Raw genomic sequence first — 57,671 nt, 5'->3', positions numbered from 1 at the left:
CGGCTACCGGCGACCTTGCAGTCGCTGGCAGCCACCTTCTACCCGGCTGCTCAGGCCAGCTTCGCACAATGAAACAACGGGTCCAGTCACGTACGTTGTTCATTAGCCTGAGCCTGCTGTGCCTGTTGGCAATCTGGCTGTCACTGGCGCTGGGGCCAGTCAGCCTGCCGATGTTCGATACGCTGCGCGCTGGCCTGCGCCTGTTGGGGCTGCCCGTTTCCGAAGATGGCCTGCAGCAGGCCGAGATGATCCTTGGTCAGATCCGCCTGCCGCGCACCCTGTTGGGGTTGGCGGTGGGCGCGGTGCTGGCGCTGTCCGGGGTGGCCATGCAGGGGCTGTTCCGCAACCCGCTGGCCGACCCCGGGCTGGTAGGGGTTGCCGCTGGCGCCGCAGTGGGGGCGGCGGTTGCCATTGTCGGCGGCGCCTGGTTTGGCGGCATGCCGGATGCTTTCGCACCTTATCTGCTGTCGTTCTGCGCTTTTGTCGGCGGGCTTGGGGTAACTGCGCTGGTCTACCGCCTGGGGCGCCGCGATGGCCAGACCAACGTCGCCACGATGCTATTGGCTGGCGTGGCCATGACCGCGCTAGGTGGCGCGGCCGTGGGGCTGTTCTCTTACCTGGCCGATGATGCCACCTTGCGCACGCTAACGTTCTGGAACCTTGGCAGCCTCAATGGCGCCAGCTATGAGCGGCTGTGGCCATTATTGCTGGTGGCGACAGGGGTAGCGGTGTGGTTGCCGCGCCGGGCCAAGGCACTGAATGCCCTGTTGCTGGGGGAGTCGGAGGCGCGCCACCTGGGCGTTGACGTGGAGCGGCTCAAGCGTGAATTGGTGTTCTGCACGGCGCTGGGGGTGGGGGCGGCAGTGGCAGCAGCCGGGTTGATCGGCTTCATCGGCCTGGTAGTGCCGCACCTGGTTCGCCTGCTGGCCGGGCCCGATCACCGTGTGGTGCTGCCAGCCTCGCTGCTTGCCGGCGGTGTGCTGATGTTGTTCGCCGACCTGGCGGCGCGGCTGCTGCTGGCGCCTGCCGAGCTGCCGATTGGTATCGTCACGGCCTTCATCGGTGCGCCGTTCTTCCTGTTCCTGCTGATGCGAGGGCGCGGCTGATGTTGCAAGTCGAGGGCCTGTATCTGTGCAGGGGCAGCAATGAGGTGCTGCACGACATTCACCTGCAGTTGCCTCCGGGGCAGGTCGTGGGTGTGCTTGGTCCCAACGGTGCCGGCAAGAGCAGCCTGCTGAGTGTACTGTGCGGTGAACTGGCGCCCGGCCGCGGGCGGGTGACGCTGCAGGGCCGCCCCCTGGCCGATTGGGCCGGGCAGGAACGGGCAAGGCGCCTGGCAGTGTTGCCACAGGTGTCCAGTTTGGGTTTCTCGTTTCGGGTGGAGGAAGTGGTGGGCATGGGGCGCATGCCTCATGGCACCGGTCAGCGGCGCGATGCGGAAATTGTCGAAGCGGCGTTGCGGGCGGCAGATGCCTGGCACCTGTTGGCGCGCAGTTACCTGGCGCTTTCCGGTGGCGAGCGGCAACGGGTGCACCTGGCCCGCGTGCTGGCGCAGCTATGGCCGGGCGAGGAGGGCAGCACGTTGCTGCTCGACGAACCGACTTCGATGCTCGACCCGCTGCATCAGCACACCACCCTGGAAGCCGTACGCCGTTTCGCCGACTGCGGTGCTGCAGTGTTGGTGATCCTGCATGACCTGAACCTGGCGGCGCGTTACTGTGACCGTATCCTGTTGCTGGAGCAGGGGCGCTGCCATGCGTTTGCCACGCCCGAAGCGGCACTGACCCCAGCGGCCCTGAAGGCGGTGTACGGTATCGACGTACTGGTGCAGGCGCACCCCGAGCGTGGGCATCCGCTGATCATCACCCGTTGATTCTCGAACCGTGCACGGCCTTTGTGGAAGCGACCTTGTCTCGCGACAGGTCCGCCCCCGGGGCAGGCCATTCAAATTGTGGATGACATGGAGTAACTGACGATGCGACACCCGCTGCTGTCCGGTTTCTCGCTGTGCCTGGTACTGGCGATAGGCGGCTGTCAGGCCAGCCTGCCGCCGTTGCCCGCCTGGCAGAGCAGTGACGGTCGCACGCACGCCGAGCTGGGAACGATTGTCGACCTGGCCAGTGAGCAGGTCATAAGCCCTGAAACGCTGGTGGAGCGCCTGGCTGACGCACCCCGAGTGCTTGTCGGCGAGAAGCACGACAACCCTGACCATCACGCGCTGCAACTGTGGCTGTTGCGCGCTCTGCAAGGCCAGCGTACGCAGGGCAGCCTGTTGCTCGAGATGCTGCAGCCCGAACAGCAATCACGGGTGGACAAGCTGGCGGGGCAGCCTTTGCCGGAAGACTTGCCCAAGGCGCTGGCCTGGCAGGAGGGCTGGGATTGGCAGTTGTACGGGCCGATTGTCACCGAAGCCTTGCAACATCGGGTGACGTTGCTGGCCGCCAACCTTTCGCCCGCCGAGATGCGTCAGGCCTATCGACAGCCGGCTCCGGTGCAGGGCGAAAAGTCCAATGCACCTGCGGTAAAGGCTGCCTTGCTGGAACACGTGCGCGCCGGGCATTGCGGGATGCTGCCAGAAAACCGGTTACCGGCGATGCTGGCCGTTCAGCAGCAGCGCGACCGGCGCATGGCCGAGCGCTTGCAGGCGGCACCGCAACCGGCACTGCTGTTTGCCGGGGCTTACCATGTGCGCAAGGACCTGGGCATACCCTTGCATCTGGCTGACCTGGGGGCATCGGGGGAGAGCAAGGTATTGCTGCTGGCTGAGGTGGGCGAGCGAATCGAGCCTGGCGAGGCTGATTATGTGTGGTACACGGCAGCGATGCCGGAGCAGGATTATTGTGCGCAGCTGCGGCGCTGATCCTGAAAAGGCACAGGCAAAAAAAGACCCGGCAAATTGCCGGGTCAATAACCGTGATTAGCCTGATGAGGAGATAATCTGAGAGTCCGAACCAGGGGCTCTTAGCTTATCCAACCAGTCTCGCGACCAGTTGCGATAATCATAACAATTCTCATTTAGCCGTCAATCCCTTTACCCCGATTATTTGGGTTTTTTTTGCGTAGGGTTTTTCGCGTCCAATTGTTGGTTGAGTGCTTCCTTGCGTTCGAGCGGCAAATCGTTCCAGTGCATGTCCAGCAGGGCGCCTTCAATGGCATACAACAGCACCTTCGATGCACGGAACCCTCGTGTCTTCACGGCCTGGTACGCACCCACCGCGCCCAGGCGGCGCAAATCCGATGCACTGTGGATGCCGGCCGCATGCAGCCACTGCGCAGAAGTCTTGCCAAGGTTCTTCAGATGCTGCAATTCATCGTTCATCGAGCCTCCTTGCGATGGCTGAACGGGAATGGGGGGATAAATCGCGAGCAGGTCTGAGAGGAGTGTAGCGGGCGTTGGGAAATATGCGGCTTTTTGCCATCGGAGGGTGAGCGGCCTGTGCCTGCCCCTTGGCGGGCAGGCACAGGAAGATGATGAACTTACAGGCCAGGCAACCGCTGGCGAATCTGCTCGATTACCTGATCCATGCTGCCGGCAGCCTGGGTATCGACGCGGGTGCTGTGCACCAGCTCCTGCGCATCCAGCGCCTCACGGCTGGCCTGTTGGGCCTTGATCACCTCCAGCGTGGCATCCGACGGGTCGCTGTTTTCGGCCTGGCGCTGCTCCAGCCAACTGGCGATGACCGCCTCTGGCGCGTGGCAGTCGAGGATGAGGAACGGCACGCCGGTCTGGCTGGCAACGTCTGCCGCAGCCTGGCGTTGTTCACGCTTGAGGTAGGTGGCGTCCAGCACCACCGGGAAGCCGGCGCGCAGCACGGTCGCTGCTACCTCGTGCAGGCGCTGATAGGTCGCTGCGCTGGCGTCCTGGTCGTATATGCCGGTACTCAGCTGGCCGGCGTCGGCCTGCGGTTGTTCGCCGAACAGGCGCTTACGCTCTACGTCCGAACGCACGCGCACTGCACCCAGGGCCTCGACCAGGCGCATGGCCACGTGACTTTTGCCCACCGCCGAAACGCCATGGGTGATGGCCAGCAGGCGCGACGGGATGGCGCTGTAGCTTTCGGCCAGGTTGGCGTAGTTGCGGTAGGTGCGCAGGGTGGTGGCACGCTGAACGCCATCAGCGTCGGCCGGCATGCTGAACAGTGCGACCTTGGCCCGCACCAGCGCGCGGTAGGCTTTGTAGAAGTTGAGCAGTTCCAGGCCTTCGTAGTCCCCTGTCAGTTCCAGGTACTGGCTGATGAAGCGTCGGGCCAGGCACTTCAGGCCGCGGTCTTCCAGGTCCATGGCCAGGAAGGCGGTGTCGGCGTAGACGTCGGTCAGTCGGAAAGGCTCGTTGAACTCGATGCAATCGAAGATCACCACCTTGCCATCGATCAAGGTGGCATTGCCCAGGTGGATGTCACCGTGGCACTCACGGATGAAGCCCTTGGCCTTGCGCTTTTCCAGCAGGCCATGCAGGCGCTCGAAGCTGCTGCGGGCCCAGGCCTGCAGGGCGTCGAGTTGCTGCAGATCGGCTTTGTCGCTGAGGAATGGGCGAATCTGCTCGAAGTTCTGCTCCACCGGGGCCATCACGCTGTCTGGCGTGCCCAGCGGGTGTTCCATCGGCACACGTGGGGCCTGCAGATGAAACTCGGCAATCTGCCGGGCCATCTGGTCGATGTGCGTGGCGTTCAGTTCGCCATTGGCCTGCAGGGTGTTGAGCATCTGGCCCTGGGGGAACTGGCGCATCTTCAGCACATACTCGATGGCTTCACCTTCGCCACCGATCTGCGGTGCGTCGACGCTACCGGTGATCGGCAACACTTCCAGGTACAGGCCTTCGGTCAGGCGTTGGTTCAGGCGCAATTCTTCGTTACAGAAATGCTGGCGCTGGTCCAGTCCGGTGAAGTCCAGGAAGCCGAAATTCATCGGTTTCTTGATCTTGTAGGCGTATTCGCCAGTGAGCAGGACCCAGGAGATATGCGTCTCGATGAGCTGAAACCCCTCCACGGGGTGAGGGTACAGGGCAGGGTTCTGCAACGCAGTAATAAGAGCTTGGCTCACGGCAAATCCTTCCGGGGCAAGGGAATTCGAATGCGCCATTATGGTCAATGGTGCCGTCCCTGCCTACCGCCGGGCCGTCTGCCCAGCCTTTATAAAGTGCGTATAATCCGCCGCCATGACCCGAACCCGAAATCCCCGCACCCCTCAGAAACGCCCGACCGGCCGCTCCCGCGCCTGGCTGGGCTGGGCTTTGAAGCTCAGCCTGGTTGGCCTGGTGATCGTTGCCGGCTTCGCGGTTTACCTCGATGCCGTCGTCCAGGAAAAGTTCTCCGGCAAGCGCTGGACCATCCCGGCCAAAGTGTATGCCCGACCGCTGGAGCTGTTCACCGGCCAGAAGTTGAGCAAGAACGACTTCCTCACCGAGCTCGATGCGCTCGGCTACCGTCGCGAAAGCGCGGCCAACGGCCCGGGCGCTGCGTCCGTCAACGGCAATACCGTCGACCTCAATACCCGTGGCTTCCAGTTCTACGAGGGCATGGAACCGGCGCAGTTCGTCCGCGTGCGCTTCTCTGGCGATTACGTTGCGGGCCTTTCCGGTGCCAACGGCAAGGCGCTTGACGTGGTGCGGCTGGAGCCGCTGATGATCGGCGGCATCTATCCGAAAAATCTCGAAGACCGCATCCTGATCAAGATTGATCAGGTACCCAAATATCTGCTCGAAACCCTGGTGGCAACGGAGGACCGCGAGTTCTACAGCCACTTCGGCGTGTCGCCAAAGTCCATCGTCCGGGCCATGTGGGTCAACACGTCGTCCGGCTCGATGCGCCAGGGTGGCAGTACCCTGACCCAGCAGTTGGTGAAGAACTTCTACCTCAGCAGCGAGCGCAGCCTCAGCCGCAAGCTGACCGAGGCGATGATGGCGGTCCTGCTCGAACTGCACTACGACAAACGCGAAATCCTTGAGGCCTACCTCAACGAGGTGTTCGTCGGCCAGGACGGTCAGCGCGCGGTGCACGGCTTTGGTCTGGCTAGCCAGTTCTTCTTCAGCCAGCCGCTGTCCGAGCTGAAACTGCATCAGATCGCCCTGCTGGTGGGCATGGTCAAAGGCCCGTCCTACTACAACCCGCGGCGTCATCCCGAGCGGGCCCTGGCTCGCCGCAACCTGGTGCTCGACCTGGTGGCCGAACAGGGCGTGGCCAGCCAGGCAGAAGTCGATGCGGCGAAGAAAATGCCGTTGGGCGTGACCAAGCGTGGCAGCCTGGCCGACAGCTCGTTCCCGGCCTTCCTCGACCTGGTCAAGCGACAGTTGCGCCAGGATTACCGCGACGAAGACTTGACCGAAGAAGGCCTGCGCATCTTTACCAGCTTCGACCCGATCCTGCAGATGAAGGCCGAAACCTCGATGAGCGAGACCTTCAAGCGCCTGGCGGGCCGCAAGGGGGCAGACGATGTGGAAGCGGCGATGGTCGTGACCAACCCTGAGACCGGTGAAGTACAGGCGCTGATCGGTAGCCGCCAGGCAGGCTTCGCCGGCTTCAACCGGGCCATCGATGCTGTGCGGCCGATCGGCTCGTTGGTCAAGCCGTCGGTATACCTGACTGCGCTGGAGCAGCCGAGCAAGTACACCCTGACCAGTTGGGTGCAGGACGAGCCATTTTCGGTCAAGGGGGCTGACGGCCAAGTCTGGCGCCCGCAAAACTATGACCGCCGCCCGCATGGCACTATCTACCTGTACCAGGGGCTGGCCAACTCCTACAACCTGTCGACCGCCAAGCTCGGCCTGGAAGTGGGTGTGCCGAACGTGATCAAGACCATTGGTCGCTTGGGCGTGAATGTCGACTGGCCTGCATTCCCGGCCATGTTGCTGGGGGCAGGTGGCATGTCGCCGATGCAGGTGGCAACCATGTATCAGACCATCGCCAACGGCGGCTTCAACACGCCGATGCGCGGCATCCGCAGTGTGCTCACCGCCGAGGGCGAGCCGCTCAAGCGCTACCCGTTCCAGATCCAGCAAACCTTCGACCCAGGTGCCATTTACCTGGTGCAGAACGCCATGCAACGCGTAATGCGCGAAGGTACAGGGCGCTCGGTGTACAACACCTTGCCACGCTCGCTGACCCTGGCGGGCAAGACCGGTACCAGTAACGACTCGCGTGACAGCTGGTTCTCCGGCTTCAGTCAGGATCTGCTGGCCGTGGTGTGGATGGGGCGTGACGATAACGGCAAGACACCGTTTACCGGCGCCACCGGCGCCTTGCAGGTGTGGACCAGCTTCATGAAGAAGGCCGACCCGCTGCCGCTGGACATGCCGCAACCGGACAACGTGGTGCAGGCCTGGATCGACCCCTACAGTGGCCATGGGTCTGATGCCAGCTGTCCGGGAGCGGTGCAGATGCCGTATATTCGCGGGAGTGAGCCGCCGGCCGGCGCAGCCTGTGGCGGCGAGCAGGACCCAGTAGAATCGGTAATGGACTGGGTCAAAGGCTGGATGAATTAAGCACAGGCTGCATTGATGAGGTGTGATGTGAACAAGTGGCTGTTTCCTGCCGTGACGGCGTTGGCTGTGCTCCAGGGGTGCTCCAGCGTCCCGCGTGGCAATATTCCGGTGGTCGATTCGAGCACCCGCGTGTCCAACAGCGAACGCGTGACGGCCAACCGCTCGGCGGGTGGCTATAACGCCGGCACCGCCCAGGCGCAGACGCTGCCGGAGGATTCCGGTGTCACCGTGATGATCCCGCAGGGCGCAGGCGCTTCGGGCATCCAGACGTTCCCGGCGTCCAATGGCGCCGCGCCGATCAGTACCTCGCCGATCACGCCAGGGCCGATCAGTACAGGGCCTGTCAGTTCGGCGCCGATGACCACCAATCCCAACCCGATTGCCGATGAACCCTTCGACATTGCTGCGATGAACAGCACCCCGCAAAGCGCCAGTGCGCCAACCGGTATTCCGCGCAGCGCCGCCGCCGGTGGCCTGTCGGCCGACGAGCAGCTGGACGGTCCTGTGCTGGCACTGTTGACCACTGCGCAGACGCAGCAGGGCAGCGGCGACTTCAACGGTGCCGCCTCGAGCCTGGAGCGTGCCCAGCGCATTGCTCCGCGTGAGCCGCAGGTGCTGTATCGCCTGGCCCAGGTGCGCCTTTCGCAAGGTGATGCGGCGCAGGCCGAGCAGTTGGCGCGCCGCGCCCTGACCTACGCCAACGGCCGCCCAAGCCTGCAGGCAGAGCTTTGGAACACGATCGCCCAGGCCCGTGAAAAGCAGGGTGACAGCGCTGGGGCTGCGCTGGCCCGGCAAAAGGCGCGGGTCAATTCGTGATGATCGAGCAACGCGTGCTGGATATTGCCGACCACCTGCTCTTGATCGAGCGCGAGCTGCAGGTGCAAGGCTGGTGGGATGACGAGCCTCCAAGCGACGAGGCACTGGCCAGTACGGTGCCGTTCGCCGTGGATACCCTCAGTTTTGAGCAGTGGCTGCAATGGATCTTCCTGCCCCGCATGAAGATCATCATCGAGCTGGGCCACCCGCTGCCCAATGCATCGAGCATCCTTGTCATGGCCGAAACCGTGTTTACCGACCGGCCGGAGCAAAGTCGTGAGCTACGCCGCCTGTTGGCAGCTTTTGATCAATTGATCGCTCCTTCCGCCTGATTTCTTCAGTTTTTCCGTCAAGGGCCGCAGATTGTGGCCCTTTTTTTTGGAAATCTTCTTAATTCTGCTGCTGAAGCGATTTTTAGTGGTGGCAGGAATTCATCTTGAGGAAAAATTGGCAATAATTTTTCTTGACTTGTTGGCGCCGAATCACAAGAATCCAACTTCCGCTGTAGAGGGACTGCCAGAAGCAGACCCGCTAAGCAGATCATGAGGTGCACACCCGCGCCGACCTGTTACACCCCGCAACGCGTTACCTCGCGCTGGGTGGGAAACCCCCGCAACACTCTGGGGATCTCCCAATACTTGCTCAGTCAGTGCTGACGTTCGCTCATGCTCTGCTTGGCAGTAAACCTATTAAGACCCGTCCAGTGAGGGCGGTATTCTGGCGTTTTAGAGGTGAACAACGTGGAGCTTTTATCTGGCGCTGAGATGGTCGTCCGCTTCTTGCGTGACGAAGGCGTTAAGCACATCTACGGGTACCCTGGTGGTGCTCTCCTGCATGTTTACGACGCACTGTTCAAAGAACCGGAAGTGGAACACATCCTGGTTCGTCACGAGCAGGCGGCCACCCATATGGCGGACGGCTACGCTCGCGCCACCGGCAAGGCCGGTGTGGTGCTGGTAACCTCCGGTCCTGGCGCGACCAATGCCATTACCGGCATTGCCACCGCCTACATGGACTCGATTCCGATGGTCATCCTGTCCGGCCAGGTGCCTAGCACCATGGTGGGCACCGATGCCTTCCAGGAAACCGACATGATCGGTATCTCGCGGCCGATCGTGAAGCACAGCTTCATGATCAAGAATCCGACCGAGATCCCTGAAGTTCTGAAAAAAGCTTTCTACCTGGCGCAATCCGGTCGTCCAGGTCCAGTCGTGGTCGACATTCCAAAAGACATGACCAACCCGGCTGAGAAGTTCGAATACGTCTACCCGAAAAAGGTCAAGCTGCGCTCCTACAGCCCGGCGGTCCGCGGTCACTCCGGCCAGATCCGCAAGGCTGCCGAGATGCTTCTGGCGGCCAAGCGGCCGGTCGTCTACTCCGGTGGCGGTGTGATCCTCGGCGGTGGCTCCGAAGCCCTGACTGAAATCGCCAAGTCGCTGAACCTGCCGGTCACCAATACCCTGATGGGGTTGGGTGGCTTCCCGGGTACCGACCGCCAGTTCCTCGGCATGCTCGGCATGCATGGCAGCTACACCGCCAACATGGCCATGCATCATGCCGATGTCATCTTTGCCGTCGGTGCGCGTTTCGACGACCGCGTTGTAAACGGCCCGGCCAAGTTCTGCCCGAACGCCAAGATCATTCACATCGACATCGACCCGGCGTCGATCTCGAAGATGATCAAGGCCGACGTGCCAATCGTCGGCCCGGTCGACAGCGTGCTCAACGAAATGCTCGGCATCCTCAAGGAAATCGGCGAGCAGCCTGACAAGGCGGCGCTGGATGCCTGGTGGAAGCAGATTGACGAATGGCGTGGCAATGGCGAGTTGTTCCCTTACGACAAGGGCGATGGCAACGTCATCAAACCGCAAAAAGTCATCGAGACACTGTGTGAAGTGACCAATGGCGACGCCTTCGTCACTTCCGATGTGGGCCAGCACCAGATGTTTGCCGCGCAGTACTACCGCTTCAACAAGCCAAACCGCTGGATCAACTCCGGTGGCCTGGGCACCATGGGCTTCGGCTTCCCGGCGGCGATGGGCGTCAAGCTCAACTTCCCGGATCAGGACGTGGCCTGTGTGACCGGCGAAGGCAGCATCCAGATGAACATCCAGGAGCTGTCCACCTGCATGCAATACGGCCTGCCGGTGAAGATCGTCAACCTGAACAACGGTGTGTTGGGCATGGTCCGCCAGTGGCAGGACATGGCCTACAACGGTCGTCACTCGCACTCGTACGTCGAGTCGCTGCCTGACTTCATCAAGCTGGCCGAGGCCTATGGCCATGTGGGTATCCGCATTACCAGCCTGAAGGACCTCAAGCCGAAGCTGGAAGAAGCGTTTGCGATGAAGGACCGTCTGGTGTTCATCGACATCGCGGTTGACCGCAGTGAGCACGTCTATCCGATGCAGATCAAGGATGGCTCGATGCGTGACATGTGGCTGAGCAAGACGGAGCGTACCTGATATGCGGCACATCATTTCCCTGCTGCTGGAAAACGAACCAGGTGCGTTGTCCCGCGTGGTCGGCCTGTTCTCCCAGCGCAACTACAACATTGAAAGCCTGACTGTAGCGCCAACCGAAGACCCGACCCTGTCGCGTCTGACGCTGACCACCGTTGGCCATGACGAAGTGATCGAACAGATCACCAAGAACCTGAACAAGCTGGTCGAAGTGGTCAAGCTTGTCGACCTGTCGGAAAGCGCTCACATCGAGCGTGAACTGATGTTGGTCAAGGTCAAGGCCACCGGTGCCCAGCGTGCCGAGATCAAGCGCACCACGGATATCTTCCGTGGCCAGATCGTCGACGTGACCGCCAGCGTGTACACCGTGCAGCTGAGCGGTACCAGCGACAAACTGGACAGCTTCATCCAGGCGATCGGCACTGCATCGATTCTGGAAACCGTGCGCAGCGGCGTTACCGGCATTGCCCGTGGCGACAAAGTGCTCAGCATCTAAATCCAAAAAATTAGCGATGGCTCCGCAGGGGCCGAGATATAACCAGGGGTATTTTCATGAAAGTTTTCTACGATAAAGACTGCGACCTTTCCATCATCCAGGGTAAGAAAGTCGCCATCATCGGTTACGGCTCCCAGGGCCACGCTCAGGCGTGCAACCTGAAAGACTCCGGTGTAGACGTTACCGTCGGTCTGCGTAAAGGTTCGGCTACCGTTGCCAAGGCTGAAGCCCACGGCCTGAAAGTTGCCGACGTTGCTACCGCTGTCGCTGCGGCTGACCTGGTCATGATCCTGACCCCGGACGAGTTCCAGGGCGCTCTGTACAAGAACGAAATCGAGCCGAACATCAAGAAGGGCGCTACCCTGGCCTTCTCTCACGGCTTCTCGATCCACTACAATCAGGTTGTTCCGCGTGCCGACCTCGACGTGATCATGATCGCGCCGAAAGCCCCGGGCCACACCGTTCGCTCCGAGTTCGTCAAAGGCGGCGGCATCCCTGACCTGATCGCTATCTACCAGGACGCTTCCGGCAACGCCAAGAACGTCGCACTGTCCTACGCTTCGGGCGTAGGTGGTGGCCGTACCGGTATCATCGAAACCACCTTCAAGGACGAAACCGAAACCGACCTGTTCGGTGAGCAGGCTGTTCTGTGTGGCGGTACCGTCGAGCTGGTCAAAGCCGGTTTCGAAACCCTGGTCGAAGCTGGCTACGCGCCGGAAATGGCCTACTTCGAGTGCCTGCACGAGCTGAAACTGATCGTCGACCTCATGTACGAAGGCGGCATCGCCAACATGAACTACTCGATCTCCAACAACGCCGAATACGGTGAGTACGTCACTGGCCCGGAAGTCATCAACGAAGAATCCCGCAAGGCCATGCGCAATGCCCTGAAGCGCATCCAGGACGGCGAGTACGCGAAGATGTTCATCTCCGAAGGTGCTACCAACTACCCATCGATGACCGCCAAGCGTCGCAACAACGCCGCTCACGGCATCGAAATCATCGGCGAGCAGCTGCGCTCGATGATGCCGTGGATCTCGGCTAACAAAATCGTCGACAAGACCAAGAACTAAGTCTTATCGATAGATGAAAAACGCGGCTTCGGCCGCGTTTTTTCGTTCTGGCATCCAGCTTCTGGTATAAAGCAGACCAGTGGCTCGCTGTCAGAACCTGTTTCGCGGGCCCGTGTCGAACATTTTCCATCCTGTTGCAAGGTACCCTCCATGAGCGAACGTCCCGAAGAGCCGAACAAGCCCTCCGACGCCGAAAGCCTGCTACCTGTCGATGAGCACGTTGAAGAAGGGCATGACGCCGAAGGCCGCAAGGTGCGCCACCGCGGCATCTACCTGTTGCCCAACCTGTTTACCACCGCCAACCTGTTTGCCGGTTTCTATTCCATCATCAGCTCGATGAGCGCACAGAGCGCCCTGAGTGCCGGCGACCCGCGCGAGGCGAGCAAGTACTTCGCTTTTGCCGCTATCGCCATCTTCGTGGCCATGGTGCTCGACGGCCTGGACGGCCGCGTTGCGCGCATGACCAATACCCAGAGTGCCTTCGGTGCCGAGTATGACTCGCTGTCGGATATGGTCGCCTTCGGCGTGGCCCCGGCTTTGCTGGCCTTCGGCTGGGCGCTGGGTGACATGGGCAAGGTCGGCTGGATGGTTGCCTTCATCTATGTGGCCGGTGCCGCGTTGCGCCTGGCGCGCTTCAATACCCAGGTCGGTACCGCCGACAAGCGCTACTTCATCGGCCTGGCCAGCCCGGCTGCCGCAGGTGTGGTGGCGGGCACCGTATGGGCGTTCAGTGACTATGGCATCCAGGGCTCCAAGCTGTCGTTCCTGGTCGCGCTGCTGGTGGCTGCTGCTGGCATGCTGATGGTCAGCAACATCAAGTACAACAGTTTCAAGGAGCTGGACCTCAAGGGGCGCGTGCCGTTCGTGGCGATCCTGGCGGTGGTGCTGGTATTTGCCGTCGTGTTCAGCGACCCACCGCGTATCCTTCTGTTGATCTTCCTCGCCTATGCAGCATCGGGGCCGATCCAGTTCCTGCTGAAGGCGCGCCGTCGCAAAGCGTGAAAATCACTTAACGCTGGAATAACCTCACGGCTCCATAGTCTTACTGGTACATCCGTTACTCAGTGCTATGGAGCCGTTCATGCTTATCAAGCTTCCCAGGTCTTCCGAGTGCAAGGCGTCGGAGATCACCCCCGAAGGCATTTACCTTTCCCGTCGTACCCTCCTGGGTGGCTCATTGGCTGGCTTGGCGCTAGGCGCATTGCCGGGCGGGGTGGGTGCAGCGCAAATGTCGCGTTATGCCGATGTGCAGGCTGGGGCCGCGCCGGCCTGGTTCACTGACAAGCTCGCGGCCACGCGCTGGCAGGCGGTGACGGTGAAGGACGAGGCGATCACGCCGTTCAAGGATGCCACTCACTACAACAACTTCTACGAGTTCGGGCCCGACAAGGGCGACCCGGCGGCCAATGGCGACAGCCTGAAGACCGAACCGTGGTCCATTGTGGTGGATGGTGAGGTGGGCAAGCCCGGACGCTATGCACTGGAGGACTTCGTCAAACCCTATCAGCTTGAGGAGCGGATCTATCGGCTGCGCTGCGTAGAGGCGTGGTCGATGGTCATTCCGTGGCTGGGGTTCCCTTTGGCTCAGGTGCTCAAGCAGGTCGAGCCGACTTCCAGTGCGCGTTATGTGCGTTTCGAAACGCTGAAGGATCCGCAGCATATGCCTGGGCAGCGTTCTGGCTTCGCCTTGATCGACTGGCCTTATAGAGAAGGGTTGCGCCTGGATGAGGCGATGCATCCGTTGGCAATTCTCGCGGTGGGTATGTACGGCCGGGAACTGCCCAACCAGAACGGTGCGCCGTTGCGTTTGGTGGTGCCTTGGAAGTATGGCTTCAAGAGCATCAAGTCGATTGTGCGCATCAGCCTGGTAGCGGAGCAGCCCGGTACTACCTGGGAAGGGCTGGCGCCGGATGAATATGGTTTCTATGCCAATGTGAACCCGACAGTCGACCACCCGCGCTGGAGCCAGGCGCGCGAACGTCGTTTGCCCAGCGGGTTGTTCAGCCCCAACGTGCGGGAGACACAGATGTTCAATGGTTATGCTGATGAAGTGGCGTCGCTGTATACCGGGCTCGATCTGCGGAAGAACTACTGATGCGTTACCCCTGGTTTCGCTTGGCCATCTTTCTCGTAGGCTGCCTGTTCCCGGTGTGGTGGCTATATGAAGCGGCGATGAACCTGCTGGGGCCTGATCCCGGGAAGATCATGATGGATCGCCTTGGGCTTGGGGCGCTTACCTTCTTGTTGGTGACCTTGAGCATGACCCCACTGCAGAAGCTGACGGGCTGGTCTGGCTGGATCGTGGTTCGCCGGCAGCTGGGGTTGTGGGTGTTCGCTTATATAGTGCTGCACATCCTCTGTTACCTGTTCTTTATTCTTGGGCTGGATTGGGGGCAGTTGGCGGTGGAGCTGCGCAAGCGGCCCTACATTATCGTGGGGGCGCTGGGGTTCCTGGGTTTGCTGGTGTTGGCGGTCACTTCGAACCGGTATAGCCAACGGCGGCTTGGGGCGCGGTGGAAGAAGCTGCACAGGTTGGTGTATGCGGTGCTTGGGTTGGGCTTGTTGCATTTCCTTTGGATCGTGCGCTCGGACCTTCGTGAATGGGCGATCTATGCGTTTATTGGGGCTGTGTTGATGGTATTGCGGATACCTGCTGTTGCGCGGGCGCTTCCCAAGGTTGCCAGGAAGCAGGGTAGGGCGGTTTGAGAGTGGGGTGGGGCTGCCAAGGGCCTGTCTTGAGGTAGCGATGGCTGTGGAGGGGGCCCGCCTTTGTTTCTCTGGCGTCTGTGAGATCGAGCGCCGCGCGCGTCCGGCTCGAGACATCCATCGCCTGTGAGACCGAGCGCCGCCCGCGTCCGGCTTGAGACATTCACCGCCTATGAGACCGAGCGCCGCCCGCGCGGCGCTTCGCGGGTAAACCCGCTCCTACGTTTGTTTCGGGCCAATTATGCCTGTGGGATTCGCGCGCGAACGCCTTGGTGCCTGTCTCGATATCGCGTCGTACCAACAAGGCGGTCGCGCGCGCCAGGCACAGGAGGGACTGGCCCGAAACAAACGTAGGAGCGGGTTTACCCGCGAAGCGCCGCGCGGGCGGCGCTCGATCTCATAGGCGCTGAAACTGTTGTGGCGAACACTTGGCAGCCCTGATCTTGGCAGCCCCGATACGGTCTTTCCCCCTTATATTTCACTTTCTTGAAATTAAAGGTTGACGCCCTCTCGAATCCCCTTATAATGCGCCCCACTTCCAGCGACAACGGAACGACAAACTCCTTGAAATTCAATGAGTTAGACAATCCTGAAGGTGCTGTAAGGGCTACGATCAAATGATCGAAAGCGGTTGAGATGATGGTTGACAGCGCTTCCAAGTGCTGTATGATTCGCCTCCCGCTACGAGAGATCGCAGCGAGCCAAGTGTTTGAAGCTAAACGAGTTTCTCGCAAAAAACTTCAAAATAAACGCTTGACAGGATCTGAGGAAAGCGTAGAATGCGCGCCTCGGTTGAGACGAAAAGCTCTTAACCAAACGCTCTTTAACAAATCGAATCAAGCAATTCGTGTGGGTGCTTGTGAGTATGGACTGATAGTCAAAAAGATTATCAGCATCACAAGTGACCATGCGAGAAATCACATAGTCATTTGAGATTGCTGAGCCAAGTTTAGGGTTTCTTAAAAACCCAAGCAGTATTGAACTGAAGAGTTTGATCATGGCTCAGATTGAACGCTGGCGGCAGGCCTAACACATGCAAGTCGAGCGGATGACGGGAGCTTGCTCCTTGATTCAGCGGCGGACGGGTGAGTAATGCCTAGGAATCTGCCTGGTAGTGGGGGACAACGTTTCGAAAGGAACGCTAATACCGCATACGTCCTACGGGAGAAAGCAGGGGACCTTCGGGCCTTGCGCTATCAGATGAGCCTAGGTCGGATTAGCTAGTTGGTGGGGTAATGGCTCACCAAGGCGACGATCCGTAACTGGTCTGAGAGGATGATCAGTCACACTGGAACTGAGACACGGTCCAGACTCCTACGGGAGGCAGCAGTGGGGAATATTGGACAATGGGCGAAAGCCTGATCCAGCCATGCCGCGTGTGTGAAGAAGGTCTTCGGATTGTAAAGCACTTTAAGTTGGGAGGAAGGGCAGTAAGTTAATACCTTGCTGTTTTGACGTTACCGACAGAATAAGCACCGGCTAACTCTGTGCCAGCAGCCGCGGTAATACAGAGGGTGCAAGCGTTAATCGGAATTACTGGGCGTAAAGCGCGCGTAGGTGGTTTGTTAAGTTGGATGTGAAAGCCCCGGGCTCAACCTGGGAACTGCATCCAAAACTGGCAAGCTAGAGTACGGTAGAGGGTGGTGGAATTTCCTGTGTAGCGGTGAAATGCGTAGATATAGGAAGGAACACCAGTGGCGAAGGCGACCACCTGGACTGATACTGACACTGAGGTGCGAAAGCGTGGGGAGCAAACAGGATTAGATACCCTGGTAGTCCACGCCGTAAACGATGTCAACTAGCCGTTGGAATCCTTGAGATTTTAGTGGCGCAGCTAACGCATTAAGTTGACCGCCTGGGGAGTACGGCCGCAAGGTTAAAACTCAAATGAATTGACGGGGGCCCGCACAAGCGGTGGAGCATGTGGTTTAATTCGAAGCAACGCGAAGAACCTTACCAGGCCTTGACATGCAGAGAACTTTCCAGAGATGGATTGGTGCCTTCGGGAACTCTGACACAGGTGCTGCATGGCTGTCGTCAGCTCGTGTCGTGAGATGTTGGGTTAAGTCCCGTAACGAGCGCAACCCTTGTCCTTAGTTACCAGCACGTTATGGTGGGCACTCTAAGGAGACTGCCGGTGACAAACCGGAGGAAGGTGGGGATGACGTCAAGTCATCATGGCCCTTACGGCCTGGGCTACACACGTGCTACAATGGTCGGTACAGAGGGTTGCCAAGCCGCGAGGTGGAGCTAATCTCACAAAACCGATCGTAGTCCGGATCGCAGTCTGCAACTCGACTGCGTGAAGTCGGAATCGCTAGTAATCGCGAATCAGAATGTCGCGGTGAATACGTTCCCGGGCCTTGTACACACCGCCCGTCACACCATGGGAGTGGGTTGCACCAGAAGTAGCTAGTCTAACCTTCGGGAGGACGGTTACCACGGTGTGATTCATGACTGGGGTGAAGTCGTAACAAGGTAGCCGTAGGGGAACCTGCGGCTGGATCACCTCCTTAATCGACGACATCAGCCTGCTGATGAGCTCCCACACGAATTGCTTGATTCATTGTATAAAGACGATCAAGACCCAAAGTTTTACCCTTAGGTCTGTAGCTCAGTTGGTTAGAGCGCACCCCTGATAAGGGTGAGGTCGGCAGTTCAAATCTGCCCAGACCTACCAATTTTGGTTGGAATGTTGAGCACCCCATGCCTCTGAATAAAGAGTGGTGAGGACGGCTCTTCTGCAGTTCAAATCTGCCCAGACCTACCAATATGCGGGGCCATAGCTCAGCTGGGAGAGCGCCTGCCTTGCACGCAGGAGGTCAGCGGTTCGATCCCGCTTGGCTCCACCACTTGCTTTACCTTGATCAAACTCAGAAATGAGCATTCGCGTCGAATGTTGATTTCTGACTTTTGTCAGATCGTTCTTTAAAAATTCGGATATGTGATAGATATAGACTGAACACCAGTTTCACTGCTGGTGGATCAGGCTAAGGTAAAATTTGTGAGTTCTGCTCGAAAGAGCAACGTACGAATTTTCGGCGAATGTCGTCTTCACAGTATAACCAGATTGCTTGGGGTTATATGGTCAAGTGAAGAAGCGCATACGGTGGATGCCTTGGCAGTCAGAGGCGATGAAAGACGTGGTAGCCTGCGATAAGCTTTGGGGAGTCGGCAAACAGACTGTGATCCAGAGATCTCTGAATGGGGGAACCCAGCCAGCATAAGCTGGTTATCTTGTACTGAATACATAGGTGCAAGAGGCGAACCAGGGGAACTGAAACATCTAAGTACCCTGAGGAAAAGAAATCAACCGAGATTCCCTTAGTAGTGGCGAGCGAACGGGGACCAGCCCTTAAGTTGATTTGAGATTAGTGGAACGCTCTGGAAAGCGGCCATAGTGGGTGATAGCCCCGTACACGAAAATCTCTTGTCAATGAAATCGAGTAGGACGGAGCACGAGAAACTTTGTCTGAATATGGGGGGACCATCCTCCAAGGCTAAATACTACTGACTGACCGATAGTGAACCAGTACCGTGAGGGAAAGGCGAAAAGAACCCCGGAGAGGGGAGTGAAATAGAACCTGAAACCGTATGCGTACAAGCAGTGGGAGCCTACTTTGTTAGGTGACTGCGTACCTTTTGTATAATGGGTCAGCGACTTATATTCAGTGGCGAGCTTAACCGAATAGGGGAGGCGTAGCGAAAGCGAGTCTTAATAGGGCGTTTAGTCGCTGGGTATAGACCCGAAACCGGGCGATCTATCCATGGGCAGGTTGAAGGTTAGGTAACACTGACTGGAGGACCGAACCGACTACCGTTGAAAAGTTAGCGGATGACCTGTGGATCGGAGTGAAAGGCTAATCAAGCTCGGAGATAGCTGGTTCTCCTCGAAAGCTATTTAGGTAGCGCCTCATGTATCACTGTAGGGGGTAGAGCACTGTTTCGGCTAGGGGGTCATCCCGACTTACCAAACCGATGCAAACTCCGAATACCTACAAGTGCCGAGCATGGGAGACACACGGCGGGTGCTAACGTCCGTCGTGAAAAGGGAAACAACCCAGACCGTCAGCTAAGGTCCCAAAGTCATGGTTAAGTGGGAAACGATGTGGGAAGGCTTAGACAGCTAGGAGGTTGGCTTAGAAGCAGCCACCCTTTAAAGAAAGCGTAATAGCTCACTAGTCGAGTCGGCCTGCGCGGAAGATGTAACGGGGCTCAAACCATGCACCGAAGCTACGGGTATCATCTTACGATGATGCGGTAGAGGAGCGTTCTGTAAGCCTGTGAAGGTGAGTTGAGAAGCTTGCTGGAGGTATCAGAAGTGCGAATGCTGACATGAGTAACGACAATGCGAGTGAAAAACTCGCACGCCGAAAGACCAAGGTTTCCTGCGCAACGTTAATCGACGCAGGGTTAGTCGGTCCCTAAGGCGAGGCTGAAAAGCGTAGTCGATGGAAAACAGGTTAATATTCCTGTACTTCCAGTTATTGCGATGGAGGGACGGAGAAGGTTAGGCCAGCCTGGCGTTGGTTGTCCAGGTTTAAGGTGGTAGGCTGAAATCTTAGGCAAATCCGGGATTTCAAGGCCGAGAGCTGATGACGAGTTGCCTTTAGGCGACGAAGTGGTTGATACCATGCTTCCAAGAAAAGCTCCTAAGCTTCAGATAACTGGGAACCGTACCCCAAACCGACACAGGTGGTTAGGTAGAGAATACCAAGGCGCTTGAGAGAACTCGGGTGAAGGAACTAGGCAAAATGGCACCGTAACTTCGGGAGAAGGTGCGCCGGCGAGGGTGAAGGACTTGCTCCGTAAGCCCATGCCGGTCGAAGATACCAGGCCGCTGCGACTGTTTATTAAAAACACAGCACTCTGCAAACACGAAAGTGGACGTATAGGGTGTGACGCCTGCCCGGTGCCGGAAGGTTAATTGATGGGGTTAGCGCAAGCGAAGCTCTTGATCGAAGCCCCGGTAAACGGCGGCCGTAACTATAACGGTCCTAAGGTAGCGAAATTCCTTGTCGGGTAAGTTCCGACCTGCACGAATGGCGTAACGATGGCGGCGCTGTCTCCACCCGAGACTCAGTGAAATTGAAATCGCTGTGAAGATGCAGTGTATCCGCGGCTAGACGGAAAGACCCCGTGAACCTTTACTATAGCTTTGCACTGGACTTTGAATTTGCTTGTGTAGGATAGGTGGGAGGCTTTGAAGTGGGGACGCCAGTTCTCATGGAGCCATCCTTGAAATACCACCCTGGCAACTTTGAGGTTCTAACTCAGGTCCGTCATCCGGATCGAGGACAGTGTATGGTGGGTAGTTTGACTGGGGCGGTCTCCTCCCAAAGAGTAACGGAGGAGTACGAAGGTGCGCTCAGACCGGTCGGAAATCGGTCGTAGAGTATAAAGGCAAAAGCGCGCTTGACTGCGAGACAAACACGTCGAGCAGGTACGAAAGTAGGTCTTAGTGATCCGGTGGTTCTGTATGGAAGGGCCATCGCTCAACGGATAAAAGGTACTCCGGGGATAACAGGCTGATACCGCCCAAGAGTTCATATCGACGGCGGTGTTTGGCACCTCGATGTCGGCTCATCACATCCTGGGGCTGAAGCCGGTCCCAAGGGTATGGCTGTTCGCCATTTAAAGTGGTACGCGAGCTGGGTTTAGAACGTCGTGAGACAGTTCGGTCCCTATCTGCCGTGGACGTTTGAGATTTGAGAGGGGCTGCTCCTAGTACGAGAGGACCGGAGTGGACGAACCTCTGGTGTTCCGGTTGTCACGCCAGTGGCATTGCCGGGTAGCTATGTTCGGAAGAGATAACCGCTGAAAGCATCTAAGCGGGAAACTTGCCTCAAGATGAGATCTCACTGGGATCTTGAATCCCCTAAAGGGCCGTCGAAGACTACGACGTTGATAGGTTGGGTGTGTAAGCGCTGTGAGGCGTTGAGCTAACCAATACTAATTGCCCGTGAGGCTTGACCATATAACACCCAAGCAATTTGCTGACGCAGATTGCGGTGGTGAAGACGAAAGACCCGAAAATTCGTAAGACCACAAATATCGCATATCCGGATTCGCTGGGCTGTCCATCTGGACATTCTGGCAACAGAATTTCTTGACGACCATAGAGCATTGGAACCACCTGATCCCATCCCGAACTCAGTAGTGAAACGATGCATCGCCGATGGTAGTGTGGGGTTTCCCCATGTGAGAGTAGGTCATCGTCAAGATTCATTTCGCAAAACCCCTATCTGCGCATGCAGGTAGGGGTTTTGTCTTTGTGGGCAAAAAAACTCGACCTGCGCGAATCACTGCGGGAGCGGGGACGCCCGCTCCCGTGGCCTGATGGCATTCGGCCGTTTCCTGTACGCGTGATATCGTTCCCCTCTCAGCCATCAGCGCCTCCAGAGACCTTCCGATGCTCAACACCGCCCATCTCCACCCTGGCTTCATGATCGTCCACGGCAACCGCCTCGACGACTTGCGTAGCCTGGTAGTGAGCTGGATGCGTCGTTACCCGCTGGCGCCTCTGGAAAACGAAATTGCCCTGGTGCAAAGCAATGGCATCGCCCAATGGCTCAAGCTGGCCCTGGCTGAAGATCCGCTGGAAGATGACCTGGGCGGCTGCGGCATCGCTGCTGCAATCGATGTACAACTGCCCGGTAGCTTTATGTGGCAGCTCTACCGCAGCGTGCTTGGCCGTAGCGAAATCCCCGAAGTGTCTCTGCTCGACAAGGCACCCCTGACCTGGCGCCTGATGCGCCTTTTGCCAGCACTCATCGAGCGCCCGCATTTCGAGCCACTGCGGCGCTTCCTCACCGATGACAGTGACTTGCGCAAGCGCTACCAGCTCGCCGAGCGCTTGGCCGACCTGTTCGACCAGTACCAGGTCTACCGCGCCGATTGGCTCAAGGACTGGGCCACTGGTGAGCACGTCATCAACACGGCCCGCGGCGAGCGCAAAGTTCTGCCGCCAGGCAACCGCTGGCAAGCCGAGTTGTGGCGAGCATTGCTGGAGGATGTTGGCGAGCAAGGCATGGCGCAAAGCCGCGCCGGGGTACACCAACGTTTCATCGAGCGCATCAACAGCCTGGAGCAGGTGCCTGCAGGGCTGCCACCGAGGGTGATCGTGTTCGGTATCTCTTCGCTGCCGGCCCAGGCCCTGGAAGCACTGGCAGGCCTGTCGCGTTTCAGTCAGGTATTGCTGTGCGTACACAACCCATGCCGCCACCACTGGGCCGATATCGTTGCCGACAAGGACCTGCTGCGCCACCAGTACAAACGCCAGCAACGCAAGCAAGGCATGCCCCTGCAACTGGACGACCAGACGCTGCACCAGCATGCCCACCCATTGCTCGCAGCCTGGGGTAAACAAGGCCGCGACTACATCAACCTGCTCGACAGCTATGATGACCCGGGCAGCTACCAGGGCGTGTTCAGCGACGGCCGCATCGACCTGTTCAGCGACGGTTCGCCCACCACGCTGCTCAACGAACTGCAGGACGACATCCTGGAATTGCGCCCGCTCGCCGAGAGCCGCGAACGGTGGCCGGCAGTCGACACCACAAAAGACCGCTCGATCCGCTTCCATATCGCGCACAGCCCGCAACGTGAAGTGGAGATCCTCCACGACCAGCTGTTGGCCCGCTTCAGCGCCGACCCGACTTTGCGCCCGCGCGACGTGATCGTCATGCTGCCGGACATCGACACTTACGCGCCGCATATCCGCGCCGTCTTCGGCCAGTTGCAGCGTAACGATCCACGCTACATCCCGTTCACCCTGACAGACCAGGGCCAGCGTGGTCGCGAGCCTTTGCTGATCGCGCTTGAGCACCTGCTCAAACTGCCTGACAGCCGCTTCGCGGTCAGCGAAGTGCTCGACCTGCTGGACGTGCCGGCAGTCCGCGCCCGCTTCGGCATCCGCGAAAACGACCTGCCCACGCTGCACCGCTGGATCGAGGGCGCTGGCATCCGTTGGGGCCTTGACGCCGAGCAGCGGGCGAGCCTGGGCTTGCCCGCCGGGCTCGAACAGAACAGTTGGCGTTTCGGCCTGCGCCGCATGCTGTTGGGTTATGCCGTGGGGGTGGGTGAGGCCTGTGATGGCATTGAACCCTACGATGAAATCGGTGGCCTGGACGCGGCACTGATCGGCCCGCTGGTCGCGTTGCTCGATGCGCTCGAAGTCGCCTGCCAGGCCCTGTCCGAGCCTGCCACCGTCAGCCAGTGGGGCGAACGACTGCATGCCTTGCTGCACGTGTTCTTCCTCGCCGAGGACGAGGGTGATGAATTCCTGTTGATGCAGTTGCAGGATCTGCGCGATAGCTGGCTTGAGGTGTGCGAGACCGTCGGCCTGCACGACCCGCTACCGCTGACCGTGGTGCGTGAAGCCTGGCTGTCGGGCCTCGATCAGGGCAAGCTGTCGCAACGTTTCCTCGCCGGCTCGGTCAACTTCTGCACACTCATGCCCATGCGCGCGATCCCCTTCAGGGTGGTCTGCCTGCTGGGCATGAACGATGGCGATTACCCGCGTGCGCAGCCACCGCTGGACTTCGACCTGATGGCCAGCGACTATCGCCCCGGCGACCGCTCACGCCGCGAAGACGACCGTTACCTGTTACTTGAAGCGCTACTGTCAGCACGTGACCAACTTTATGTCAGCTGGGTCGGGCGCAGTATCCGCGACAATAGCGAACGCCCGGCCTCGGTGCTGATCGGCCAGTTGCGCGATCACATCGCTGCGGGCTGGCATTTGGCCGACGCGCAGCAGGGCCAGCCCGCGAGACCGGGCGAGCAACTGTTGCACGCACTGACCCAGGAGCACCCGCTGCAGCCGTTCAGCCCTCGGTACTTCCAGAAGGGCAGCCCACTGTTCAGCTATGCCCATGAATGGCAGGTGCTGCACCAGCAGGGTGAGACAGACGCGCAGAGCGAGCCGGGCTTGCCGCCTTATCAGGACGCTGAAGCCCTGAGTCTGCACCAGCTGAATGACTTCTTGCGCCACCCGGTACGCCACTTCTTCAGCCAGCGCTTGAAGGTGTACTTTGAGGCGCTGGAAGCGCCGACCCCGGACGAAGAGCCCTTCGTCCTCGATACCCTGCAACGCTACGGCGCCAGTGAAAGCCTGCTTGGCGCCGCCTTGGCCGAACCGGACAACGCCGAACAAGCCTTGCGCGCCCAGGCCCGACGCCTGCAGGCCTGCGGTTTGCTGCCGCTAGCCGGTTTCGGCGAACTGCTGCAAAACGAGTTGATCGAACCGCTGCCGGACCTGCTGCAACGTCACCAGCAATTGCTGCAACGCTGGCCACAGCTGGTCGAGGGCGCTTTGCCAGTGCATTTCGAGCACGGTCAGCACCGTCTGGAGGGCTGGCTGGGCCGGGTGTTCCAGGCGGAAGATCAGAGCCTTCTCAGCATCACCACAGTACCCAACACCATCAGTGCCGGGCGCAACAACCTCAAGTGGCACCGCCTTATCGCGCCCTGGGTTACGCACCTGGCGGCCTGTGCGGCGGGCTACCCCTATAACAGTGCATTGGTAGCCAGTGACCTGACCCTGTTGCTTGCACCGCTGCCGCAAGCGCAGGCCGCGCAACTGCTGGGCGACCTGTTGGTGGCCCGTCAGGCGGCAATGAACGCGCCGTTGCCAGTCGCGGCCAAGACCGCGTTCGCCTGGTTGGCCCAGGACGATGCGGATAAAGCCATGGCCGCAGCAGCTCGCGCCTACGAAGGCGACGAACGCACCAGCTTTGGCGAGCGAAGTGAAAGCATTGCCTTGGCCCGTCAGTTCCGGGACTTTGCAGCACTCACCGCTGACGAAACGTTTGAAGGCTGGTGCGAAACCTTGTATCGCCCGTTGTTCACCGCCCCTTGGCAGTCCTTGGGCAACCCGGAGAAAGGCGCATGACCCAGGACCGTCCTCTGGCACTGAGTTTCCCCCTGCACGGTAGCCAGCTGATCGAGGCCAGCGCCGGTACGGGCAAGACCTTCACCATTTCGGCGCTGTACCTGCGCCTGATCCTCGGTCACGGTGGCGAACAGGGCTTCGAGCGCGAGCTGCTGCCACCGCAGATCCTCGTGGTGACCTTCACCGATGCCGCCACCAAAGAGCTGCGCGAGCGTATCCGCGCCCGCCTGGCTGAAGCCGCACGGTTCTTCCGTGGCGAACTGGAAGGCGCCGATCCACTGTTGCACCAACTGCGTGACGATTACCCACAAGAGAACTGGCCGCGTTGCGCCGGCCGGTTGGAAATCGCCGTGCAGTGGATGGACGAGGCTGCGGTATCGACCATCCATGGCTGGTGCCAGCGCATGCTGCGCGAGCATGCCTTCGACAGCGGCAGCCTGTTCACCCAGACCCTGGAAACCGACCACAGCGAGTTGTTGGGCCAGGTCATGCGCGATTACTGGCGGCGCTTCTGCTATGGGATGCAAGGGGACGCACTGGCCTGGGTGCGCGGCAACTGGGGGAGCCCCGACGCCTTGCTGCCGCGCATTCGCCCACTGTTCGGCCGTGTGCGCGCCCAGCAGAATGGGCCAGAGCCCGCCGCATTGATCCAGGCATCGCTGCAGCAACGGGGTGCACAGTTGGCCCGGATCAAGGCGCCGTGGGCGCAGTGGGCCGAGGAACTGCGGCAAATCTGCCGCGATGCGCTGGCCGCCAAACAGGTCGACGGCCGCAAGATGCAAGCCCGTTACTTCGAGCCCTGGTTCGACAAGCTCTGCGCTTGGGCCAGCGATGAGCAACTGGTAGAGCTCGACTTGGGCACCGGCTTTACCCGGCTGACCCCGGCGGGCATGGCCGAGGCCTGGAAGGGAGAACCTCCCGAGCACCCAGCCCTCAACGCCATGCAGCACTTGCAGCAGCAACTGCAGGCACTGGACAGCCCGGATGCCCCGCTGCTCGAGCACGCCGCCAGTTGGGTATCGGCGCGTTTCGAAGTGGAGAAGCGCCGGCGTGCAGAAATGGGCTTCGACGACATGCTCGTGCGCTTGCAGCACGCGCTCGCCAGCGAGGCCGGCGAGCGCCTGGCCAGCCTGATCCGTGAGCAGTTCCCGGTAGCGCTGATCGACGAATTCCAGGACACCGACCCGGTTCAGTACGGCATTTTCGAGCGCATCTACCAGATCAGCGAAAATCGCGCAGAAACCGGCCTGTTCATGATCGGCGACCCCAAACAGGCGATCTACGCCTTCCGGGGTGCCGACATCTACACCTACCTTGCCGCGCGACGCGCTACCAGCGGCCGCCTGCACAGCCTGGACACCAACTACCGCTCCAGCAAAGCCATGGTGGCGGCGGTCAACCAGGTGTTCCTGCAGGCCGAGGCGCGTGAAGCGGGGCGGGGTGCATTCCTGTTCCGCGAGGCCGATGACAACCCGCTGCCATTCATCGAGGTGCGCGCCAAGGGGCGGGGCGAACAGCTGCTGATTGACGGTGAGGTCAGTGCAGCCCTGCAATGCTGGCAGCTGGAAAGTGAAGAGCCAGTCTCCAGCAGCGTTTACCGCCAGCAACTGGCCGCCAGTTGCGCCAGCCATATTGTCGCCTTGCTCAATGGCGGCCAGCAGGGCACGGCGGGCTTCCAGAATGCCGAAGGCGAATTGCGCGCCTGCTTGCCCTCGGACATCGCCATCCTGGTGCGCGATGGCCATGAGGCGCAGATGGTCCGCGCCGAACTGGCCGCACGCGAGGTGCGCAGCGTCTACCTGTCCGACAAGGACTCGGTGTTTGCCGCCCAGGAAGCCCACGACCTGCTGGCCTGGCTCAAGGCCTGCGCCGAGCCTGACTCAGAGCGCCTGCTCAAGGCTGCTTTGGCCAGCCTTACACTGGGCCTGTCGCTGGCTGCGCTGGACCGGCTTAACCAGGACGAGCGGGTCTGGGAGAGCTGGGTGATGCGCTTTCGCCTTTACCGCGACACCTGGCAGCGCCAGGGGGTGTTGCCGATGTTGCGCCACCTGCTGCATGACTTCCAGCTACCGCGCACGCTGATCCGCCGCAGTGATGGCGAGCGGGTGCTGACCAACCTGCTGCATCTGGCCGAGCTGCTGCAGCAGGCCGCCGGCGAACTGGACGGCGAACAGGCGCTTATCCGCCACCTGGCCGAGCATCTGGCCAGTTCCGGGCAGGCCGGTGAAGAGCAGATCCTGCGCCTGGAGAGCGACGAACAGTTGGTCAAGGTGGTGACCATCCACAAATCCAAGGGCCTGGAATATCCCTTGGTCTACCTGCCATTCATCTGCACCAGCAAACCGGTGGATGGTAGCCGTCTGCCGCTGGCCTGGCATGACAGCGAAGGTAACGCTCACCTCACCCTTACACCCGACCAGGAGCAGATCGAGCGCGCTGACGACGAGCGCCTGGCCGAAGACCTGCGCCTGCTCTACGTGGCCCTGACCCGCGCCCAGCATGCTTGCTGGCTGGGTGTCGCCGACCTCAAGCGCGGTAATCTGAAGAGCTCGCAGCTGCACCGCTCGGCGTTTGGCTACCTGCTGGGGGGCGGCCTTGCCTTGGCTGGCTCGGCGCAGCTGACGGACTGGTTGCAGGCTTTGGCGGCAAGTTGCCCGCACATCACTTGCCCAGGCCTGCCGCAGGCGGATGAGCAGATGTATCGCATGCCACACGCCGAACGTGAGCTGCTGCCAGCACGCAGGCCACGCCATGCGGCTGCCGAGCACTGGTGGATCGCTTCCTACAGTGCCCTTCGTGTCGGCGATCAGACCCTCGGCGCCGACAGCTCGCAGGCACAGCAACTGCTGGATGACGAGGTGCCCGATGCCCAGGTGTTGCGCGAGGTCCCGGCCGACAGCGGCGATATCCATCGCTTCCCGCGGGGGCCTAACCCCGGCACCTTCCTCCATGGTTTGCTGGAGTGGGCAGGCCGTGAGGGCTTCAGCGAGGTCAGCGCTAACCCTCAACTGATCGAGCGCACCGTTGGCCAGCGCTGCAACCGCCGTGACTGGGCAGGCTGGATCCCCACCCTGAGCCACTGGATGCAGCGTTTGCTGAGCGAGGCGTTGCCGCTGCCGGGCAGCGACCAGAGCGTAACGCTGGGCCAGCTGCGTCATTACCAGATCGAAATGGAGTTCTGGTTCGCCAGCCACCGGGTCGACGCAGAACAACTCGATCGCCTGGTGGCACGCCACACCCACCCCGGTCTGGCGCGCCCAGCTGCGCAGCCGACCGTGCTAAACGGCATGTTCAAAGGGTTCATCGACCTGGCGTTCGAGCTGGACGGGCGTTACTACGTGACCGACTACAAGTCCAACTGGCTGGGTGCGGACATCCAGGCCTACGATGCCATGGCCATGGAAAAGGCGATTCTTGAGCACCGCTACGACCTGCAGTATGTGCTGTACCTGCTGGCCCTGCATCGCCAGTTGCGCGCGCGGCTGGCGGACTACGATTATGACCGCCATGTTGGCGGCGCCCTGTTCATCTTCCTGCGCGGTGCCAGCAGCAGCGGCCACGGCGTGTACCACGCCAAGCCACCGCGTGAGCTGATCGAAAGCCTCGATGCGCTGTTCCGTGGCGAGCACGCGCCGGTACAGCAGGACCTGTTTGCCGGAGTTGCGCCATGAGCCGAAGCCTTGTCGACCTGTTGCCCACCCCGTTGCACGCCGAGCACCTGCTGGCACTGGCACCGCAGCACAACAGCGCTGACCTGCTGCAATTACTCGACCGCTGGGTTGAGCGGGGCTGGCTACGAGCCCTGGACCGCGCGTTCGTGTCGTTCCTGGAAGAGCGCGCCCCCGGCAGTGATCCCTTGCTATTGCTGGCAGCGGCGCTGGCCAGCCACCAACTGGGGCACGGACATGTCTGCCTCGACCTGCAACAAACCTTGGCCGAGCCTGATTTCGCCCTGTCGTTGCCGCCGGAAGGTGACGCCCTTATCGGCCCTTTGCTACTGCCATCGCAACTGCTGGCCAACCTTGACTTGAATGCCTGGCTTCAGCGCATCAGCGCCAGCCCGCTGGTGGCCGCAGGTGATACGCCTGGCCAGCAATCGCGGCCACTGGTACGCAGTGGCGAGCGCCTTTACCTGCGCCGTTACTGGAGTTACGAGCGGCGCATCGACCAGGCCCTGCGCCAGCGCCTGAGCCAGGCCGAAGCACCGCCTGCGGACCTGCCAGAGCGTCTGGCGCAACTGTTCGAGGGCGGCGCGCCAGCTGGCCAGGTGGACTGGCAGAAGCTCGCCTGCGCCTTGGCCACCCGGGCCGGTTTCAGCATCATCACTGGCGGCCCCGGCACCGGCAAGACGACCACCGTGGTGCGCCTGCTGGCGTTGCTGCAGGCGCCGGCAGTGGAGCAGGGCAGGCCACTGCGCATCCGCCTGGCTGCACCGACCGGCAAGGCCGCTGCGCGCCTGACCGAATCCATTGGCCAGCAAGTCGAGCGCCTGCAAGTCAGCGCCGAAGTACGCGGGCAAATCCCCACTGAAGTCAGCACCGTGCATCGCCTGCTCGGTAGCCGCCCGGGCTCGCGGCACTTCCGCCATCATGCTGGCAACCCGTTGCCGTTGGACGTGCTGGTGGTCGACGAAGCGTCGATGATCGACCTGGAAATGATGGCCAACCTGCTCGATGCCTTGCCGCCGCGGGCGCGTCTGGTGCTGCTGGGCGACAAGGACCAGTTGGCCTCGGTCGAGGCCGGCGCGGTGCTGGGTGACCTGTGCCGGGATGCTGAGGAGGGCTTTTACTCGCCGGCGACTGCAGCGTGGCTTCAGCAGGTCAGTGGCGAGTCGCTGGCCGGCAGTGGCCTCAAGGCCGGCGATGAGCAGCGTCACCCGCTGGCCCAGCAGGTGGTGATGCTGCGTTTTTCACGGCGTTTCGGTGAAGGCAGCGGAATTGGCCAGCTGGCCAGACTGGTCAATCGTCAGGACGCTCACGCGGCGCGCAACCTGCTGGCCGCGCCGCCTGCCGACGTGCACAGCCTGTCGCTCAAGCACGAACAGGATCGTGCGTTCGACCGCCTGTTACTCGACGGCCTGAATCGCGGTACCGATGGACCACAAGGCTACCGCAGCTACCTGCGCACCCTTGGCCGTTACCGGCCGGCACTTGATACCGCCTTTGACGACCCCGCCTGGGAGCAATGGGCGGGCAAGGTGTTGCGCAGTTTCGAGGATTTCCAGTTGCTGTGCGCGGTGCGCCGGGGCGCCTGGGGTGTCGAAGGCCTCAACGAGCGGGTGGCGCGAGTGCTGCACAATGCCGGTCTGATCGACAGCCAGCAGCCCTGGTACGAAGGGCGCCCGGTGCTGGTGACCCGCAACGACTACGGCCTTGGCCTGATGAACGGTGACATCGGTATTGCCCTGCGCCTGCCGGATGAGCATGGCCAGCCGCTGCTGCGCGTGGCCTTCCCGCGCAACGACGGCAGTGGTGGTGTGCGATTCGTTCTGCCGAGCCGGCTCAACGAAGTGGAGACGGTATTCGCCATGACCGTGCACAAGTCCCAGGGCTCGGAGTTCAGCCACACTGCCCTGGTGCTGCCGGAGGCGCTCAACCCGGTGCTGACCAAGGAACTGGTGTACACCGGCATCACCCGGGCCAAGCATTGCTTCAGCCTGGTCGAGCCACGCCAAGGCATTTTCGAAGAAGCGGTGGCGCGCAAAGTACGGCGTATTTCCGGGTTGATGCTCGAGCAGGTCTAGGGCAATGAAACCCATTACACGTGGCCGCATGCTCATACAATAAAGCGGCCATGTGCTATCGTTGCGCCGATATCGGAAGGGGCTTCAAGGGATTTCCCACATGAACGTGGCCGCAAGGCGAGTGACAAGCTGTGCGCTTTCGCTATTGCTGGCCGTCCTGTTCCTTTCTGCAGGCGCTGCCCGGGCAGACCCCGGCACAACCGCCGCCCAGGCACAGCAGCGCGCCAAGGCAGTCACCCAGGTAGTACTGGGTATTTTCAGTTACGCCCGCTGGCCCGTCGAACCTTCTCCTTTACGCCTGTGCCTGGTCGGCCCGACCGAGTACGCCGACGATCTCATCAAGGGCCATGTCCAGGAGTCCGGCCGGCCGCTGCAGGTGCGGCGCCTGCTGGCAGAAGACACCCAGGTCGCCCAGGCCTGCGATGCCCTCTACATTGGCAAGCTTGACCAGGGCCAGCGCGATCGGCTGTTCCAGCGTATCGGCGGCCACCCGGTGCTGAGCATCAGCGAGGCGGATGACCCATGCACGGTCGGCAGCCTGTTCTGCCTGCGGGTCAGCGACCAGCAGGTGGCCTTTGAAGTCAATCTCGACTCGGTGGCACGCTCTGGCGTGCGCATTCACCCCAGCGTGCTGCAATTGTCGCGGCGCCGGGCGGAGCAGCCATGAAGCCGACCCGCAAGCGTACCGTGCGCCCGACCCTGCGCTCGGTGCTGGGCCGTGGCCACCTCAGCGTCGCCTTGCTTGCCGTTGGCCTGGCGGGTATCTCCCTCACCCTGCTGGGCGTGCTCGCCCTGCGTGTCTATGCCAACCATAACCTGCAGTTGATCGCCCGCTCGATCAACTACACGGTAGAGGCGGCGGTGGTGTTCGATGACAGCGCCGCTGCCAATGAGTCGCTGGCGTTGATTGCCAGTACCGAAGAAGTGGCCGAGGCCAAGGTCTTCAACAACGAGGGCGAGCAACTGGCGCACTGGCAACGCGACAATACCGGCATGCTCGCGCAGCTGGAGGTGCAGGTTGCCAGCGCCTTGCTGGATGAGCCGGTCATTCTGCCGATCGTGCACCAGCAACAGCAGGTCGGGCATATCGAACTGGCAGGCCAAGGCAGGAGCCTGTTGCTGTTCCTGCTCAGTGGCTTGGCCGGTATCCTGTTCTGCACGGTCCTCAGCGCCTTGGCTGCCCAGTATCTGTCGCGGCGCCTGCTCAACGATATCACCCGCCCGCTGCGTGGCCTGGCCAGTGTCGCCCATGCCGCCCGCCGCGAGCGCAGCTTCGACCGGCGCGTGCCAGAAGCGCCGATTGCCGAGCTGAACGAGCTGGGTAACGACTTCAATGCCCTGCTGGATGAACTGGAGGTGTGGCATAGCCACCTGCAGAGCGAAAACCAGACCCTGGCCCATCAGGCCAGCCACGACAGCCTGACCGGCTTGCCCAACCGCGCCTTCTTTGAAGGGCGCCTGAGCCGCAGCGTGCGAAATGCGGCGCGCCAGCAGGACCACCTGGCAGTGCTGTTCCTCGACAGCGACCACTTCAAGCAGATCAACGACACCCTCGGCCACGCCGTGGGTGACGAGGTGTTGATCAGCGTGGCCGAACGTGTGCGCGCCCAGTTGCGCGAGCAAGACCTGGTGGCGCGCCTGGGGGGCGACGAGTTTGCCGTGTTGTTGACGCCTTTGCATACGCGCAAGGATGCCGAACACATTGCCGAGAAGATCGTTGCCAGCATGAGGCTGCCGGTGCAACTGGACAGTGGCCGCAGTGTTTCCACCTCGCTGAGTGTCGGTATTGCCTATTACCCGGATGACGGCGCTGACCCCGCCAGTCTTCTGAATGCCGCCGATGCGGCAATGTACCAGGCCAAGCGCGAACGCCGTGGCCATTGGCAAGTGGCGCAGACGGAACGGTCCGCCAATGAAATCAGGAACAGGAGTTGAACCCGTGATGCACGCTTTACGTTTTCCGCTTTGGGCCTTGTTGTTCGCCATGCTGGCGCTGACGGGGTGCCAGAGCGCACCCCAAAAGGGCCTTACCCCAGAACAGATTGCCGTGCTAAAGCGCGAAGGTTTCACCCCGACCGATGAAGGTTGGGCCTACGACTTGTCTGGCAAAGTGCTGTTTGGCAGCGATCTGGACAGCCTCAACGGCCAGAGCCAGGCGATTGTCGAGCGCATCGGCAAGGCGCTGCTCGGCGTTGGTATCCAGGGCGTGCGGGTGGACGGGCATGCCGACTCGTCGGGCAAGGCGGCATACAACCAGCAACTGTCCGAGCGCCGCGCGCAAAGCGTGACCAAGGCGCTGGTGGAGGTTGGCATGCAGGCGCAGAACATTCAGAGCCGCGGACTGGGCAGCAGCCAGCCGGTGGCGGACAACCGCACCAGCGCCGGGCGTACCGAGAACCGTCGGGTGTCCATCGTGGTAGCGTCCTACTGATCGTCGCCGCACGGGCTGTCACAATCTCCAGTGGGAGCGGGCGTGCCCGCGAAGCAGGCGACGCGGTATCTGGCACCGGCTTCGCCGGTGTTCGCGGGGAAGCCCCCACAGGATCTGTGCTTGTCCTTGGAAATGCGCAGGCCCATCGGTCACATATCCCCTGTGGGAGCGGGCGTGCCCGCGAAGCAGGCGACGCGGTGCCTGGCACCGGCTTCGCCGGTGTTCGCGGGCAAGCCCGCCCCCACAGGATCTGTGCTTGTCCTTGGAAATGCGCAGGCCCATCGGTCACATATCCCCTGTGGGAGCGGGCGTGCCCGCGAAGCAGGCGACGCGGTGCCTGGCACCGGCTTCGCCGGTGTTCGCGGGCAAGCCCGCCCCCACAGGATCTGTGCTTGTCCTTGGAAATGCGCAGGCCCATCGGTCACATATCCCCTGTGGGAGCGGGCGTGCCCGCGAAGCAGGCGACGCGGTGCCTGGCACCGGCTTCGCCGGTGTTCGCGGGCAAGCCCGCCCCCACAGGATCTGTGCTTGTCCTTGGAAATGTGCAGGCCGTCGGTCACATATCCCCTGTGGGAGCGGGCGTGCCCGCGAAGCAGGCGACGCGGTGCCTGGCACCGGCTTCGCCGGTGTTCGCGGGAAGCCCCCACAGGATCTGTGCTTGTCCTTGGAAATGTGCAGGCCCATCGGTCACATATCCCCTGTGGGAGCGGGCGTGCCCGCGAAGCAGGCGACGCGGTGCCTGGCACCGGCTTCGCCGGTGTTCGCGGGCACGCTCCTACAGGGGCTGTGTTGCCTTCGGAAATGCGCAGGCGCATCAGTCCTGGGCAAAGCGCATCTCGCGGGTTTGCCCCATCAACAACGGCGCATTCGCCTCGGTCACCCCGCGGATGTAATCCCACAGCAGGGTAATGCGCTTCAACTTGCGCAAATCCTCCCGGCAATACATCCAGAACGACAAAGAGGGAAAGGGTTAACCCAGTGATTACAAGGGCTTAACCACCATGAACACCGTTCAACAGGAGCACCCTGTCACAAGTGCTGTCACAAACCGCACCTTGCCCTTGAGGCCAAATTGCCGGTTGGCGAGCCCCTACCATTACCGACGACACGGTATCTACTATCTACGCCTTCGTGTGACGGGCAGTGTGAGTCGCACGGTGTCTGTCTCCCTCAAGACCACTGATCGCAGATGGGCAATGCAAGCATCTGATCGTCTCACCGCATCGCTTCAATCGTTCCACCTGGATCGTCCTAACGCTTCATGGAACGAGCTGCGGGAGCATCTGTTGAAATTGGTGAGCAGTACGCTGGTGTCTGCTGACGACGGCCACCCTCTCCGTCACTGGGGAGACTTGTACCGGAACGTGGCTGTTAACTCGATGCCGGTATTCGCACCACATGGTGAGGTGATGAGTACGGCAACGGAGCCGGTGGCAACCCCGATGACCTTCGATGTGCTGGCGCAGCTCTACATGGCTGATCGTGGCGGGGACCAGAAGCCCACGACCTTGAAGGAGACGACCCTGTGCCACAAGGTGATTGCTGAGAATCTGGAGGGGTTGGATTTGAGGAACCATTCCAGGGCAGACCTGGTGTCATTCCGGGAGCGGTTGGCAGAAGGCCGGATGCCTTCGACAGTGAACAAACTGATCGTAAAGCTTTCGGCTGTCTTTACCTGGGCCGTCGAGAACGGGCATCTGAGCAAGACCTACGACAAGAAGCTGAAGCTCACAAAGGGGGTTGAATCGACCCGTAAGGCTTTCTCCCAGCATCAGGTGAGCAAGCTGATGGACTATGCCAACGGTCTCCCAGAGACCTCATGGAAACGATGGCTGCTCAGCCTGGGAATCATCACTGGCGGGCGGCTGAAGGAGATATGTCAGCTGACTACGGGTGACGTTGTCACCATGGAGCCTGGCATTGTTGCCATTCACATCAACGAGGCCGGTGAGGGTAAGTCGATCAAGAACAAGCAGAGTGAGCGACTGGTGCCGCTTACTGATGGAGCATATGGATTCGACTTGGCCGCATTTTTAAGGTACGTCGATGTAGCCCGGTCTAGTGGGAGCGGATCACTCGCCCAAGTCGGTTACAGGCCGTCGGGTGAGTGGGTCAACCAGCAGGCTATCCCTGCTGCTTTAGGAGATACCTATGAGCGTGGCCTTGTCTTCCATTCACTGCGGCATTCCCTGGCTTCGCTGATGCAGGCCAAGGGGGTTCCTACCACCCACGCTCAAGCTGTTATGGGGCACGCGTCCGGTACGATTACCTTTGACACTTATGGGGCGGGGGTCCCAGTCGAGACCATTGCAAAGCTCCTCAAAGACTTGTTCAAGAAGGTTCGTATCTGACTTGAGCTCGTTTTGAAGGGAAGGTAGACGGTATGGGCAAGCCGGTTAGGCTGCTGAAATTTCAGGACTGCGAGAGGTGCATACCTATGTAGTGGACTCGGGGTTTGGCTATGCTTATTTCGACCGTTCGATGATCCCCAGTTGAGTGAAAGGCTTCGGTAGAGGCTTGTAGAAATTAGGTTTCGCTTAGTGGCAGAGGTTGGCACAATGCCACTGTGCCCGCTGTGACTCGTTCAAGCCCTCAGTCATAGGTCAGGCCGCTCAACCTATTCATGGTACTCAATTCGCGAACGTGAGACTGATTTATGGACGAAAAAGAATCGCTTCTGGTGTCTATCGCCGACACCATCAAGACCTATCGGGAAGGTGAGCTGATTCAGCCAACGGCGGACCATGTTGGGCGGTGGGCTAAACAATTCTCTGCCGACGATCAACTGTTGTTTCTTCGTGAGTTTGATCATGTAATAAAGAGAACTTTTCTCACTAAGGAAGTAGTAAAGAGCTTCTTAGAAAATCTTGTCCGTAACGAAAAGCTGGCAGGCAGTGATCCCGCTGCATATTGGGCAAAGGCCAATATTCTGACTATACAGAAGGCGGGGCAAAGTCAGAAGGAAATGGTAAAGCTGTTTGCTGAGACATTGCAGAAACAGTGTGGTCTTAATCTCGATACCTGTGGTGTAGAAGGGGGCGAGTATATCTATCTTGATGACGTGTTATTTACAGGCGGGCGTGTGGTGACCGACCTTCAAGACTGGATAGTAACGCAAGCGCCAGTAAAGGCAGTAGTAAATGTGATTGTTATCGCCTTGCATAGCAGTGGTAGTTACTATGCCAAGGATGTGCGGTTGAAGAAAATTATTCAGGACTCTGGCAAGAATATAAAAATTAACTTCTGGCGGTTGGTTGAGCCAAAGAATCAGAAAAGACAGAAGGATTCATCAGATGTACTCTGGCCTGTTGAAATTCCTGCGGTGCCAGAAGTACAAGCCTATGTGCAAGGAGAGGAAAAATTCCCTTTGGCTCTTCGGGTCGCTGGTGGAAGTCTGGGTATGTTTTCCTCAGAAGTCGGCCGGCAAATATTAGAGCGTGAATTCTTGGTGGCGGGAGTGAAGATCAGGTCGATGACGCAGGCGCCAAAAGACTATATAAGGCCCCTAGGCTTCGGAAATTTCGGTGTGGGGTTCGGTTCTATAATCGTCACCTACAGGAATTGCCCGAATAATTGCCCTTTGGCTATATGGTGGGGCAATTCACAGCTAGTTCCTGGCCCGCTTAGTTGGTACCCTTTGCTTCCGCGTAAGACGTATTCATAGCTGGAGAATATATTTGATGCGTTCGCAAAACATACCATCTAAGGTGACAGCTGGTCACCGCACGTATCTTCGTTCTGAGGTCGTTGTCGTCTACAAAACGAAGGAGGAGTATGGCGGGCTATCAAATATGGCATCAGGATATCCTGTATGCGTGAATGGAATACGCATCCTTACGTCTGAGGCAATGTATCAAGCATGCCGTTTTCCACATCTTCCTGAAGTGCAAAGGGAAATAATAGGGCAACATAGCCCTATGACCGCAAAAATGAAGAGTAAAGCCTTCCGGAAAGAGTCGCGTCCCGACTGGGACGCTATTCGCTTTAAAATTATGCGATGGTGTCTTCGGGTTAAACTTGCACAGAACTACCAAAGCTTCGGTGGCTTGCTTTTAGCAACAGGTGACTCTCCAATTGTTGAGCAGTCTAGGAAGGATGATTATTGGGGGGCTAAGGCTCAAGGCGTCGACCAAGAATTGCTGATTGGTCAAAATGTTCTTGGTCGTCTTTTAATGGAACTGCGTGAACAGCTGAAAAGAGATGATGATGGAAAGCTGAAGGTGGTTCTTCCACTAGCGGTTCCGGATTTTATGCTTTTAGGTAAGCAGATTTCTATAGTGTCTGAGAGCGCTGTGTATAAGTCCGATTTGCAGTCGACTTTGTTCTGAAAAAATAGAAAGCTAACTCTATTGTTTTTATGAGTGCGTGGTCGATCGCCTCTAATGCAAATATTCACTATCGTGGACGTTCACAGAACCACGCTGGCGAATCCAGGTGCTCAGTTCCTCGATGGCGGCTCTCAGGGCTGTCTGATTCATCATCAACAGCTCAAGGGCATCAGCGGTTGCAGCGGCCTTGTCGTCCATATCAGGTATGCTAGCGGTGATGCACTGCCCTAGAAGCTTACAGGACGTTTAGGCTTGCTTGCAGGCACTGAGCTCAATAATGAGTTGAGTGGAGGCCCACTTTGCCAGGGCGGCTCCCACCTAGAATTTTTCTACGGCACATTGCCCAGGCGGAAATATCGCCTGTGTCCAGGCAGGAAAATATCAGAGGGGAGCTGGCCAATCGGCTGAAAATTCAGCCATATGCAAGCGGTGCTTAATACCCTTTGCGGCTCAGCAGGGGGCCGTAGCCAAGAATCGGCGAATATCACAGGGGTGACGCACGCCACCCCCGAAGCGTTGCTGTAGTCGCTTCCTATAGCGTTACACAGCCGCTTTCATTGCACGCTGTACGGTGCTCAGGCTTACGCCAAGGTGCTCAGCAGCACCACGGAACGACAAGCCTTTAGTTACACCATCACCCGCAATAACAGCACGGATAGCAGCATCATCAACGGTCTTAGTGCGGCCCTTGTAGACGCCTTTCTCCTTGGCCTTGGCGATACCTTCCTTCTGGCGCTCTCTAATCATCGCCCGCTCAAACTGAGCCACCGCCCCCATCATCGACAGCATAAGGTGCTGGGTTGGATTGTCCTCGCCAGTGAACTCAAGCTGTTCCTTGTTGAACCGGATGTGGATACCACGCTTGTTTAGTTCCTCTACCAGCTTGAGCAGGTCGGCCAGGGAGCGTGCAAGGCGGTCGATGGAGTGGACAACGATAGAGTCCCCTTCGCGGACGTACTCAAGCATCGCCTGGAGCTGGGGACGGTCTGTAGTTGCCCCGCTCACCTTCTCAGTGAACACCTTGTCCAAGGTGATGCCGTCAAGCTGGCGGTCTGTGTTCTGGTCAACCGAGCTAACGCGAATGTACCCGACCTTTGCCATTTCCCTATCCTCTGTATTCATTTGCTTCTAGATGCAGAGAGTATGTGTGTATTCACAATTAAAAACAAGTCTAATGAATACGGATTTCAGAGGGTTTCTGTATTCATAAAGTCGTGGCCGCTAGCGCGTACTCAACTGAATACAGATGCCCTCAATCTTGAGGTGATCTTTCTGCGGGGCTTTCCTCCAGGCGAAGAAAAGCCCGCACATGGCGGGCTTGGGGGAGACCGATCCAAAAGTGGTTTGGTCTATCGGATTCCTCAGAAACGAGGAGTCCCGAAAAGTGGGGCGTCCTGAGCAGTGGGGAGATTTCCTCAACGGTGAGGGAAAGTCTGAGGCGGGTGAAAGATGCCTCCAGAAATGGATGCATCTCCCTGTAGGGGCTGTGGTGCAAATCAGTGTTTTTCTGAAAGGTAGGCCCTGTGGTGTAAATCCATATAAAAAATGGATATAGGCTGTGTGGGGCGGCATCTGCTTAGATAATCCACTCGCACCCCCGCGTAGATAGGGGCCTGTAGGGGTGTGATGGTACGAGAGAGTCAAGGCAGGCGCCCGAGGGCGATTAGATACTTGCTAGATCGGCTATTAGTTCGGGGTGTCCTGGAAATCCAGGAGACCGACGCAGATTTGTGTTCATCTCGGTCTGGGAAGGGTAATGACAGACTTGCTGCCCCCTGGGTGATTCATTCTCCTCAAATTGAGGAAAAAGAAATTGGCCCTGGCATCTCATCACGCTGCTGTTTTTCGAGCGTTGAATGCCCGGAACTCGTCCATTGAGAGTTCTGGTAGGCCGTCCATCCGCTGGAAGAAATTGTGAAATCTTAAGTCCCTGTCTTCCGAGGTGATCTTGTATTGCACTCGCATTGCCTCAAGGTCCAAGTCCGCTGGCCAGTATTGAACCATCTCCCGTTCGTACCTTCGCGAGATACAGCCAAAAGTGTCACCAGAGACATCCGCCGATCTGGTAGAGAATTTGACCAGCCCCTGATCCACAAGGGCCTTCAAGGTGCGGGTCAGGTTGGCCAAGTCAAAGTCACCGTAGCCCAGGTTGTCCCTCAGCAGCTCTTGTACGCGTGTCGCGTGGTGGGGCGGATATACGTTCTCTGCGGTATATATACAGGCCAGGGCTTCTAGCACCTGCCGTTTGTTCTTTGTCATTCTCATTTATGTTTTGTCCTTATTGACAAGTAGCGTGAGCTCACCTCGTTGCCGTCCTGTATTCATCCGCTGCCCCTGGGGATCACGCCCGTACAGCGTGTTGTCTTGCACAGTAATAGGTGACGTACCGTCACGCGATTATCAACCTATGCCGCTTGGCATGGTTAACAGCAAGAGCAAGAGCGGGTGGTGGCTGAGCCCCTATCCACCCTTCTGAATAGAATTGCTATCTTGCCTCACGGCATATCTGTAATCAGGGGGCAGGGTAGAAAAGCCCCCCAAAGCTTTTGATTTTAACTGTGCAGATACATGGTGACGTTCCGTCACGTTGTAATAGCTTCTACAGTTCTCAGCAAGGTTAACATCAAGATCAAGAGCGGGGAGGGGCTTGGTTGCCCCTTCTCTCCCCCTACTGTATAGAGTTGTTATCGTGCCTCAGGCACAGGTTATTATGCTGTGGCGGCTACGCCACAATGGTAAATTTGAGAAGGTCAATAATCTCAAAGCTCCGCTTTGGCGATTGTGCCCAATCCTGTCTCACGGCAGAAGTGGTCACTCCTTTTAATATTAGGACTTTCTCGACCGCCTTGTGCTCCGGGGTTTGCAGACCGATTCTTGCGTAACTTTTTGAAAATACCTACGCAAGATTTACGCGGCTATAGCGAAAGAGTCCGGTGCTTCGGCTGAGGCGTTCATTCCAGCTTGTTGAGGGGCGGCAGGTCGATACCAGGCATTGATGTATCTGTCCTGCTCGTGCTCAGTCCCCCTGAAAATCAATCGAGGGTTCAAACTGAGCTTTATCTCGCCCCTGCGGATGTCACTGTTTCGTGATGTGAAGACTCGTAGCATCTGGCTGTCAGTCAGCACTCTTAACTTCTTCATCAAATTTGATTCGGCAGTCCCTAGTGATTTCGCAAGGTCGGCCTGGGTCGTGATGATAATGTTGCGATAAAGAACAAGTCCGTGAAGTTGTTCAAGCAGCCGCAGTTGCGGAATGGTGATGCGGCAGTCGGAATTAGTACGGCGCCATTCACCATGAGCATAGTCCACTTCATTTCGTAGTGAATGCAGTTTGTGGGGCGGTAGTTTACGCCGATCAACAAAGCTTAGATGTTCCTCGAAGTCGTCAATGCTTCGGCACTTACCGAGTTCACATTTGTATTTAGTAGAGCCGGTAAATACTGATGGTGTGTCATCGTGTCCAAGAATTTCGCCAGTGCGTGTGTCGATGATGAGTCCATCAATGCTGAGGTGGCTGGGGGTGTCGATGATGACTGGTGTGGAGGTTCTGCTCTCCATGAGTATTATTCCTTGTTGTAGTTCAGGTCATAGTCAAGACTCCATATGTGCCCCGGGGAGCTGATGCTAGGAGTTCGCGATCCTAATTGCTGGATGCACGAAGCCTGATGAATTCAGCGGCCTTATTGGCTTGATCTTCCGGGCGTTCGTCGTGAGGAGGTAGCTATTATGGTGAGGCTGGAGGGAATGGCTAATCGTATTTTTGCATCAAGTTGATAGGGGCGACTACTTCGCCCGCATCTGTTCCTCAGCCCGCATCGACTTGACGTAACACCGCATCGCCCACTCGATGAACTCTCGAACTGGCATCTTGTGTTTGCGTGCGTGGTAGTTAAGTGAGTGGAAGTCAGCGGCATTGAAGCTGACCCCCAATGCCTTAGTGTGTTCGTACTGGTCACTCACGCTGCTGTCTCCATTTCAGGCTTGGCCTTACCCTTTGCAGGCTTGGCATATTCAGCTATCAAGGCGGCGTGTGCTTTCTGGCGTGCTGCTTCCACCTTATCGGCCAGGGCTTTCGCTGCCGCTGCCTCTTGCTCACGGATTTCACGGGCAAGGGTGATGTCAACCTGGCGGGCAGTCTCTGCAACGTTGCGGGCATAGCGGCTTTCGGCATATGCCTCTGCTACTTCTTTTGCAAGGACGGCTAGGTCGGCGTCAATATCTGCTTGAGGCTTCTTCAGATGAACTTTGAAGTGCAGCGGTTCATGGAATGCACCGGCGATGGTATACCCTTTGTTCGTCCACTCTAGTAGATCATTGAGAGCATAGGTAAGCGGCTTGTCGCTGAACCAATCAACGTGGACGCCTAGCTGTGGGTAAGCTGGCGACTGCGAGTGGCGGTAATACTGTGCGGTACGTTGGTCCACTAGCTTTTTAAGTTCATCGGCATTGTGTGTGAAGCACTCGGCAACGTCGATTCCGTATTTGTATTTCGTAGTCATAATTTATTTCCGTGGTAGCTTGTATTTGCGAGGGTGTTTAAACATATCTGCGATGCTCTCTCTGAAGCGATCATCGGCAATTGGTAGTTGGGTATTGCTGGTGCTGCTGCGGCTCTCTACGGCGCTCTTACGAGCCTCCAGGGCTGCTAGAAGTTCTGCCTTAGTGATGCCGCGTTCTTTTGCTGCATTGTCCAGGAACGTATCAAGTTTGGTCTGTGCTTTCTGGTTGGCCAGTAGAGCCTTGCCATACTCGACTCTTGATTGTGTGAGCTTTACCTGGAGCTGGGCGATGTTCTTTGCCTTCGCCCGGTAGTCGAGTAGGTCCGAGAGGGTGGCAACCATACCGGCAGGAAGCACGTTGTCTTCAAAGTTGTTGAGCCACGCCAGTTCTGCTGGTGTTGCCTCGACGTATTCGTACTTTGCATTGTTGCCTGGGAAGTGGTCGCAATAGCTGATAAGGGCGCCGTTGCTCTTGAGCACTTCCAAGTAAATCTTATCGGCCATTAAGCGGCTTCCTTGTCTTGTTGCTTTGTTGCTTCCTGGGCGATGAACTGTTGTTCTAGCTCTGCCTGGCTTGCAATGTTGTTTTTACGCCAGGTGCGACTCTGGCAGGTGCTTCCGCAGAAGCGAGTAAGTGGAGAGCGGGAGTAGTGTGTTCTTCCGCAACCTTCGCAAGTGTTACGTTTTAGTGGGCGTTGAGCCATATGTATTTCCTCAATGAATTAGAGTTTTGTGATGATAAAAATAACCCCGTCGCTCGGGTAGAGGTTCGGGGCAAAGGACATTAAGCAGTAGATGGGTATTGCAGGTGCACGTAAGTGCGGGGATTTGTCCGAGCGGACGAAACTTAGAATTAGTGGCCAGAATCGTTGCTCCCCTGGCCGGGGAATACCTTGAAGTGAGCGGAGCAGAGGTCGCCAACTAACCAGTACAACTATCCCAATGAAATTACAGTCATTTGCCTGGACTGATAACAGGATGCAACACGCACAAGCGTCGCCTGTAAGTTCTGCCAGCGAGTGTTAACAATTTAGGAAAGAGTGTTGCAAGAGCTTGAGACAGAACATCTCAAAAGAAGCGACTAGTATAGCAGATTCTACCAAATTGTCAATCATAATTCAGTCAGTAATGCAAGTGTTATTTTCGTTTTGTTGATAGGCGGTTCCTGGAGGTGATGGCGGTTGTCCTTTGGCTGCCATCGGGGAACGCCAGAGGTGTCACAAGTGCTGTCACAACCTCTGTCACAAGTCGTTGCCATGGCCCCCTAGCGTTGATTAGGATGGGACACCCTTACTCCTTGTCGATCTACCCCTGAGCAAAGCGCATCTCGCGGGTTTGCCCCATCAACAACGGCGCATTCGCCTCGGTCACCCCGCGGATGTAATCCCACAGCAGGGTAATGCGCTTCAACTTGCGCAAATCCTCCCGGCAATACATCCAGAACTGCCTCGTCACCTCGATCTCCTCCGGCAACACCGTGACCAATCGCGGGTCCTGCGCGGCGAGGAAGCACGGCAATATCGCCAGCCCACGCCCCTGCAACGCTGCCGTGTACTGCGCGATCACGCTGGTACTGCGCAAATGTGCGCTGGCGTTGGGGATCAGGTTGGCCAGGTACAGCAGCTCGGAGCTGAACGCCAGGTCATCCACGTAACTGATGAAGGGGTGTTTGGCCAGGTCCGTCACCTGGCGGATCGGCGCGTGGCTGTCCAGGTAGCCCTGGGTGGCATACAGCCGCAGGCGGTAGTCGCACAGCTTGCAGCACACATAAGGACCATGCTCGGGCCGCTCCAGCGCGATGACGATGTCCGCCTCACGCTTGGACAGGCTGATGAAGTGCGGCAGCGGCAGGATGTCCACCGAAATAGCCGGGTAGGCGTCGACGAAGTGGCTTAGCTGCGGCGTGATGAAAAAGCTGCCAAAGCCCTCGGTGCAGCCCATGCGCACATGGCCCGACAATGCCACCCCCGACCCGGACACCTGCTCGCAAGCCATGTGCAGCGTGCTCTCGATCGATTCGGCATAGCCCAGCAGGCGCTGGCCCTCGGCGGTCAGCACAAAGCCGTTGGTCCGCGACTTTTCGAACAGCAAGGTGCCCAGCGCGCCCTCCAGCGAACTGATGCGTCGCGACACGGTGGTGTAGTCCACGCTCAGCCGTTTGGCGGCACTGCTGGCCTTGCGGGTGCGAGCCACTTCGAGGAAGAACTTCAAATCGTCCCAGTTAAGCGCGCTCAGGGATGTAAGGTCTTTTTGCATGATGATCCGGTTTTTTTGTGCGTTCTTGTTGGATGTTTGCACATCTATACTCGAAACAAGCCTCAGGACGCCACCTCGCGTTTGCCCGGCGCTGGCGATCTCGTCCCGACAACAATTCCAAGGAGAACGCAGATGAACGCACCGCAATCCCCAAACAGCACCAAGGTCGAGCAGGTCAAGCTGCTGATCGACGGCCAGTGGGTCGAGTCCCAAACCACCGAATGGCGTGACATCGTCAACCCGGCCACCCAAGAGGTGCTGGCGCGCGTACCGTTCGCCACCGTCGAGGAAGTCGATGCAGCCGTGGCCGCTGCTCACCGCGCTTTCCAGACGTGGCGTAACACCCCGATCGGCGCGCGCATGCGCATCATGCTCAAGCTGCAGGCGCTGATCCGCGAACACACCAAACGCATTGCCCAGGTGCTCAGCGCCGAGCAGGGCAAGACCCTGGCCGACGCTGAAGGCGATATCTTCCGTGGCCTGGAAGTGGTCGAGCACGCTGCATCCATTGGCACCCTGCAGATGGGCGAATTTGCCGAGAACGTCGCCGGCGGTGTCGATACCTACACCCTGCGCCAGCCGATCGGCGTATGCGCTGGCATCACCCCGTTCAACTTCCCGGCAATGATCCCGCTGTGGATGTTCCCCATGGCCATCGTCTGCGGCAACACCTTCGTGCTCAAACCGTCCGAGCAGGACCCGCTGTCGACCATGCTTCTGGTCGAGCTGGCGCTGGAAGCCGGCGTACCGGCCGGCGTGCTGAACGTGGTGCACGGCGGCAAGCAGGTGGTGGATGCCATTTGCACCCACCAGGACATCAAGGCGATTTCCTTCGTGGGCTCTACTGAAGTCGGCACGCACGTTTACAACCTTGGCAGCCAGCATGGCAAACGTGTGCAGTCAATGATGGGGGCCAAGAACCACGCGGTGGTGTTGCCTGATGCCAACCGCACGCAAACCATCAATGCGCTGGTCGGTGCTGCCTTTGGCGCGGCGGGCCAGCGCTGCATGGCGACCTCGGTGGCCGTGTTGGTGGGCAAGGCCCGCGAATGGTTGCCGGATATCAAGGAGGCCGCCAGCAAGCTCAAGGTCAATGCTGGCTGTGAGCCGGGCACCGACGTTGGCCCGGTGGTTTCCAAGCGTGCCAAGGAGCGTGTGCTGGGCCTGATCGAAAGCGGTATCAAGGAAGGCGCCAAGCTGGAACTCGACGGCCGTGACGTCAAGGTACCGGGCTATGAGCAAGGCAACTTCGTCGGCCCGACCCTGTTCTCGGGCGTGAAGACCGACATGCAGGTGTATACCCAGGAAATCTTCGGCCCGGTGCTGGTGACCCTGGAAGTCGACACGCTCGACGAGGCCATCGCCCTGGTCAACGCCAACCCGTTCGGCAACGGCACCGGCCTGTTCACCCAGAGCGGCGCTGCGGCCCGCAAGTTCCAGAGCGAAATCGATATTGGCCAGGTCGGCATCAACATCCCGATCCCGGTACCCGTACCGTTCTTCAGCTTCACCGGCTCGCGTGGCTCCAAACTCGGTGACCTGGGGCCGTACGGCAAGCAAGTGGTGCAGTTCTACACTCAGACCAAGACCGTCACTGCTCGCTGGTTCGATGACGACAGCGTCAACGACGGTGTGAACACCACCATTAGCCTGCGCTAAGGAGTACGTCATGCGTATCGCATTCATCGGCCTGGGCAACATGGGCGCGCCCATGGCCCGCAACCTGATCAAGGCCGGGCATCAGCTGAACCTGTTCGACCTGAACAAGGCCGTGCTGGCCGAGCTGGCAGAACTGGGCGGGCAGATCAGCCCCTCGCCCAAGGACGCGGCGGCCAACAGCGAGCTGGTGATCACCATGCTGCCTGCCGCAGCCCATGTGCGTAGCGTGTATTTGAACGAGGACGGCGTACTGGCCGGCATTCGCCCTGGCACGCCGACCGTTGACTGCAGCACCATCGACCCGCAGACCGCACGTGACGTGTCCAAGGCCGCAGCGGCAAAGGGCGTGGACATGGGGGATGCGCCGGTTTCCGGTGGTACTGGCGGCGCGGCGGCCGGCACCCTGACGTTCATGGTCGGCGCCAGTACCGAGTTGTTCGCCAGCCTCAAGCCGGTACTGGAGCAGATGGGCCGCAACATCGTGCACTGCGGGGAAGTCGGTACCGGCCAGATCGCCAAGATCTGCAACAACCTGCTGCTAGGCATTTCGATGATCGGCGTGTCCGAGGCCATGGCCCTGGGTAACGCGCTGGGTATCGATACCAAGGTGCTGGCCGGCATCATCAACAGTTCGACCGGGCGTTGCTGGAGCTCGGACACCTACAACCCATGGCCGGGCATCATCGAAACCGCTCCGGCATCGCGTGGCTACACCGGTGGCTTTGGCGCCGAACTCATGCTCAAGGACCTGGGGCTGGCCACCGAAGCGGCACGCCAGGCACACCAACCGGTGATTCTCGGTGCCGTGGCCCAGCAGTTGTACCAGGCCATGAGCCTGCGAGGCGAGGGTGGCAAGGACTTCTCGGCCATCGTCGAGGGTTATCGCAAAAAGGATTGATGCAAGAGGTGGACTTCATCGCGGGCCAGGTGGCCTTCCCTCTGTAACTGCGCACCAGAGGGAAGGGCGTCTGCTCCGCGATTTTTTTTGTCCACGCTTACAGGTAGTGCGCGGCCGTGGTAGGAGCGGGTTCACCCGCGAATGCTACAGAAGCCTCACCGCCGCATTAGCAGGTAAACCCGCGCCTGCAAGTCAGGCGAAGACGAAATACTTACGTACAGTCTCGACCACTTCCCACGTACCTTTCATGCCTGGCTCGATCACGAACACATCACCCGCTTTCAGGTGCTTCGGCTCTTCGCCTTCCGGGGTGATGATGCAGTAGCCATCGAGGAAGTGGCAGAACTCCCATTTATCGTAGTTGACCTCGAACTTGCCCGGGGTGCAGATCCAGGTGCCCATGATTTTGCTGCCGTCGGCCGACAGGTAGGCATTGAGGTTGACGGTGTGCGGATCGCCGCCGATGCGCTTCCACTTGGTGGCGTCCACGACCGGCGTCGGGCAGGTTTCGCGCAGGACGGTGATGAAATCGGACATGGCACAACTCCTGGTGACTGGCTGAATGACTGGTCACCATAGGCCCAACGGCCGAGCCGCAGTTGCCTGGGCTCGACGTCCAGGTGTCTGCCCGCGCTATGGCAGGCGGTTTACCTCGACAGTGATGTGCGCCCCTGCGCATCAGCCGGTAAAGGTGGCTACCAGTTCTGCGGCATAACCCGGCAATGCCGCAAAATCCCGCGCGCACACCAGCAACCGGCGGTTGGCCCATGGCTCCTGCAGCGCCACCCAGTGCAACGGCAGCATGCCTTGCCAGCGCTGTACTGCTGCCAGCGGCACCACCCCGATTCCGGCCCCGCCCGCGACCATGCGGATCACCCCATCAAACCCCTCCGCACGCACCCGGACCTGCATGCGCTGCCCCTCGTGCAGCGCTTGCTCTTCCAGGTACAACCCCAATGCACTGCCGGCCCCCAGGCCTACATAGCCATGGGCCAGGCTGTCGACGAAACTTGGCGCCAGCGCACTGGCCAGGGGGTGGCCCTGTGGCGTCACCAGCACCAGCGGGTCGTCTCGAAACGGCCGGGTCTGCAGGTGCTCGCTGGGGGCGGCTGTGGACACGATGCCCAGGTCGGCCATGCCTTGGGTAATTGCCTGCACGATGCGCAAACTCGGCAGCTCTTGCACATCCACGCTGACGCCCGGGTTTTCAGCCAGATAGCTGGCCAGCAGTTCGGGCAGGTATTCGGTCAGCGCAGCGGTGTTGCACAGCAGACGCACCTGGCCTTGCTGCCCTTGCGCGTATTGGCCCAGGTCGAACTGCAGGCGTTCGACCTGCTGCGTTATCAGCCGTGCATGCTGCAAGAGTGCCTGGCCAGCCGGCGTTGGTTGTACGCCACGGCGGTTACGTTCCAGCAAGGGAATGCCCAGCGATGCTTCCATGGCGCGAATGCGCGCACTGGCTGCTGGCAGCGACAGATGGCTGCGGCCGGCGCCAGCGGTGATGTTGCCGCACTCCAGGGTGTGCTGGAACAGCTTGAGGTCGATCAGGTCGAAATGCATATGGCTCTTTCCTGGCAAGAGGCTGGCTGAGTATATGGCAGATTCTCACGTCGCCCGGGGCACGGCATCATCGACCCATGACGACCTTGCTTGCTTTCTACCAGAACATTGGCCCGGCACTCTCGTTGCTGGTTGTACTGACCTTTCTACTGGCTGGCGCAGTGAAGGGGGTCATCGGCCTGGGCCTGCCGACCATTGCCATGGGCCTGTTGGGCCTGGCTATGCCACCGGCGCAGGCTGCCGCGTTGTTGATCGTGCCCTCGACACTCACCAACCTGTGGCAGCTGGCCAGCGGCGGGCATCTGCGAGGGTTGTTGGTCCGCCTGGGGCCGATGCTGGCATTGATTTTTGTCGGCACCTTGCTGGGCAGCGCCTGGCTGGGAATCAACAGTGGCCCCTGGGCTGCGCACGCGCTGGGGGGCGCCTTGCTGGTCTATGCGTTGTATGGGTTGGTCGGCCCGGGCTTGCAGGTAGCCCCGGGACACGAGCGCTGGCTGGGACCGCTTTGCGGGCTGGTCACGGGTGTGGTCACCGCGTCGACCGGAGTGTTCGTGATGCCAGCGGTGCCTTACCTGCAGAGCCTGGGCTTGAGCCGCGAGCAGATGATCCAGGCCCTGGGCCTGTCGTTCACGGTATCGACCCTGGCCTTGGCCCTAGGCCTGGCCGGGCAGGATGCCTTGGGTGGCCAGGCGCTGGGGGCGTCGCTGCTGATGCTGGCGCCGGCCTTGCTCGGCATGCTGGCGGGCCAGTGGCTGCGTCAGCGGATCAGCGCGCTGCTGTTCAAGCGTTGCTTTTTCATCGGCCTGGCCGCCCTCGGCGGCCACCTGCTGATCAACGGTTAGCGGACGAAGCGCTGAGCATGTCGACCCTCTGGATATCGAAATCGCGCTCCAGGTAATCCATGCGTTTTTCGAAGAAGGCAGCCATGTGCGGGAGGGCCGAGTGCACGTCCAGCGCGGCCTTGTCGGCCCACACTTCGAAGAACACAAACAGGCTTGGGTCCTGCTGGTCGCGCAGCATGTGGTACTCGATGCAGCCGGGTTCCTGGCGGCTTGGCTCGACGTAGGGACGGAACAGGTTTTCGAACGCATCAGCCATTTCCGGGCGGGTCTTGGCTTTGAGGATAAAGGCGAACGGCTCACTCATGGGGCGCTACTCGGTGATGGGTGGTGAGTCAATTCTACGGCAATAATGCATTGCCAATTCGTGACTTCTGGTCAATTGTATTTTGCCCCGTCACCGCTGTATCCCGCCCCCGCGAGCCTCTAACCTGCCGGCATCAATTTTTGATTCGGCCGTGGAGGCCAGCATGAAAAAGATCCTTCTGCTCAATGGTGGTAAACAGTTCGCTCACTCCGAAGGCCGCCTCAACGCGACCTTGCACGAAGCGGCCATCGCTCACCTGGACCGCGCCGGTTTCGATGTGCGCCAGACGTTCATCGACGGCGGCTACGATGCCCAGGAAGAGGTGGAGAAATTCCTCTGGGCCGATGTGGTGGTCTATCAGATGCCCGGCTGGTGGATGGGCGCGCCGTGGACCGTGAAGAAGTACATCGACGAGGTGTTCACTGCCGGTCACGGCAGCCTGTATGCCAATGACGGTCGTACCCGTTCGGACCACTCGCAGAAATACGGCAGCGGTGGTCTGGTGCACGGCAAGCAATACATGTTGTCGCTGACCTGGAACGCGCCGCAGCAGGCGTTCGATGACCCCAGCGATTTCTTTGAAGGCAAAGGGGTGGATGCCGTGTACTTCCCGTTCCACAAGGCCAACCAGTTCCTGGGCATGACCGGCCTGCCGACCTTCCTGGCTGTGGATGTGATGAAGCGCCCAGATGTGCCGGCGGCGTTGGCAGCTTATGAGGCCCATCTGGACAAGGTGTTTGGCAAGGCACAGTAATTTTATGTCTGTACCGGCCTCTTCGCGGGCTTGCCCGCTCCCACAGGTATTACGCAGGTTTCAAGGACTTTGCAGTACTTGGGGGAGCGGGCAAGCCCGCGAAGAGGCCCGTACAGGCGCTGCTGGACTTGGCCTCGACAAGCGGTTATCTAATCCTTGCACAGACCAACCACAGGCCCTGATGTGAAAACCCGATCCGAAGAACTCCAGGTATTCGTCGCCGTCATCGACTGCGGCTCGATTTCCGCTGCTGCCGAGCAGATGGGCCAGACCCCGTCTGCCGTCAGCCGCACCTTGTCGCGTCTGGAGGGCAAGCTGGGCACCACGCTGGTCAACCGCACCACCCGGCGCATGGACCTTACCGAAGAGGGGCGCTACTTTCTTGAGCGCGCGCGGCTGATCCTGCAGCAGATGGACGAGATGGAAGAGCGTCTGTCGATGAACCGCCAGACCCCGACCGGGCGATTGCGCATCAATGCCGCTGCGCCGTTCATGCTGCATGCCATCCTGCCCTGGATCGGCGAGTTCCGCCGCCAGTACCCAGGCATCGAACTGGAGCTCAACACCGACGACCTGATCATCGACCTGCTGGAGCAGAGCACTGATGTGGCGATACGCATCGGAGAGCTGGCCGACTCCAGCCTGCACGCGCGCAGCCTGGGTTGCAGTCCGGTGCAGGTGCTGGCCAGTCCGGCCTACCTGGAGCAGCACGGCACGCCACGGCAGGTCGAGGAGCTGGCCAACCACTGTCTGCTCGGCTTCAGCCAACCGGAGTCGCTCAATCATTGGCCGCTACGTCACGCTCAGGGCGATCGCTGGAGCATCCGCCCGGCGCTGGTCGCTTCCAGCGGCGAAACCCTGCGCCAGCTGGCGTTGGCCGGGGAGGGCATCGTCAGCCTGTCGCACTTCATGACCCACGAAGATATCCGCACAGGGCGCCTGCAGGTGCTGCTGAGCGAGGCCAACAATGGCTACCGTCAGCCGATCCACGCGGTGTATTACCGCAACACCCAGTTGGCGCTGCGCATCCAGTGCTTCCTGGATTTCATCCAGCGCAAGCTGGCGATGTACGCCTGCTGAGTTGCCTGATCGCGACAAATCCTGTCCACAGGCGGCGAAACTTCTGACGGTTGATTGCACAGTCGAAGCGCTTCGGCCTTACTGACTGCTCGACAAAAACAACACCAAGGAAGTGTCATGCGTATTGTCCCGTTCCAGTACCTGGCTCTCGCAGCCGCGATCCTGAGCTGTTCCTCGGTTTACGCCGCCACCCTGGAGGGCGGCGCGGTGGCCGCCCCCGATCAATATGGCGCACAGGTGGCCGCCGATATTCTGAAAAAGGGCGGCAACGCGGTGGACGCGGCAGTCGCGACTGCCTTCACCCTGGCGGTGACTTACCCAGAGGCCGGTAATATCGGCGGTGGCGGCTTCATGACCCTGTTCGTCGATGGCAAGCCTTACTTCCTCGACTACCGCGAAGTCGCGCCCAAGGCCGCCACGCGCAACATGTACCTGGACGACAAGGGCGAGGTCATCGAGAACCTCAGCCTGGTCGGGGCACGCGCCGCAGGCGTACCCGGTACGGTAATGGGCCTGTGGGAGGCGCACCAGAAGTTCGGCAAGCTGCCCTGGAGCGAGTTGCTGACCCCGGCCATCGGCTATGCGAAAAACGGCTTCAAGGTGGCGGAAAAGCAGTACCAGTACCGCAACGATGCCCAAGGCATGTTCAAGACGGCGACCAACTTCAACGATTACTTTGGCAACATGAAGGTCGGCGAGCTGTTCAAGCAGCCGGAAATGGCCCAGACCCTGGAGCGCATAGCCGACAAGGGCGTGAGCGAGTTCTATCAAGGCAAGACCGCCGATTTGCTGGTGGCGCAGATGCAGGCTGACAAAGGCCTGATTACCAAAGAAGACCTGAAGGATTACAAGGCGGTATGGCGTGAACCGATGGCCGTGAGCTGGCGTGGCAATGTGGTGTATACCGCACCACCGCCGAGCTCGGGCGGTGTGGCGCTGGCCCAGTTGCTGGGCATCAAGGAAGACCGCGCGGCCGACTTCAAAGGGGTGGCGCATAACTCGGCGCAGTACATCCACCTGTTGGCCGAGATCGAAAAGCGGGTGTTCGCCGACCGCGCCGATTACCTGGGCGACCCGGCCTTCACCAAGGTGCCGGTGGACCAGTTGGTGGCCAAGGATTACCTGGCCAAGCGCGCAGCTCAGGTCAACCCGAAGGCCATTTCCGACACCGACAAGGTCAAGCCGGGCCTTGAACCGCATCAGACCACGCATTTCTCGATCGTCGACAAGCAGGGCAACGCGGTCAGCAATACCTACACCCTCAACCTCGACTACGGCAGTGGTGTGGTGGTGAAGGGCGCCGGTTTCCTGCTCAACGACGAGATGGATGATTTCAGCGCCAAGCCGGGTGCGGCGAACGCCTTTGGCGTGGTCGGCGGTGATGCCAACGCGATCGAACCGGGCAAGCGCATGCTGTCGTCGATGAGCCCCAGCCTGATGACCCGCGATGGCAAGGTCGAGTTGGTTATCGGTACCCCGGGTGGTTCACGGATCTTTACTTCGATCTTCCAGGTGATGAACAACCTGTACGACTACGGCATGCCGCTGGACAAGGCGGTGGCGGCGCAGCGCGTGCACCATCAGTTGCTGCCCAAGGACACCATCTACTTCGACAGCTATGCGCCATTGACCGGGCCGGTAGCTGATGAGCTGAAGAAGATGGGCTATGTGCTGGAGGACCAGGGCTGGGAGATGGGCGACATCCAGGCGATCCGCGTCGATGGGGCGAAGCTTGAGACCGCTTCCGACCCACGTGGGCGTGGGGTGGGGATGATCGTCAAGTAGTACCTGTGAGCACGCCGGGAGGGCTTTGCCCTCCTATTGCGACACAAGGCCGCCCCCATGGTGACCTGCGTACGTCGATCAATGTGGCGGCCTTGAGTCGCGAAAGGGCCGCAAAGCGGCCCCAGGTTCCAACGGTCAGACGCGGAACTGGCTGACCAGTGTCTGCAACTGCCCACCCAGCCGCGCCAGCTCCACACTCGACGCTGCCGTCTCGTCACTGGCTGCTGCGGTTTGCTCTGACACATCACGCACATTCAGGATGCTTCGGCTGATCTCTTCAGCCACCGCACTCTGCTGCTCTGCCGCCGCAGCAATCTGCTGGTTCATCGACTGGATGCTCGATACCGTACTGGTAATGCTCTCCAGCGATGACCCGGCCTTTCGCGCCAGTTCGACGCTGCTGTCGGTCAGGGCACGGCTGCCCTGCATGGCATTCGCCACTTGCTGGGTACCGTGCTGCAGGCTGGCAATCAGCTCTTCGATCTCTTCGGTAGACTTCTGCGTGCGTTGGGCCAGGCCGCGCACTTCGTCGGCAACCACGGCAAAGCCACGGCCTGCCTCGCCGGCACGCGCCGCCTCGATCGCTGCGTTGAGCGCCAGCAGGTTGGTCTGTTCGGCCACCGACTTGATCACGTCCATCACGCTGCCAATTTTCTGGCTTTCCTGCTGCAGCAGGTTCATGGCCTCGGTGGAGCGGTGCATGTCTTCGGCCAGGCGTTCGATCTGGCCAATCGCTTCGCCCACTACGCGGTCGCCGGCACGGGCTTCGTCATCGGCTCCGGTGGCTGCATGTGAGGCCTGCTCGGCATTGCGCGCCACTTCCTGAACGGTAGCGGCCATTTCGTGCATGGCGGTGGCCACCTGGTCGGTCTCGACTTTCTGGCTGTTGGCGCCCGCGCTGGTCTGTTCGGTGACTGCCGACAGTTCTTCGGCGGCGCTGGCAATCTGGGTGACGCCATCGCGGATGCCGCTGATCAGCTCGCGCAGGGTGGTGCCCATGCGCGCGATGCCTTGCTGCAGCACGCCCAGTTCGTCACGGCGGGTGACGCGCATGTGCTGGGTAAGGTCGCCACTGGCGATTTTTTCCACGGCCACCAGGGTGTCTTGCAACGGGCGCGTGATCTGGCGGGTGATCAGCACCGCCGCCAGCACGCCGACCAGCAGCGCCAGCAGTGTGGCAATGGCCTGCAGGCTACGGGCCTGGGTACTCTCGATGTCACGGCGCTCCAGCTGGATCTGGTACAACGCGTCGCTGCGCTTGACGATGTCGGCACCCTGCACGGTCATTTCGGCACGCGAGGTGGTGATGTTGGCAACCGCGTCGCGGAACTGGCGTACGGCGTCACGATAGGCCAGTACTGCGTTTTCGAACTGTTGCAGGCGCGCATCTTCGCTGGGCAGCTGGCGCTTGAGGTTGTCGGTATCGGCCAGTGCTGCATCCAGCTGGCGCAAGGCGGCCTGCTCGTTGGCGCTGCTGTTGTCGGCGATGTAGCCACGCACATCGATGCGTACCTGCAGCAGTTGCTGGCGGGCCTTGCTGATCAGCTGGTACTGGGCCAGGCGCACACTGTCAGCCTCGGGGCGAGCCATCACCTCCTGGCTGAGCGCATCCATGGCCTGGTCGGCGCGGATGGCCGAGCTGTCCATGGAAACGCGCGCCGCGCGGGTGGCGTCGTAGCCCTGGCGCATCTTGTTCAGCGATAGCTTGTAGGCACTGATGGTATCGCCCAGCTCACCCAGCAGCTTGACGTTCTCCGGGCTTTTGAAGGTGGTGGCCAGGTAGGCCTGCTGCTTGCTGAATGCGTCCAGCTTGGCCAGGGTGTTGGCGGCGGCGGTATCGTCGCCGTTGGCGATCATGTACTGCAGGCGCGCAATGCGCAGATCGGTGAGGTCCTTGTTCAACTGGCCAATATCGCCCATCCAGTTGCTACGGTCGATCAGGCTGCCCAGGCTGGTCCAGCCGGTGAGGGCCAGCAGGCCAGTGAGGACCAGCACCAGGCCGAAGCCCAGGCCGAGTTTAAGGTTGACGCTGATGTTGGCGAACCAGCTGTTCATGCACGCTCTCCAGAAGTTGATTTCGCTCTCTTGATCTTCGATCGCCAGGCGTTGTTGTTCTGGATGCCCGCTGATTCGTGCAGGGGTTATCGGCCATGATTGGGGAAGCTGAAACGCTTTTTCAGCAAAATGTCAGCAAGCGGTCTCACTCGGTCCCTGTTGCACCGGGCATCAGAGAGTGCGTGCACTGAAGGTGTCGCAGCGATTCACTTCACCTTCGGCAAACCCGGCCTTGAACCAGCGCACCCGCTGCGCCGAGGTACCGTGGGTGAACGAGTCTGGCACTACGCGCCCGCGGCTTTGCTGCTGCAGGCGGTCGTCGCCGATTGCATTGGCCGCATTCAGCGCTTCCTCGACATCGCCTGGCTCCAGCCAGTTCAGGCGTTTCTGCGCCTGGTAGGCCCATACCCCGGCCAGACAGTCGGCCTGCAACTCCTGGCGCACCAACAGGCCGTTGTCGCCCTCCATGCGCTGGCCAGCGCGTCGTGCGGCGTCGACCTTGGCCGAGACGCCCAGCAGTGTCTGCACATGGTGACCGATTTCGTGGGCGATCACGTAGGCCTGGGCGAAGTCGCCAGCTGCAGCGAAGCGGGTTTCCATTTCACGGAAGAACGACATGTCCAGGTATACCCGCTGGTCCGCCGGGCAATAGAACGGCCCAACCGCTGCCGAGGCAAAACCGCAGGCCGAATTGACCTGGCCGCTGAACAGGACCAGTTTGGGGTCACGGTATTGTTTGCCGGCCTCGGCGAACAGGGCTTTCCAAGTGTCTTCGGTGTCACCCAGAACCGAGGCGACGAACTCAGCTTGCTGGTCGTTGGCCGGTGGCGCCTTGCCGCCCGCACCACTGGGCGCCGTCTGCTGTTGTTGCTGCTCCATCTGCCCGGCAAGCTGGCCAAGAATCTGCAGCGGGTCCTGCCCGGTGAGCCAGCCGATGCCGACGATCAGCAGAATCGCCCCGAGCCCCAGCCCCTTGCCGCCGCCGAAGCGCATGCCGCCACCGCCACCTTCGCCCCGGGCATCGACCACGTTGTCGCTGCGTCGGCCTTTTCGCCATTCCATGAATGCTCTCCCGAGCGTGAAACAAGAAGTCAAAGATTAGTTCAGGAAAGCGGCAGGTGTCAGGCAAAGGTGTTAATCCATAACCATTTGGTTATGTATGAGGTGGTCGATTTCAATATTCATCGCGCGCGACCTGCCGGAAACTGCAAGTCCGCCTGCCACGCCCAGGCGTTCTCACAATTCCAAGAGAGGAAACCGGCATGCCCGCCCAGGACAACAGCCGCTTCGTGATCCGTGATCGCAACTGGCACCCTAAAGCCCTTACGCCTGACTACAAGACCTCCGTTGCCCGCTCGCCGCGCCAGGCACTGGTCAGCATTCCGCAGTCGATCAGCGAAACCACTGGTCCGGACTTTTCCCATCTGGGCTTCGGCGCCCACGACCATGACCTACTGCTGAACTTCAATAACGGTGGCCTGCCCATTGGCGAGCGCATCATCGTCGCCGGCCGTGTCGTCGACCAGTACGGCAAGCCTGTGCCGAACACTCTGGTGGAGATGTGGCAAGCCAACGCCGGCGGCCGCTATCGCCACAAGAACGACCGCTACCTGGCGCCGCTGGACCCGAACTTCGGTGGTGTTGGCCGGTGCCTGACCGACCGTGACGGCTACTACAGCTTCCGCACCATCAAGCCGGGCCCGTACCCATGGCGCAACGGCCCGAACGACTGGCGCCCGGCGCATATCCACTTCGCCATCAGCGGCCCATCGATCGCCACCAAGCTGATCACCCAGTTGTACTTCGAAGGTGACCCGCTGATCCCGATGTGCCCGATCGTCAAGTCGATCGCCAACCCGCAAGCCGTGCAGCAGTTGATCGCCAAGCTCGACATGAGCAACGCCAACCCGATGGACTGCCTGGCCTACCGCTTCGACATCGTGCTGCGCGGCCAGCGCAAGACCCACTTCGAAAACTGCTGAGGACCCCGCCATGCCAATCGAACTGCTGCCGGAAACCCCTTCGCAGACTGCCGGCCCCTACGTGCACATCGGCCTGGCCCTGGAAGCCGCCGGCAACCCGACCCGCGACCAGGAAATCTGGAACTGCCTGGCCAAGCCAGACGCCCCGGGCGAGCACATTCTGCTGATCGGCCACGTATACGACGGAAACGGCCACCTGGTGCGCGACTCGTTCCTGGAAGTGTGGCAGGCCGACGCCAACGGTGAGTACCAGGATGCCTACAACCTGGAAAACGCCTTCAACAGCTTTGGCCGCACGGCTACCACCTTCGATGCCGGTGAGTGGACGCTGCAAACGGTCAAGCCGGGTGTGGTGAACAACGCTGCTGGCGTGCCGATGGCGCCGCACATCAACATCAGCCTGTTTGCCCGTGGCATCAACATCCACCTGCACACGCGCCTGTATTTCGATGATGAGGCCCAGGCCAATGCCAAGTGCCCGGTGCTCAACCTGATCGAGCAGCCGCAGCGGCGTGAAACCTTGATTGCCAAGCGTTGCGAAGTTGATGGGAAGACGGCGTACCGCTTTGA

The 57,671-nt window shown here is 59.8% G+C and carries 44 protein-coding genes, 2 tRNA genes, 3 rRNA genes and 1 pseudogene (2 of these 50 only partly in view); 35 read left to right on the top strand and 15 right to left on the bottom strand.

Annotation, left to right across the window (positions count from 1 at the left end):
* The 4 genes from PRJ_RS23715 to PRJ_RS23700 form a co-directional block, all read left to right on the top strand.
* Positions 1-72 carry the 3' portion of a hemin ABC transporter substrate-binding protein gene (locus PRJ_RS23715; RefSeq protein ID WP_104962580.1) on the top strand. Its footprint begins 813 nt before the window's first position, so only the last 72 of its 885 coding nucleotides appear in the window; its start codon lies beyond the left edge, outside the window; the stop codon is at positions 70-72.
* Positions 73-122: 50 nt separating this feature from the next.
* Complete coding sequence (locus PRJ_RS23710; protein WP_162490572.1) at positions 123-1,106, top strand: iron ABC transporter permease; 984 nt, start codon at positions 123-125, stop codon at positions 1,104-1,106.
* On the top strand, positions 1,106-1,873 hold the full coding sequence (locus tag PRJ_RS23705) for a heme ABC transporter ATP-binding protein (protein ID WP_104962579.1): 768 nt from the start codon (positions 1,106-1,108) through the stop codon (positions 1,871-1,873). Before PRJ_RS23710 ends, PRJ_RS23705 begins: the two co-directional genes overlap by 1 nt.
* A 102-nt stretch (positions 1,874-1,975) precedes the next feature.
* A complete protein-coding gene (locus PRJ_RS23700) occupies positions 1,976-2,860 on the top strand; it encodes a ChaN family lipoprotein (protein WP_104962578.1) in 885 nt (294 codons plus the stop codon).
* 180 nt (positions 2,861-3,040) lie between these two features.
* On the opposite strand, the gene PRJ_RS23695 is transcribed toward PRJ_RS23700, so the two are convergent.
* Positions 3,041-3,319 (bottom strand): TfoX/Sxy family protein, encoded by a 279-nt coding sequence (locus PRJ_RS23695; protein ID WP_010955337.1) that lies wholly within the window; start codon positions 3,317-3,319, stop codon positions 3,041-3,043.
* Positions 3,320-3,477: 158 nt separating this feature from the next.
* Positions 3,478-5,040, bottom strand: coding sequence for a bifunctional aminoglycoside phosphotransferase/ATP-binding protein (locus PRJ_RS23690; protein ID WP_064491450.1), 1,563 nt, complete (start codon positions 5,038-5,040; stop codon positions 3,478-3,480).
* A gap of 115 nt (positions 5,041-5,155) precedes the next feature.
* Between PRJ_RS23690 and mrcB the strand changes: the two genes are divergently transcribed.
* The 20 genes from mrcB to PRJ_RS23580 all read left to right on the top strand — a co-directional run bounded on the left by mrcB (position 5,156) and on the right by PRJ_RS23580 (position 33,099).
* Positions 5,156-7,477: a penicillin-binding protein 1B gene (gene mrcB / locus PRJ_RS23685; protein WP_010955335.1), complete on the top strand. Its 2,322-nt coding sequence runs from the start codon at positions 5,156-5,158 to the stop codon at positions 7,475-7,477.
* 15 nt (positions 7,478-7,492) lie between these two features.
* On the top strand, positions 7,493-8,293 hold the full coding sequence (locus PRJ_RS23680; RefSeq protein ID WP_010955334.1) for a M48 family metallopeptidase: 801 nt from the start codon (positions 7,493-7,495) through the stop codon (positions 8,291-8,293).
* Positions 8,293-8,625, top strand: a complete 333-nt coding sequence (locus PRJ_RS23675; RefSeq protein ID WP_003250034.1) for a YqcC family protein — start codon at positions 8,293-8,295, stop codon at positions 8,623-8,625. The genes PRJ_RS23680 and PRJ_RS23675 overlap by 1 nt, the downstream gene beginning before the upstream one ends.
* 408 nt (positions 8,626-9,033) lie before the next feature.
* Positions 9,034-10,758 carry an acetolactate synthase 3 large subunit gene (locus tag PRJ_RS23670; protein ID WP_064491454.1) on the top strand — a complete coding sequence of 575 codons (1,725 nt, stop codon included), beginning with the start codon at positions 9,034-9,036 and terminating at the stop codon, positions 10,756-10,758.
* 1 nt (position 10,759) lies between these two features.
* Positions 10,760-11,251 (top strand): acetolactate synthase small subunit, encoded by a 492-nt coding sequence (gene ilvN, locus PRJ_RS23665; RefSeq protein ID WP_003250040.1) that lies wholly within the window; start codon positions 10,760-10,762, stop codon positions 11,249-11,251.
* Between the two features lie 56 nt (positions 11,252-11,307).
* The gene (ilvC, locus tag PRJ_RS23660) at positions 11,308-12,324 is read left to right on the top strand and encodes a ketol-acid reductoisomerase (protein ID WP_003250043.1); all 1,017 of its coding nucleotides are present in this window, start codon (positions 11,308-11,310) and stop codon (positions 12,322-12,324) included.
* A gap of 150 nt (positions 12,325-12,474) precedes the next feature.
* Positions 12,475-13,326, top strand: a complete 852-nt coding sequence (gene pssA, locus PRJ_RS23655; RefSeq protein ID WP_003250045.1) for a CDP-diacylglycerol--serine O-phosphatidyltransferase — start codon at positions 12,475-12,477, stop codon at positions 13,324-13,326.
* A gap of 79 nt (positions 13,327-13,405) precedes the next feature.
* The gene (gene msrP / locus PRJ_RS23650) at positions 13,406-14,419 is read left to right on the top strand and encodes a protein-methionine-sulfoxide reductase catalytic subunit MsrP (RefSeq protein WP_003250049.1); all 1,014 of its coding nucleotides are present in this window, start codon (positions 13,406-13,408) and stop codon (positions 14,417-14,419) included.
* Positions 14,419-15,030, top strand: a complete 612-nt coding sequence (gene msrQ / locus PRJ_RS23645; RefSeq protein ID WP_104962577.1) for a protein-methionine-sulfoxide reductase heme-binding subunit MsrQ — start codon at positions 14,419-14,421, stop codon at positions 15,028-15,030. Before msrP ends, msrQ begins: the two co-directional genes overlap by 1 nt.
* A gap of 979 nt (positions 15,031-16,009) precedes the next feature.
* Positions 16,010-17,546, top strand: a 16S ribosomal RNA gene (locus PRJ_RS23630).
* 87 nt (positions 17,547-17,633) lie between these two features.
* Positions 17,634-17,710, top strand: a tRNA-Ile gene (locus PRJ_RS23625).
* Between the two features lie 96 nt (positions 17,711-17,806).
* Positions 17,807-17,882 (top strand) — tRNA-Ala (locus PRJ_RS23620).
* Positions 17,883-18,116: 234 nt separating this feature from the next.
* Positions 18,117-21,007, top strand: a 23S ribosomal RNA gene (locus PRJ_RS23615).
* Between the two features lie 131 nt (positions 21,008-21,138).
* Positions 21,139-21,254: ribosomal RNA gene (gene rrf / locus PRJ_RS23610) — 5S ribosomal RNA — on the top strand.
* Together the 16S, 23S and 5S rRNA genes with 2 tRNA genes alongside form the textbook arrangement of a ribosomal RNA operon.
* A gap of 188 nt (positions 21,255-21,442) precedes the next feature.
* On the top strand, positions 21,443-24,925 hold the full coding sequence (recC, locus tag PRJ_RS23605) for an exodeoxyribonuclease V subunit gamma (RefSeq protein WP_104962576.1): 3,483 nt from the start codon (positions 21,443-21,445) through the stop codon (positions 24,923-24,925).
* Positions 24,922-28,596, top strand: a complete 3,675-nt coding sequence (gene recB / locus PRJ_RS23600) for an exodeoxyribonuclease V subunit beta (RefSeq protein WP_104962575.1) — start codon at positions 24,922-24,924, stop codon at positions 28,594-28,596. Before recC ends, recB begins: the two co-directional genes overlap by 4 nt.
* Positions 28,593-30,668, top strand: coding sequence for an exodeoxyribonuclease V subunit alpha (gene recD, locus PRJ_RS23595; RefSeq protein WP_104962574.1), 2,076 nt, complete (start codon positions 28,593-28,595; stop codon positions 30,666-30,668). The genes recB and recD overlap by 4 nt, the downstream gene beginning before the upstream one ends.
* 100 nt (positions 30,669-30,768) lie before the next feature.
* The gene (locus PRJ_RS23590; protein ID WP_020191918.1) at positions 30,769-31,335 is read left to right on the top strand and encodes a YfiR family protein; all 567 of its coding nucleotides are present in this window, start codon (positions 30,769-30,771) and stop codon (positions 31,333-31,335) included.
* Positions 31,332-32,603: a diguanylate cyclase domain-containing protein gene (locus PRJ_RS23585; protein ID WP_104962573.1), complete on the top strand. Its 1,272-nt coding sequence runs from the start codon at positions 31,332-31,334 to the stop codon at positions 32,601-32,603. Before PRJ_RS23590 ends, PRJ_RS23585 begins: the two co-directional genes overlap by 4 nt.
* Positions 32,604-32,607: 4 nt before the next feature.
* On the top strand, positions 32,608-33,099 hold the full coding sequence (locus PRJ_RS23580) for an OmpA family protein (protein ID WP_104962572.1): 492 nt from the start codon (positions 32,608-32,610) through the stop codon (positions 33,097-33,099).
* Positions 33,100-33,913: 814 nt separating this feature from the next.
* Here the strand turns inward: PRJ_RS23580 and PRJ_RS23575 are convergent.
* Positions 33,914-34,051: pseudogene (locus tag PRJ_RS23575) on the bottom strand (LysR family transcriptional regulator); the annotation flags it as partial.
* Positions 34,052-34,295: 244 nt separating this feature from the next.
* Between PRJ_RS23575 and PRJ_RS23570 the strand changes: the two are divergent.
* The 3 genes from PRJ_RS23570 to PRJ_RS23560 all read left to right on the top strand — a co-directional run bounded on the left by PRJ_RS23570 (position 34,296) and on the right by PRJ_RS23560 (position 37,427).
* The gene (locus tag PRJ_RS23570) at positions 34,296-35,450 is read left to right on the top strand and encodes a tyrosine-type recombinase/integrase (RefSeq protein ID WP_104962571.1); all 1,155 of its coding nucleotides are present in this window, start codon (positions 34,296-34,298) and stop codon (positions 35,448-35,450) included.
* Between the two features lie 305 nt (positions 35,451-35,755).
* Complete coding sequence (locus tag PRJ_RS23565) at positions 35,756-36,763, top strand: hypothetical protein (protein WP_104962570.1); 1,008 nt, start codon at positions 35,756-35,758, stop codon at positions 36,761-36,763.
* A gap of 16 nt (positions 36,764-36,779) precedes the next feature.
* A complete protein-coding gene (locus PRJ_RS23560; protein WP_104962569.1) occupies positions 36,780-37,427 on the top strand; it encodes an NADAR family protein in 648 nt (215 codons plus the stop codon).
* A 51-nt stretch (positions 37,428-37,478) separates the two neighbouring features.
* On the opposite strand, the gene PRJ_RS30765 is transcribed toward PRJ_RS23560, so the two are convergent.
* The 7 genes from PRJ_RS30765 to PRJ_RS23530 all read right to left on the bottom strand — a co-directional run bounded on the left by PRJ_RS30765 (position 37,479) and on the right by PRJ_RS23530 (position 44,182).
* Entirely contained in the window at positions 37,479-37,625 is a 147-nt protein-coding gene (locus PRJ_RS30765; protein ID WP_177429902.1) for a hypothetical protein, read from the bottom strand.
* A gap of 342 nt (positions 37,626-37,967) precedes the next feature.
* On the bottom strand, positions 37,968-38,528 hold the full coding sequence (locus PRJ_RS23555; RefSeq protein WP_104962568.1) for a recombinase family protein: 561 nt from the start codon (positions 38,526-38,528) through the stop codon (positions 37,968-37,970).
* Positions 38,529-39,257: 729 nt separating this feature from the next.
* Positions 39,258-39,692 (bottom strand): hypothetical protein, encoded by a 435-nt coding sequence (locus PRJ_RS23550; protein ID WP_104962567.1) that lies wholly within the window; start codon positions 39,690-39,692, stop codon positions 39,258-39,260.
* 642 nt (positions 39,693-40,334) lie between these two features.
* Positions 40,335-40,985 carry a hypothetical protein gene (locus PRJ_RS23545; protein ID WP_104962566.1) on the bottom strand — a complete coding sequence of 217 codons (651 nt, stop codon included), beginning with the start codon at positions 40,983-40,985 and terminating at the stop codon, positions 40,335-40,337.
* Between the two features lie 398 nt (positions 40,986-41,383).
* Positions 41,384-41,926 carry a hypothetical protein gene (locus PRJ_RS23540; RefSeq protein WP_104962565.1) on the bottom strand — a complete coding sequence of 181 codons (543 nt, stop codon included), beginning with the start codon at positions 41,924-41,926 and terminating at the stop codon, positions 41,384-41,386.
* Between the two features lie 3 nt (positions 41,927-41,929).
* On the bottom strand, positions 41,930-42,430 hold the full coding sequence (locus PRJ_RS23535; RefSeq protein WP_104962564.1) for a hypothetical protein: 501 nt from the start codon (positions 42,428-42,430) through the stop codon (positions 41,930-41,932).
* 801 nt (positions 42,431-43,231) lie between these two features.
* A complete protein-coding gene (locus PRJ_RS23530; RefSeq protein WP_104962563.1) occupies positions 43,232-44,182 on the bottom strand; it encodes a LysR family transcriptional regulator in 951 nt (316 codons plus the stop codon).
* A 132-nt stretch (positions 44,183-44,314) separates the two neighbouring features.
* Between PRJ_RS23530 and PRJ_RS23525 the strand changes: the two genes are divergently transcribed.
* Both PRJ_RS23525 and mmsB read left to right on the top strand, forming a co-directional pair.
* Entirely contained in the window at positions 44,315-45,841 is a 1,527-nt protein-coding gene (locus PRJ_RS23525; RefSeq protein WP_020191922.1) for a CoA-acylating methylmalonate-semialdehyde dehydrogenase, read from the top strand.
* A gap of 10 nt (positions 45,842-45,851) precedes the next feature.
* Positions 45,852-46,739, top strand: a complete 888-nt coding sequence (mmsB, locus tag PRJ_RS23520; protein ID WP_010955321.1) for a 3-hydroxyisobutyrate dehydrogenase — start codon at positions 45,852-45,854, stop codon at positions 46,737-46,739.
* Between the two features lie 192 nt (positions 46,740-46,931).
* Here mmsB and PRJ_RS23515 read toward each other — a convergent pair whose 3' ends face one another.
* Together PRJ_RS23515 and PRJ_RS23510 are read right to left on the bottom strand one after the other, a co-directional pair.
* Positions 46,932-47,276, bottom strand: coding sequence for a cupin domain-containing protein (locus tag PRJ_RS23515; protein ID WP_003251579.1), 345 nt, complete (start codon positions 47,274-47,276; stop codon positions 46,932-46,934).
* A 141-nt stretch (positions 47,277-47,417) separates the two neighbouring features.
* The gene (locus tag PRJ_RS23510) at positions 47,418-48,299 is read right to left on the bottom strand and encodes a LysR substrate-binding domain-containing protein (RefSeq protein WP_104962562.1); all 882 of its coding nucleotides are present in this window, start codon (positions 48,297-48,299) and stop codon (positions 47,418-47,420) included.
* 77 nt (positions 48,300-48,376) lie between these two features.
* On the opposite strand from PRJ_RS23510, the gene PRJ_RS23505 reads away from it, so the two are divergent.
* Positions 48,377-49,141: a sulfite exporter TauE/SafE family protein gene (locus PRJ_RS23505; protein ID WP_104887055.1), complete on the top strand. Its 765-nt coding sequence runs from the start codon at positions 48,377-48,379 to the stop codon at positions 49,139-49,141.
* Here the strand turns inward: PRJ_RS23505 and PRJ_RS23500 are convergent.
* Positions 49,131-49,445 (bottom strand): putative quinol monooxygenase, encoded by a 315-nt coding sequence (locus tag PRJ_RS23500; RefSeq protein ID WP_010955318.1) that lies wholly within the window; start codon positions 49,443-49,445, stop codon positions 49,131-49,133. The two genes, PRJ_RS23505 and PRJ_RS23500, sit on opposite strands and share 11 nt — an antisense overlap.
* 163 nt (positions 49,446-49,608) lie before the next feature.
* Between PRJ_RS23500 and PRJ_RS23495 the strand changes: the two genes are divergently transcribed.
* From PRJ_RS23495 to ggt, 3 genes are all read left to right on the top strand, one after another.
* Positions 49,609-50,199 carry an NAD(P)H-dependent oxidoreductase gene (locus PRJ_RS23495; RefSeq protein ID WP_049587100.1) on the top strand — a complete coding sequence of 197 codons (591 nt, stop codon included), beginning with the start codon at positions 49,609-49,611 and terminating at the stop codon, positions 50,197-50,199.
* Positions 50,200-50,382: 183 nt separating this feature from the next.
* Entirely contained in the window at positions 50,383-51,279 is an 897-nt protein-coding gene (locus tag PRJ_RS23490; protein WP_064491005.1) for a LysR family transcriptional regulator, read from the top strand.
* A 117-nt stretch (positions 51,280-51,396) separates the two neighbouring features.
* Positions 51,397-53,064, top strand: coding sequence for a gamma-glutamyltransferase (gene ggt / locus PRJ_RS23485; RefSeq protein WP_010955315.1), 1,668 nt, complete (start codon positions 51,397-51,399; stop codon positions 53,062-53,064).
* A gap of 135 nt (positions 53,065-53,199) precedes the next feature.
* Here the strand turns inward: ggt and PRJ_RS23480 are convergent, their stop codons facing one another.
* On the bottom strand, positions 53,200-55,167 hold the full coding sequence (locus tag PRJ_RS23480) for a methyl-accepting chemotaxis protein (protein WP_371928152.1): 1,968 nt from the start codon (positions 55,165-55,167) through the stop codon (positions 53,200-53,202).
* A gap of 123 nt (positions 55,168-55,290) precedes the next feature.
* Positions 55,291-56,181 carry a neutral zinc metallopeptidase gene (locus PRJ_RS23475; protein WP_003251596.1) on the bottom strand — a complete coding sequence of 297 codons (891 nt, stop codon included), beginning with the start codon at positions 56,179-56,181 and terminating at the stop codon, positions 55,291-55,293.
* A 200-nt stretch (positions 56,182-56,381) separates the two neighbouring features.
* On the opposite strand from PRJ_RS23475, the gene pcaH reads away from it, so the two are divergent.
* Positions 56,382-57,101, top strand: coding sequence for a protocatechuate 3,4-dioxygenase subunit beta (gene pcaH / locus PRJ_RS23470; protein WP_009682255.1), 720 nt, complete (start codon positions 56,382-56,384; stop codon positions 57,099-57,101).
* A 10-nt stretch (positions 57,102-57,111) separates the two neighbouring features.
* Positions 57,112-57,671, top strand: the 5' portion of a protein-coding gene (gene pcaG / locus PRJ_RS23465; protein ID WP_010955312.1) for a protocatechuate 3,4-dioxygenase subunit alpha. Its footprint extends 46 nt past the window's final position; 560 of the gene's 606 nt are visible here — the first part of the coding sequence; its start codon is at positions 57,112-57,114; the stop codon falls past the right edge of the window.

Source organism: Pseudomonas sp. XWY-1, assembly GCF_002953115.1.
In the GTDB taxonomy this organism is placed as follows: domain Bacteria; phylum Pseudomonadota; class Gammaproteobacteria; order Pseudomonadales; family Pseudomonadaceae; genus Aquipseudomonas; species Aquipseudomonas alloputida.
This window is presented reverse-complemented; position numbering and strand designations above follow the sequence as displayed.

Bases quoted from the DNA above. Each gene is read 5' to 3' on its own strand.
- PRJ_RS23695 (WP_010955337.1), bottom strand. From the start codon at position 3,319: ATGAACGATGAATTGCAGCATCTGAAGAACCTTGGCAAGACTTCTGCG.
- PRJ_RS23540 (WP_104962565.1), bottom strand. From the start codon at position 41,926: ATGACTACGAAATACAAATACGGAATCGACGTTGCCGAGTGCTTCACA.
- PRJ_RS23585 (WP_104962573.1), top strand. From the start codon at position 31,332: ATGAAGCCGACCCGCAAGCGTACCGTGCGCCCGACCCTGCGCTCGGTG.
- PRJ_RS23680 (WP_010955334.1), top strand. From the start codon at position 7,493: ATGAGGTGTGATGTGAACAAGTGGCTGTTTCCTGCCGTGACGGCGTTG.
- recC (WP_104962576.1), top strand. From the start codon at position 21,443: ATGCTCAACACCGCCCATCTCCACCCTGGCTTCATGATCGTCCACGGC.
- pssA (WP_003250045.1), top strand. From the start codon at position 12,475: ATGAGCGAACGTCCCGAAGAGCCGAACAAGCCCTCCGACGCCGAAAGC.
- PRJ_RS23500 (WP_010955318.1), bottom strand. From the start codon at position 49,445: ATGAGTGAGCCGTTCGCCTTTATCCTCAAAGCCAAGACCCGCCCGGAA.
- PRJ_RS23525 (WP_020191922.1), top strand. From the start codon at position 44,315: ATGAACGCACCGCAATCCCCAAACAGCACCAAGGTCGAGCAGGTCAAG.
- PRJ_RS23475 (WP_003251596.1), bottom strand. From the start codon at position 56,181: ATGGAATGGCGAAAAGGCCGACGCAGCGACAACGTGGTCGATGCCCGG.
- PRJ_RS23675 (WP_003250034.1), top strand. From the start codon at position 8,293: ATGATCGAGCAACGCGTGCTGGATATTGCCGACCACCTGCTCTTGATC.
- PRJ_RS23590 (WP_020191918.1), top strand. From the start codon at position 30,769: ATGAACGTGGCCGCAAGGCGAGTGACAAGCTGTGCGCTTTCGCTATTG.
- PRJ_RS23530 (WP_104962563.1), bottom strand. From the start codon at position 44,182: ATGCAAAAAGACCTTACATCCCTGAGCGCGCTTAACTGGGACGATTTG.
- PRJ_RS23535 (WP_104962564.1), bottom strand. From the start codon at position 42,430: ATGGCCGATAAGATTTACTTGGAAGTGCTCAAGAGCAACGGCGCCCTT.
- PRJ_RS23550 (WP_104962567.1), bottom strand. From the start codon at position 39,692: ATGAGAATGACAAAGAACAAACGGCAGGTGCTAGAAGCCCTGGCCTGT.
- mmsB (WP_010955321.1), top strand. From the start codon at position 45,852: ATGCGTATCGCATTCATCGGCCTGGGCAACATGGGCGCGCCCATGGCC.
- PRJ_RS23565 (WP_104962570.1), top strand. From the start codon at position 35,756: ATGGACGAAAAAGAATCGCTTCTGGTGTCTATCGCCGACACCATCAAG.
- PRJ_RS30765 (WP_177429902.1), bottom strand. From the start codon at position 37,625: ATGGACGACAAGGCCGCTGCAACCGCTGATGCCCTTGAGCTGTTGATG.
- pcaH (WP_009682255.1), top strand. From the start codon at position 56,382: ATGCCCGCCCAGGACAACAGCCGCTTCGTGATCCGTGATCGCAACTGG.
- msrP (WP_003250049.1), top strand. From the start codon at position 13,406: ATGCTTATCAAGCTTCCCAGGTCTTCCGAGTGCAAGGCGTCGGAGATC.
- PRJ_RS23515 (WP_003251579.1), bottom strand. From the start codon at position 47,276: ATGTCCGATTTCATCACCGTCCTGCGCGAAACCTGCCCGACGCCGGTC.
- PRJ_RS23570 (WP_104962571.1), top strand. From the start codon at position 34,296: ATGCAAGCATCTGATCGTCTCACCGCATCGCTTCAATCGTTCCACCTG.
- PRJ_RS23555 (WP_104962568.1), bottom strand. From the start codon at position 38,528: ATGGCAAAGGTCGGGTACATTCGCGTTAGCTCGGTTGACCAGAACACA.
- PRJ_RS23700 (WP_104962578.1), top strand. From the start codon at position 1,976: ATGCGACACCCGCTGCTGTCCGGTTTCTCGCTGTGCCTGGTACTGGCG.
- ggt (WP_010955315.1), top strand. From the start codon at position 51,397: ATGCGTATTGTCCCGTTCCAGTACCTGGCTCTCGCAGCCGCGATCCTG.
- msrQ (WP_104962577.1), top strand. From the start codon at position 14,419: ATGCGTTACCCCTGGTTTCGCTTGGCCATCTTTCTCGTAGGCTGCCTG.
- ilvN (WP_003250040.1), top strand. From the start codon at position 10,760: ATGCGGCACATCATTTCCCTGCTGCTGGAAAACGAACCAGGTGCGTTG.
- PRJ_RS23705 (WP_104962579.1), top strand. From the start codon at position 1,106: ATGTTGCAAGTCGAGGGCCTGTATCTGTGCAGGGGCAGCAATGAGGTG.
- PRJ_RS23495 (WP_049587100.1), top strand. From the start codon at position 49,609: ATGAAAAAGATCCTTCTGCTCAATGGTGGTAAACAGTTCGCTCACTCC.
- ilvC (WP_003250043.1), top strand. From the start codon at position 11,308: ATGAAAGTTTTCTACGATAAAGACTGCGACCTTTCCATCATCCAGGGT.
- recB (WP_104962575.1), top strand. From the start codon at position 24,922: ATGACCCAGGACCGTCCTCTGGCACTGAGTTTCCCCCTGCACGGTAGC.
- recD (WP_104962574.1), top strand. From the start codon at position 28,593: ATGAGCCGAAGCCTTGTCGACCTGTTGCCCACCCCGTTGCACGCCGAG.
- PRJ_RS23560 (WP_104962569.1), top strand. From the start codon at position 36,780: ATGCGTTCGCAAAACATACCATCTAAGGTGACAGCTGGTCACCGCACG.
- PRJ_RS23545 (WP_104962566.1), bottom strand. From the start codon at position 40,985: ATGGAGAGCAGAACCTCCACACCAGTCATCATCGACACCCCCAGCCAC.
- mrcB (WP_010955335.1), top strand. From the start codon at position 5,156: ATGACCCGAACCCGAAATCCCCGCACCCCTCAGAAACGCCCGACCGGC.
- PRJ_RS23510 (WP_104962562.1), bottom strand. From the start codon at position 48,299: ATGCATTTCGACCTGATCGACCTCAAGCTGTTCCAGCACACCCTGGAG.
- PRJ_RS23505 (WP_104887055.1), top strand. From the start codon at position 48,377: ATGACGACCTTGCTTGCTTTCTACCAGAACATTGGCCCGGCACTCTCG.